This window comes from Helicobacter macacae MIT 99-5501, from assembly GCF_000507845.1.
GTDB classification, from domain to species: Bacteria; Campylobacterota; Campylobacteria; order Campylobacterales; family Helicobacteraceae; genus Helicobacter_B; species Helicobacter_B macacae.
Map to the genome: position 1 here is coordinate 1,334,088 of NZ_KI669454.1, position 57,671 is coordinate 1,391,758.

Sequence of the window (57,671 nt, forward strand, 5' to 3'; positions counted from 1 at the left end):
GACACAACAAATTAGTTTTAATGATTTGGGGCTAAAAAAATCAGTCCTAAAAGGCGTGGAAGCTGCGGGATTTGGCACGCCTAGCCCTATTCAATCCCAAGCGATACCAGCCGTGCTAAAAGGAGGCGATGTCATCGCCCAAGCCCAGACAGGCACAGGCAAAACCGCAGCCTTTGTCCTCCCCATCTTGCACAACCTAAAAAATAACGGCGAAATCGAAGCACTAATCATCACTCCCACTAGAGAGCTTGCCATACAAATCAGCGATGAGGCATTTAAGCTAGGTAGATTTTGTCGCACTCGCACGATATGCGTCTATGGAGGGCAAAATATCAAGCATCAAATTAGCTTTTTGGATAAAAAACCACAAATAATGATAGCCACGCCCGGACGCCTCCTAGACCACTTGCAAAACAACCGCTTACGCAACTTCTCCCCTAGAATCATCGTCCTTGATGAAAGCGATGAAATGCTTGATATGGGGTTTTTGGATTCTATTGAGGAGATTTTTTCATACTTGCCCGAAGAAATCCAAGTGTTGCTTTTTTCTGCGACTATGCCAAAGCCTATCCAAGAGCTAGCTGACAAACTCCTAATCAACCCCACCAAAATCAAAATCGCACCCGCAGAAGTAACCAACCACGACATTACCCAAAAATACTATGTCATCAACGAAAACGAGCGCAATGAAGCCATAATACGACTGCTTGATACACAAAACCCCACTTCATCAATCATCTTTACTCGCACCAAAAAAGAAGCGGACAATCTAAATGAGTTTTTGCACGCGCAAGGCTATGATTCTGTCGCCTTGCACGGGGATTTAGACCAGAGGGCAAGGAGAGAGGCGATAAACGCATTTAAAGGGCGAAATACCGATAAGAAGCGCGTGCCTATCCTTGTAGCCACCGATGTAGCAAGTCGTGGGCTAGATATTAGCAATGTAAGCCACGTGTTTAATTACCACATTCCACTAAATCCCGAAAGCTATATCCACCGCATAGGACGCACAGGTAGGGCAGGCAAAAAGGGTGTGGCTATCACGCTAGTAAGCCCACTAGAGTATAGAGAATTGCAGAGAATCCAAGATGATGTCGGCTCAAAGCTAGAACTATTTGAAGTGCCTATCGACCCAGCACAAGGGCTAAACAAACTCTTAGAAACAAAGATTTCAGATGAGGCTATCGAAGCGTATTCTCGCATAGGCAAAGAAATTGAGCTAAGTCAGCTATGCTTAAAGCTACTTACGCATTATCTAAGCAAAACCACGCCAGAAATGCCAAAATTCCCTCAAATGACAGAATCTAAAGATTCCAAGCAAAAAAAAGATTCTGCTAGCAAATCTCGTTACAAACCAAGCCATACCAAAAATCGCCACAAAACAAACCATAGAAATCCTAGTGAGCGCACTAGCTCAAATAGACACTCTAAACACAAATAGCTTTACACGATAAAATCAACAAACCCTGCAAAAAGGAGTAAAAATGGCACTAAAAGAATCTAGCTACATTTGGAAAAATGGCAATCTTGTGGCGTGGAAAGACGCCACCACGCATATCCTAAGCCACACTATTCATTATGGAAATGCCGTGTTTGAGGGCACAAGAGCATATATGACGCCAAAGGGACTAGCGATTTTTCGACTTGATGAGCACTGCAAAAGGTTGTTAAATTCTGCAAAAATTGTGCGCATACATTGCCCATATAGCCTAGAGGAGCTCAAGCAAGCCCATATTGACTTGCTAAAGGCAAACAAGGCTGATTACAAAGGCAATGTCTATATTCGCCCATTTATTTTCTTGGGCTATGGCGTTATGGGCGTGTATCACGCAAACGCACCTGTGGAAACAGCAATCGCTGCGTGGGAGTGGGGCGCGTATCTTGGCGAAGAGGGCATAAATAATGGAATCAAAGTCAAAATGAGCTCTTTTGCACGCAATTCTGTCAAAAGCTCGATGGGCAAGGCAAAAGCTGCGGCAAACTACCTAAACTCCCAAATGGCAAAATACGAAGCGATTGCTTGTGGGTGCGAGGAGGCATTGCTACTTGATGAAAACGGATTTGTAAGCGAGGGAAGTGGCGAGTGCTTTTTCATCGTGCGCGATGGCAAGCTCATCACCCCTCCACACGACTACACTTTGGAATCTATAACCCAAGCCACCACCATAGAAATAGCGCGTGATTTGGGCTTAGAAGTTATTGAGCGCAATATCACGCGTGATGAAGTCTATATCGCTGATGAGGCGTTTTTCACAGGCACGGCTGCAGAGATTACACCTATACGCGAGGTGGATTTCTATTCCATAGGCTCGGGCAAGGCAGGCAAGATTACAAAATCCCTCCAAGCCGAGTTTAACAAAATCATCAATGGTGAGAATCCAAAATACGCGCACTATCTCACTTTTATTGACTAAAGCAAAGTTGCGACAAAAATTACAGAAACGAAAATCTTAAGCGCAACTACAAGACAAAATCTAAAAACTTAAGGAGAATCAATGCCGATTGACTTAAACGAACACCTAAAACGCAAAAATGCCAACAACGGCTCAAGCCAAAATAGCGAAAATCCACAAAATCGTGGAAATGGCTCAAATAACGACAGAAATAACCAAGACAACGATAAAAACAAGTCGCCTTTCCCACCAAATTTTAATCCCAATTTCAACCTCCCTCCAAATCTGCTAAGCTCTCGTTTTGTAACTTACGCAATAGTGGGAGTAATCGCTGTGTTACTATTTGTAATGGCGCGTCCATTTGTGGTGGTAAATTCTGGCGAAACAGGCATCAAAGTAACGATGGGTGCATACGACTATGACCATCCTATGAAGCCGGGATTGCACTTTTTTGTCCCTATTTTTCAAGATGTCATCATCATCGACACAAAAGTTCGCACGCTAAATTTCTCTAGCACAGAAGATATGGGCAATGTCGGCAAAAATCAAAGCATTTTGCGAAATGGAGCAATCAATGTAATGGACACTAGCGGTATGACAATCTCTATTGAACTAACCGTGCAATATCGACTAGATGAAGCCAAAGTGCCTTTCACTATCGCAAACTATGGGACTGCGTGGGAACAAAAACTTATAAACCCCGTTATCCGCGACATCGTGCGAAGTGCGGTGGGAAAATACCCCACAGAAGAGCTACCCACCAAGCGTGATGAAGTAGCAAGCCTTATTTACAATGGCTTCAAAAACAGCATAGATTCTGTGCCAAATCAACCTGTGAAGCTAGAATCTATCCAGCTGCGTGAAATCGTCCTGCCCGAAGAAGTCAAATCGCGAATCGAGGGTGTAGAGCTAGCAAAAAGAGATGCCCAAAAAGCAAAAGAGGAAGCAAACGCCCTGCGTGAGAGGGCAAAAGGTAAAGCCGACTCACTAGAAATCGAAGCAAAAGGGCAATCCCAAGCAAACCGCCTTGTAAATGATAGCCTTTCCCAACGGCTTTTAGAACTGCGACAAATCGAAATGCAAGGCAAGTTTAATGAAGCATTGAAAGAAAATAAAGATGCTCAAATCTTTTTGACACCCGGTGGAGCAGTCCCAAATATTTGGGTAGATAGCAAAAGTAAGCAGCAAAACGCAGTCATTAGCAAGTAAGACTACATTTTTGTGGCTACATTTTTGCTACCTGCGCAGTGGTGAGTTTTATAAGTTTTTTTGCAAAATCAGTTTTTGCAAAAAAACTGTGCCAAGAAAAGCACATTTCTAGCAAAAAGTGTAAAAACTTGGCAAAATCAATAAAGGCGAATCAAAGGCAAGCAAAGGAAAACAATGCCACAAAACACCAAAATCCAAAAGATTCTCTCGCTTTTTTCGTGGGATAGCTCGCCACTTATCCCCGCAATCGCTCAAGATAGCGACACCAAAGAAATCCTAATGCTTGCTTTTATGGATAAAGAAGCCCTAAATCTCACTCTGCAAAGTGGGCAAATGCACTACTTCTCTCGCTCCAAAAATCGCATTTGGCGCAAAGGCGAGCAAAGCGGGCATATACAAATCGTGCAAAAAGTCCTTATTGATTGCGACAATGACGCACTTGTTTTTATTATCAAGCAAAAAGGTGCTGCTTGCCACACAGGACAAAAAAGTTGCTTTTTTAGAGAGATAGATTTCATATCCACAAATCAAGCAAAACCACCAAAATCAAACCTAAGCTATGGCATAATTGATGACTTATACCACACACTTTTGGAGCGCAAAAGTGCCGACCCAAGCACTTCTTATACTGCCTCTCTCTATGCCAAAGGTGTCGACACAATCGCAAAGAAAATCATCGAAGAAGCTAGCGAAGTAGCCCTCGCCCTAAAAGACTTCCAATCAGCAAGTCCCAAAAAAGATTGCAAAAAAAACACCAAAGAAGCAAAAAAATCCAAAAAAGACTCTACCGATAAAAGCCTACAATCCCACCTTATCTATGAATGCGCTGATTTGCTCTACCACAGCCTTGTCGCTCTAGCAAAGCACAATATCCACCCCGAGCAAGTGAAATCCGAGCTAGCAAGGCGATTTGGAATCGGTGGCTTAGTAGAAAAAGCAAGTCGAAGTGCTAAATCTAGCGCAAAATCTAAAAAATCTAGCACGCAAAAAATAACAAAATCAAAAACACCCAAAGCAAAAAGTCAAGCAAAATCTCACAAAACAACCACGAAAAACAAACAAAAAAGCAAAATAAAGGATAAGTAATGTATCCTCCACTATCTTTCACGCCGCTAAAGGCTATGCTTCTAGCCTCGCTTGATAATATCACATTTGCCGAAATCGGCGTGTTTATGCTCTTTTTCCTAGTTTTTACTTTTTGCTTTTTTTTATCGCTTATTTTTTGGGGTTTTAGACGCATTCTTTTTGTGTTTTTTCTTATTGAAACGGGAATTTTGCTTGGCATTCCTTATGGGATTTCTGCCGTATCTCAAAAAATAATCTATCCCATAGAAGTGCGATATGACAAATTTCGCCCATTTGTGTATACTACGGGGTTTAACTACGACATAGAAATCACAAGCAAAGCAAAGCTACCACTAAAGAAATGTTTTCTTACGATTATCCCAAAGCGTGAGGGGGCAAATATCCTGCCAAAGCCTAAAAATCTCGCCTTACTAGATTCTAATCAAGCAGATTCTAGCCAAATAGATTCCACTCAAGCAGATTCTCTCCAAGCCGATTCTCAAACAGATTCTAGCCAAATTGATTCTAATGACAAAAAATCTAGCCAAGATAATGAACAATCTAATCAAACCAACGAACAATCTAGCCAAGCACAAAACCAAGATTTCGCTAATAAACAAAAAGAATCTAATGATTCTAGCGAGGCAAAATCTTCGCAAGAGCCACAAGAAAAACCAACGATAGAATCGCAAGAAGAATCAAACGCGGAGCAAAAGCAAGATGCAAAATCAAGTCCTACCAAACCCACAGAGCAAAACACACAAAAGCCACCCAAACAGCCCAAGCCACCCTCACAATACGCACTCAAAGCCTACAAAATACTTGACTACATAATCCCACTTGATGCGTTTGTGGAAGTGCTAGAGCTAGAATCCCCTCTAAAATACAACAAAAAAGTGCGCTGGCAAGGAATCATAAGGGACTATAAATACGATGAGAACTTCGGTGCACAAGTCAGTTGCCATTAGCCAAAAACTTTTATCGTGCGATTTTTTACACAGCATTTTGCAAAGCCCTTAAGAATGACAAAAAAAGTAATAAACAAAAAACAGAAAAAGTTAGAAAGTCAATCAAACTTTAAGCACGATTCTAAAAAAGCACTTACCATAAAGCAAAGAAGTCATATAAAAGAAAGAGACAAGATTCACAGATAGAAGTAAATTTTTGCAGAAGTAAAAAACTAAACCCACTCCACCAAACTCCCTCACGCTAAAGATAAGGCTTCAAAGCAAAAACAAAAGCCCTAGCCCCTCCTTAAAAAATCATCAAAAACAAAGCCTTCAAATCCCCCTCCAAAAATTACCTAAAAATAAAGCCCAAGCGTAACTGCGACTTGGTGTTGCCAGCCACCGCGCACACTACCGATGACTTTTGGATTTTGAGAGGATACATCTAGTCCCACACTTAGCGGTAACACAGGAATATCAAAATTGATTCCATAGTTTATCGCTGCAGTGTCCTCATAGCCGATTTTATCAAAGCGAGAGTAGCTCCCACCGATATAAGGGATAAATCTCCACACTCTATATCCTAGCAAGCCACCCACTTGCAGATTACCAAAGCCATTTGCTTTGTTTTTATCAAATACATAGTTATACTTCACCATTGGCGCGATTGTCAAGCTACCGCCTAGCCACACGCGAGCATATCCACCTAGCAAAAACGCATTATTTAGCGCACTACCGTCGTGGACATTAGCTCCCGCAGACACGCCTATATCGGGGTTGATTTTGAAGCTGCCTATACCTAGTGCGCTAGCACTATTTGTGAGCATACCCGCCAGCAATGTAGAGCAAGCGAGATATTTTCCAAATCGTTTTGCACTTTCGCTTATGCTTTGCTTTTTGCATATTGCCATTTCGTTTTGTGTAGATTGTTGTTTCATTTTGTCTCCTTTTGGGATAAATTTAGCCCGCACTATACCAAGCAAAATTTAATACAAAAATAACGACTTCAAAATCAATACATTGCTTGATTTACAAAGCTAAATCTTATCCACCACAACAGCAGTTTGCCATTTATATTTACAAAAACTACAAGCAAAACTTATAGCCTATCCCCCACACAGATTGCAAAAACTTTGGCTCTTTTGCATTGTCATTTAGCTTTATGCGGAGGTTGCGGATATGCGTGTCTACATTGCGCAGTGAGCTATCATCGTGTATGGTAGAAATCGTATTTGCGATAGATTCTCGGCTTATGGGGTGTAGGCGGTTTTCGATAAGAAGCGCAAGTATGTCAAACTCCGTATTTGTCAAATCAAGAAGCGCACCATCTAGATGAACTTCTCGCTTTTGAGTATCTATGCGTAAAGGACCAAAGGCACTTTCTTTTGGTTTTAGTCTACGAAGTAAAGCATTTATACGAGCGATAAGCTCCACAGGCTCATAGGGCTTTGATAGGTAGTCATCAGCCCCTTTGTCAAAGCCTTGTATTTTGTTGTAAATATCGCCACGAGCCGAAGAGATAATGATAGGGATTTTACTCTCTTGTCGCAACTTTTTGCACAGCTCCAAGCCGTCCATTTGTGGCAATCCCAAATCAAGTATCACTAGTTCTATGCCATTTCGAGATTCTTTGATGATTTCTAGCCCCTCTAGTGGAGAAGCAGTAGCTATCACTTCAAAATTTGCTTGCTCTAAATAAGTCTTAATAAGTCCTTGTATTTCTAAATCATCTTCGATAAGCAGGATTTTGCTCATTTGATTGCTCCTTGATAGTCAAAAATATTTCGCACTTGAGCCCGACCTCAAGCGACCTCGTAATTATAATAAATGTTCGTTAAAAATTCTATTTTTTAGATAAAAAATAGTGAATCTATCAAGCAAAATCTACTTCCTAGCTCAAATCTTGCCCTAAGTAAAAACCCTAAAACTCATACCTTACCCATATAAAGCTATGGCTTCTATCATCAGTGCGTTTGGGAGTGGATTTTGTTGTATCCTCACTGCTAGCACCAGCTACGCCATTTATGCTACCACTACCATTTGAGCCCACGCGATAGCCTGCTTTGGTAGCATCTCTTAGCCACTCTAGCTTCACGCCCACGCTAAGCCCACCGCCAAGCGCATAAGAGAAAGAGCCCGCGATAGAAGCCTCCTCACTTCTCCTAGAATCACTATACCGAGAAATAAGATTCCAGCTAAATCTATTATCAAAGTGCTTCCCGCCCACAAACACAAATGGCGTAATCGCATCTTTGCCAATCATATCGCTGATATTTCGCCCCAAGTCATACGCCGTAGTAGTCCACAAATCCAAGCTCAAAGGATTGCCAATAGTCCCTATGTAAGCGTTTGCATTGCCAAAGTTTTTATACAGTCCAAGCCCGAAGTTGTATTGATTTATATCAAATCGCTGCTTGATATATAGTGTCTGCGCTTCCTTGCCTACCAAGTCGCCATAGCGATAGTTTCCAACCACGCGCGATTCGTGAAGTGGATTCATAAAATGCACGGTGGTTTGGGAGCGAAATCCCTTGCCATCAAAATCTCTTTTGCTATCATATCTAGCCTCAATGATTGGGGCTATATAAGTGCCTTTTGAGAAATACACCGCTGGGATAATATCAAGTCCCAAAAAGCTATATGTCGCTTTGAATGCGTGGATTCCGTTGTGGATAAATTTACCACTGTTATCAACATATCCGCGTGGGGCATAAAAATCCACTAGCCACTGCCCATACGCAAACGCCCTGCCATAGGAGCTAAACCACCACAATTTGAGATTGCCTAGATTTAGCCCCACCTCAAAGCCCTGCGTATAGCCACTCATATATTCCGCACTTGACTCATATCGCCCGCCTTTTAGATAAAATCCACTTTTTGCACCTAGCTTTAGCTCATAATCCAAGTATGCGTTATTTACCACATAATAGTGTCGCTTTACGCTACTTTTTCCTTGTAAGTCAAATCCCTCCCACATTCCTATGTATTCATTCATCACGCTTCCTGTGCCACCGGGATATGGCTCACTACTAGAGTCATACACAAGCGCACCCGCAGTTACGCTAAGCCCTGCTTTTAGCGTTTGGATTTGGGATTTTAGCTCGCTTTTTAGCCCAAAGCTACCCACCATAGCACTAAAGCTATCGGTTGGGTATTTTCCTAGATTAGCATCTATGCTTTGGTTGTTAAACCCGATTTTGCTAAAGCTCTCCACCCAGCCTGTGTAGATAAGGCTAAATTTTTCTCCCTCCACGATAGAAGTGGGCTTTTTGACTGGCTTTGTATCCGTATCCTTACTAGAATCTTTACTAAAGCTAGGTTTTTGACTAGAATCACTAGAAGACAAATCTAGGCTAGAATCCGTGCCAAAATCTTTGCTAGAATCTAGGCTAGATTCTGCATTATCGCCCGTGTAAGAATTTGCTTCACTAGATTGTGGATTTGATTGTGCGCTAAATTGCAGGCTAGATTGAGAGTTTGATTGCGCATTTGAAAGTGGCTCTCCAAACGCAAAGCAAGCCAAAAAAAGACTTCCAAAAACTACACTATTTTTCGCGTTTTTACTTGCGCTTATTGGCTTTATTTTTTCTCTTGCTTTTTTGCTTGAGATTGTCTTATGCCCTTGCATTTTCTTAGCTCCTTTGGTTTTTCTTTTAAAAGTAGTGTGATATATTATTGTATTTTTTGTTAAGATTCACAAATTTTTGCGCTTTTAAGTTGATTTTGGCTACAATCCGCTAACAAAATCCACCCAAACACTTATCAAATCCACACCAAAAAGAGAATGTAGATGAAAACTCCTGCTAGCTCCGCCTTTGATTCCACTAGCGATTGTGCCACAAAACCCGCACAAAATCTCGCAAGCTACAAACAAGCAATAGCCGATTTTGAAGCGTTTTTGCAAGCGCAAAATCCTAGCAATATTTTTGACGCAAAAGAGTGCAAAAAGCACTCTAGCCTGCAAAACTACACTCCTCAAAATTCTAGCCACAAAGATTCTAGCTCAAAAAATTCCACTTCGCCAAATTCTACCTCGCAAGATTCCACCTCCCATTACTCCACCTCACAAGATTCTAGCCCTAGCTTTTTACCACCTGATTTTCACCCGCATTTTTTGCTAGCCTTTTGGGAAATGCTACTAAATGGTGGCAAGCGATTCCGTCCAAATCTCTTGCTAGCCGTAGTCGATGGGCTAAACCCTATACTAAATAAAAACGCCTTTTTGCCCGCACTCGCACTAGAGTGCCTGCATACTTATTCGCTTATCCACGATGATTTGCCAAGTATGGATAACGCACCTTTGCGCAGGGGACACCCCACGCTTCACACCTCTTATGATGAAACTACGGCGATTTTGGTAGGAGATGGGCTAAACACCTATGCGTTTTATCTGCTTAGCAAGTGTGTGCTACCACCTAGCGTGGCTATATCACTTGTGCGCGAACTAGCTGTGAGTGGCGGGCTAGAGGGAATGATAATCGGGCAAGCACTTGACTGCCACTATGAAAACCAAAAACTAAGCCTAGAAAAACTCCAAACAATCCATATCCACAAAACCGCAAAACTCATCGCCACAAGCCTAAAAATGGGCGCGATAATCGCCAATGCACCAAGCGAACTAATCGCCAAGCTAGAATCATTCGGGCTAGAGTTAGGGCTGTTTTTTCAAGTGAGAGATGACATCATAGATGCAGTGCAGGATAGCACCCAAGCGGGCAAAACCACACAAAATGATAGTGCCAAAAATAGCTATGTAAATCTGCTAGGCTTAAGTGGCGCAAGACAAAAGCTAAATGAGCTAAAAGATAAGCTAGAATCTAGCCTAGATTCTTTTCCCAAAGGCATACAAAAAAACCTTAGATTTTTGCTAGCAGAGTTTTTTAAAGAAATCAAATAAGCTATTTGCAAAATCACTTCATAAAATTTCTTACTTTTAAGGAGGCACAATGCCAAAAAACGCTTCAAAAAATACAACAAAAAATACTTCAGGCAAAACGCACACAAAAAATATTTTGCTTACCAATGATGATGGGTTTGACTCACTAGGACTTCTTGCGCTAAAACAAGCCCTAAGCCCACTAGGACGAGTAATAGTAGTCGCCCCTGCGCGTGAAAAATCCGCCTGCGGACACGGACTAACTATCACAAAGCCACTCACGCTACACGAAGTAGAATCTTCATTTTACAAGCTAGATGACGGTGCGCCATCAGATTGTGTATATCTCGCGCTAAACACACTCTATGACAATCCGCCAGATTTAGTCGTATCAGGCATAAATATCGGGTGTAATATGGGCGAAGATGTAACCTACTCGGGAACTGTCGCAGGTGCTATGGAAGCGTGTATTTTTGGGATTCCAAGTGTAGCAATTTCACAGCTTGTAGACAAAGAGGGCGATGATAGGGATTGTGATTTCTCACTTGCCAAAGTCGCTGCCTACCAAATTGCAAAGGAGATTTTGGAGGGAAATGAAGCCTTGTGCTTACCTAAGCGCAAACTACTAAATGTCAATATCCCAAAGACAAAGCAATCCAAAGGCTACAAAATCACCGAGCTAGGATACCGCCTCTATGGCAATGACACTCGCAAGGCAAAAAATCCACGCGGAAAGGAATATTTTTGGCTAGGCACACACCCTATCAAGTGGAAAAAACGCAGTGAAAATCTATGCGACTTTGAAGCAGTAATGAATGGATATGTCTCTATCACGCCTTTGAGCGTGGATATGACAAGCTATGAGGATATAGCCCTACTTCAAAAATGGGAGCAGTCAAAATAAAGTATCACAAAAAATCTAACTAAATTTTTCAAGTAAATTTTAAGTAAAATTTTTAGGCAAAAAGGCAAGATTTTCTAATCACAAAGCCAAAATCACAAAAAACTATAATATGATTTTGACTAGATAGCTTATGTGTCTTGCCTACTCCACGCGTGTGTCGATACTATCTAAGTCTTTAAAATCTATTGCCTGACTTGGCGTAGAAAAGTATGGGTCGCCCTTAAACCCACAGCCACCAAAAGCCAAAACCACACCCAAAAGCATACCCAAAAATGCGCTCGCACGCGCAATACCAAACAATCTACAAAGGCTAATTCTATGGAATCTATAAAAAACGCTAAACATATCATCTCCTCAATACTATCAAATCCAGCTTATGCCAAGCTAGGCAAAACTTTCCACACACAAAAAAGCCTAGAGCGACTAAAAGCCGCACTACCCCTTTCTATGCAGCAAAATCTAGTGCGCATAAGCTACCACCCCCACAAGATTTTATTTGCCTTTAGCCACCCCAGCTTTGCAAATGAATTTAATCGCTACAAAATCAAAGATATTATATCGTGTTTGAAGTGCTACAAAAATGAATTTAGTGAGATTTTGCCCATAGAAACACTGCAAGTGCGAGGATATGTCCCAAAGCAATATTTAGCCAAAGATACTCAAAGTGATTTTGACATATCAAGTGTATTAGCACAAGAGATTTGCTACAAAGAGCACTCAAAAGGAGAGTTTATAAACCACGCTAGTGATAGGGATTTGCACAAGTGCTTTGAGCAAATCCGCACCCTCATCATAAAGCTAAACAATAGCGATAAAAATGCGCAATAGATTTTTGATATTGTCATAACTTGCAAGTAAATTTCCTAAAACCCCTATCTCAAAATGAATGTGCTTTTTGCCACTTCACGCGTATATAGAACAAAAGCTCCCCCTCCCTCTGCGGAGGGGGGTTGGGGGTGGGTGTCTTTTGTATTGACAAAAGCGTGGAAAACTTATCATTGCGAGACTTGATGAAGTCAAGTCATAGTAATCCATAAACCCGCCGTTGCGAGAATCCGTGCGTTGCGTGGATTTACCCACCCCTAAATCCCCTCCGCAAGGGTGGGGACTTTTATTGTCATTGCGAGAGAATCCGCAAGGATTCTCGTGGTAATCTATTGTCTGCACTAATGGTGCTTCTTTTGGATTGCCGCGCTTGCTTTTCCCCTCACAATAACGATGTTTGCTCTTTTTGCCACGACCTCATTACCATAGCTTCATTGTCCATAAGGTTTAACTAAGATTTTAACTAAAGCAAAGTTTTATCAAAGTTTAGCTACAATTCCGCCTTTTGCTCGGTATGACAATATTTTTTGTCATTGCGAGCCGATTTTAGTCGGCGTGGCAATCTATGCTTTTGCTGCCATTGCGAGTGAATGCGTAGCACAAACGCAACAATCTATATGATTTAAAAGCAAAAAATGGATTGCCACGCTTGCTTCGCTCGCTCGCAATGACGATTGATTTTTATGTTACAAACATTATAATACAATCACTTCATCAAAATAAGGCAAAATCCATAATGGTAAACAAAATCCTATGTGCCACGCGCAATGGTATCGGTGGCGAGATAGTCGAGGTGCAAGCCACTTTTGTGCGCGCCCTGCCCGCATTTGTCATCACAGGGCTTGCAAACAACGCTATCCAAGAAAGCAAGCAAAGAATCCAATCCGCCCTAAACCACATAAACTTCACTTTCCCCCCACTAAAAATAGCAGTGCATCTCTCTCCTGCTGACATAGCCAAGTCTGGTAGCCACTTTGACTTGCCTATCGCCCTACTTATCGCCCTACAAAAGCAAGGCACAAACGCTAGCGAGGAGCAAAAGTGGTTTGCCTTTGGTGAGCTAGGGCTTGATGGCGAGATACGACATAGTGAAGCTATCTATCCACTACTTTTAGAAGTATCTCTACTCTACCCAAACGCAAAAGTCATCGTCCCAAAAGAGGGGGAAAATCTCTTTTGCCATATTCCAAATCTTAGGCTTTTTTATGCTAGCAATCTAAAAGACGCGCTTGAGATTATCCAAAACGCGGATTTGCAAAATGATAGCACAGAGTCAGCACCCAAGCCAAAAAGCCTAGATTTTGCCTCTATAAACATAAACGGCGAGGAGTTTTATCACACGCGAGTTTTTAGCAGTGATTTTGCCCAAGTGAGAGGACAAGAAATTGCCAAAAGAGCAGCACTCATCGCAGCAAGCGGTATGCACAATATCATCTTTGAGGGCTCACCGGGCTGTGGCAAAAGTATGATAGCAAAGCGAATGCGCGAAATCCTGCCACCGATGAGTCTAAGCGAAATCATACAATGTGTGCGCCTACAAGCCATAAGCGGACAAAAAGCCACCTACTCGCCACTGCGACCATTCCGCAACCCGCACCAAAGCGCGTCCAAATCCTCCATACTAGGCTCTGCTACACAAAGTGAAGCAAAGCCGGGGGAAATCGCCCTAGCCCACAATGGAATCTTGTTTTTTGATGAGTTGCCACATTTCTCAAAAGAAGTGCTAGAAGCACTGCGAGAACCGTTAGAGAACAACGAGCTTGTCATCTCGCGCGTGCATAGCAAAATCGCTTACCCCACTTCGTTTCTCTTTGTCGGTGCTCAAAACCCTTGCCCTTGTGGAAATCTACTAAGCCTAAGCAAAGAGTGTCGTTGCTCCCAAAAAGAAATCGCCTCATATAGAGCGCGACTAAGCGAGCCATTTTTGGATAGAATCGATATGTTTATACAAATGCAAGAAAATGAGCAAGATGCAAAGCCAAGTATCACTTCTGCACAAATGCAAGAAGCAGTCTTTGGCGCGTATAAAGCACAAATAAAGCGCGGGCAAAAACACGCAAATGGCAAGCTAAATGAGAAAGAAATAGAGGAATTTTGCACGCTTAGTGAGGAATCTCAAAGGCTACTTTTGCAAGCGGCACAGAGATTTAGCCTATCGCATAGAAGTATCCAAAAGCTAAAGAAATTATCACGCACTATTGCGGATTTGGACGCTAAAGAAGAGATAGGAAAATCCCACTTGCTAGAAGCACTAAACTATCGCCGTGTTGGGTAAAATGTGATATGATTGCAAAATCTTGCTCAAAACAAAATAAAACAAAATCTTGCTTATATTTTTTGCATTTTTTGCCACATTTTTTTAGTGTATGCTTTAGGGCGATACACTTTTAGGCGTAGTATTTAACGCGCTTTTGGTGCTTACTTGATTTAAGGAGAATCTATGAAAAAATCCCACTTCACATATTTTACGCACTTCACACCTCTTACGCATTTTGCACTTTTTACACAACTTGCACCTTTTAGACATTCTACACTTTTTGCACACTTCACACATTTTAAGCCAAAAAACTTTTTATCTGCGTTTTTTTGTATCCTTATCTTGCTTGCTTTCACAGGCTGTGCGCTAAACTCCTCAAAAAAAAGACCCATAAGGGCAACACTCCAGCAAGCACAAACACAACAACAAGCCACAAAGTCAGCAAAGCAAGCCAAATCAGCGCAAATAGCGCAAAATCAGCAAATCCAAGAGGTTTTGAGCGATGACTATTATGAAGATGACAAAATCCTAAAAAAAAGCAAAAGAAGCGCGTTTAAAGTAGCACTACTTATCCCAAAGCAGCTTGTAGGGCGATACTCTGTAAATATTTCCAACACGATTTTGGCTTACCTCATCGCTAGAGGCATAGACTATGAGTTTGAGATGTTTGATAGTATCGATGAGAGTAGTCGCAATCTCAAAACCCACTATGATAGGATAAAACAAGGCAATTTTCACCTAGTCATAGCTATACTTAGCCAGCAAGGCGTAGAAAATCTAATTGATAGTGTGTGGATTACTTATCCTACCTATGTGCCTACGATAAACAAAGAGCGCATAGCTAAAAGCACACCTAGAAATCTATACTTTGGTGGAATCAGCTACAAAGAACAGCTTGATATGCTACTGCCACTAATGAGGGACGCTCGCGTGGTAGAATACGGCGATGATAGCCAAATCGGCTTATACCTCACAAATCTCTTTAACACTTACAACCTAAGCCCATCTAGACAGCGCACCATAAACAACCAAGACGCTTCAAACTTCACTAGAATGCTCCCCCAAGAAGCCCCCTACTTCGCAGGGCAAAATCTTTTGCTAAATACTTCTGCTTCCAAAAGCGGTCTTTTGCTATCCCAAATCCGCTACTCCGCACGCGCACCTAAGCGATTTCTATCCACGCAAGTGAATTTTAACCCCACGATTTTACAGCTTAGTATGCCATCGAGCAGACGAAACTTTTTTGTGGTAAATGCCATAGGAGAGAGTGATAAAAAGCTAAATGAATACGCCACACTACTAAATAGCGACTTGCAGTATGATTGGGTAAGCTATGCGACTTGCATAGGTGTGGAATTTGGATTATCACTGTATGAGCGCGGGTTTAAGCGATATTTTGAAGAATCTATGCAATCAAACCAAATCCAATATAAAAACAGAATCTTTACGACAAATGAGAGTGCTTTTATCCCTGCGCAATGAGGTAGCAAAATCTAAAAAGCATTTTTTAGATTTTGCACTAGTTTTTGAGATAGCACGATTTTAAAGCAAGTGTGATTATGACAAAAGGCTTTAGTAATGAGTAAGGCATTTAAATACACCAATGGCAATTTGATGAAAGATAATGCCAAAAATAAATTTGATGAATACTTTACCAAACCAGAGATTGCCAAGCAACTTTTTGATAAATTTTGCCAAATCGTGGGGCAAAAAGAGGATTTGACGAAATTTTGTTGGATTGAGCCAAGTGTCGGCAATGGTGCGTTTTTTAACCTTTTGCCAAAAGATAACACAATCGGCATTGACATAAAGCCCACAGAATTTGGCACGATACAAAGCGATTTTTTAAGCTATGCGCTACCACAAAAGCCTTTTATTGTCATTGGCAATCCACCTTTTGGGCATCGCGGTGTTTTAGCATTGGAATTTATCAAACACGCGCAAAATGCGGATTTTGTCGCCTTTATTTTGCCTATGTTTTTTCAAAGTTTGGGTAAAGGCTCGATTCGCTACCGAGTGCCACAAAATCTGCATTTGCTCTATGAGGAAGTTTTGCCTAAAAATAGCTTTTATACGCCTAGTGGCAAGGACGCCGATGTGCATTGTTGCTTTCAAATTTATAGCAAAAATCACAAAAGCGAAAAACGCGAATTTAGTTGGTATAAAGATAGTGGAAAAGAGCCATTTAGCGAGATTCTAAAAGTCGTAACTGTGAGCCTAGCAAAAAATCGAGAATGTGGCAAAGAGTGGATTTTTAACAAAAAGGCGGATTTTTACCTAAGCTCGACTTTTTTCAAGCAAAACGCTGTCGTAGATAGCTTTGAAAAGGTTAAATACAAAAGCGGAATTGCTATCATCTATAATGATTTATCGCGCAAAGATGAGCTAGATAGGCTTTTTAGAAGTGCTGATTGGCTGCACTACTCAACAAAAGCGACAAATGGCTGCTATCACATTGGCAAAAGCCATATTTTTCAGCTTTTGCAAGATAAAGGATTTAGGCGTAAAAGTAGCATTTTTTATCGCCGTTTTGCTTTAGTAGAAATATCTTTATAGAAAGTAGTTTTTAGAGGTTGTAAAATTGTATTACTTTGTCATACTAAAGTTTGACACGAACTAAAGCGCGACAAAATGTAAGTTTCCCTCTCCCCAAATTACAAAAATTGTGGATAAAGTGGCTAGGGGGTGGGCAATCATAAAAAACACCCTACTTTATACCACACTCATCTATTTTCTAGCCCTTTTAGCATTTGCAAAAATGCGTCTTTAAACGCCTGCAAGCCATTTGATAAAAGTGCATTTTGGATTTGGCTTAGAGTTTTTCCACCTAGATTTAGTTTTGCGATAGATTCTAGGGCTTTTTTTCCCTGTTCTCCCACTTGCTTACTACCTTGCCCACTCCCTTGCTCGCTCTGCCACCTAAAAATCCTCTCAACACCATTTGCGCTATTAGCCCGCTCCCAAAATGCCTCAATAGTAGCCAAAGGCGCGGTATTCACACAATGAGGTGCTACAAGGTTGGTAATATAATAATCCTTAGGCAGCCCCTCTAGCTTTGCACCTGTGGAGGCAAATAGCGTGCGGATATGTGGATTTGCCACCTGTTCTATCTCATCATAGCACGCAAAAGCATTTAGCGCGCCAAGTGCTGGACAAGGTGCGAAATCCGCACTAGACTTTGCGCTAGATTCCCCAGAATCTAGCAAATGCGCAAAAGAATCCACAAAGCAAGATTTTATGAGATGCGCTTGCGAGCTTGTATCTACCACACTATCAAATCGCGAAACAAACACGCTTATCACTCCTCTAGCTTCATCGCGTAGATTCTCATTTAGCACGGTAGCGCATTGCCTAGCTTGCTCTTGGCTAAAAATCAGCGTAGCATTTATGTGGATTCCTGCTTTTGCTAGCTCACCCATTATGGCATATCCCGCTTGTGTGGCAGGGACCTTTATCATCACATTTTCTTTGCCTATACTCTCATATAGTCGCCTCCCCTCGCTCACGCTCGCACTCACATCATCACATAGCATAGGGTCTATCTCTATGCTTATAAACCCACAATCCTTATTCGCCCGATACAAAGGCTCTAGCTTATCTGCTGCTAGGGCAATATCTGCGATAGCTAGCTTCTCGTATTTCTCTTTGGCATTTTTGCCCTTTAGCTTTTCTAAATCATCTTTATACGCCCCAGAAGTGCCAATCGCACTAGCAAAAATGCTAGGATTGCTCGTAGCTCCTACAAACTTGCCCTGCTCCAAAAGCCTGCCAAACTCACACTCCAAAAACTCCCTCTCCACAAAATCACACCATAGACTAAAATCTTTTAGCTCTTTGCTACTCATTTGGATTCTCCTTATGTTTGTCTGTTTTGATTTTGCTTGTTTTGCTCGTTTAAGTATCTTTGTAAAGATTTTGTAAGAATATTTTGCTAAAATCGCGCAAGTATTTTAGCAAAATATTGCTAAATTCTTTTATCCCACAAAAAGACTTTTTATGCAAAGGACTTTTATGCGTTTTGTTGCGTTTATTCCCTCTTTGATTTCGCGCTGTGATTATTTTTGCTTTTTGCGTGCTTACTTTTTTCACACTTCATTTTTTTGTGTGTGCGTTGCACTTTTGGCATTTGGCTTTGCCCCACTTCAAGCCCAAACCACCCCCAAAAACACACTGCAAGGCACTTCGCCAAATGCAATACCAAACCAACTACATTCTACGCAAAATCAAAATCCGCTTCAAAATCCATTTAGAGATTCTACCTATATCGATTCTAGCACGCTTGATTCCTACTCTACTTTCACTCATCGCTACAACACTCGCTTTGACTCACAGCACAATGTCAATATAAGCGCGTTTGGTGGACAAGTAAGGGTAAGCGATAGTGGCAACTCCGTAACGCAAAACTACGGTGGGGCGACATTTAGCTATGATGGCTTAGTAGAGCGATATGGCGTAGGTGGTTTTGCAAGCTATGTGTTTAATGATTTTGCACTCACTGCGAGCAACACAAAAGCACACACACTCATTCTAGGCGCATATACAGATAATTTCATCGATGCACACCATTTGCAAGCTAGATTTGCCCAGAGTTTTAATTTTTTGGAATCTAGCAGACTTGATAAAGCTATCTCTTCAAGCACGACAAATTTTAATGCCTCTTATGGCTTTGTTTTTTCGCTAGGCAAAGGTAGCTTTATCGAGCCTTATGGAAAGTTTAGCATTGCTAGTTTGTTTGCGATTGAAAAGCAGGGTGAGAGTTTGCCAAATTATTCCTTGCACTCACATATCGAGCTAGGTGCGCACTTTCGGCAGTATTTGGGCAATGATAGGGTATATTTTTTCATCACGCCTAGATTTCGGCAAACTATCGGTGCAGAAAACAACGACCCGCTTTTGCGCGTAGCAAATGTCGATGAATACGGCGAAATAGAAATAATGATGCACGATGCAAAATACCGTAGTTTTGGGCTACTTTTAGTTGGGGTAGATTTTAGGCTAAACAGAAGCGTGAAGCTATCTGTGGTGGCAAATGGCAAAATAACGCAAAATCTTTATTCCTATGGTGGCGCATTAAAGCTAAATATTGCCTTTTAGAGAATTTATTTTAGGAGCATAAATGGAGAGTTTTGATTATTATGAGATTTTAGAGATTGAGCGCACAGGAGACAAAGAAATCATCAAAAAAGCCTATCGCAAAATGGCTCTAAAATACCACCCCGATAGAAATCCAGATGATAAAGCAGCTGAAGAGAAATTTAAGCAAATAAATGAAGCCTATGAAGTGCTAAGCGATGACAACAAACGCGCAATCTATGATAAATACGGCAAGGACGGGCTAGAGCAGCAAGGCTTTGGATTTAGCGGGACGGATTTTAGCTCGATTTTTGATGATTTGGGAAGTATATTTGGACAGGCGTTTGGATTTGGCAGTGGCAGAGGACGAAATAGAAGCGATGAGAAATACAGCCCAGACTTTATAGACCGACTTGACTTGACATTTAAAGAAGCGGTTTTTGGGTGTAAGAAAAAAGTATCCACACACTATAAAAAATCCTGCAAAGCCTGCAATGGCAGTGGAAGCGAGGGAGGCAAAGTCGAGCAATGCAAAGAGTGCGGAGGCAGAGGGCAGGTGTTTAGCAGGCACGGGATTATGGCGATAGGGCAGACTTGCCCTAAATGCAGAGGCGAAGGACAAGTCATCACAAATCCCTGCAAAGAGTGCAAGGGAGAGGGATTCCGCATAGAAAAGCAAGACTTTGACATAGATGTCCCAGCGGGTGTCGATGATGAGATGAGGCTACGCGCTAGTGGCAAAGGCAATGAGCTAAAAAACGGGCGTAGAGGGGATTTGTATCTAGTGATTTATGTCAAAGAAGATGAGCATTTCTTGCGACACGGAAGCGATATTTATATAGAAGTGCCTGTGTTTTTCACACAAATCATCTTAGGAGCGAAAATCCCTATTCCCTCTTTGCGTGGCGAAAATCTAGAGCTAAACCTCCCGCCAAACACCAAAGACAAAGAGCAGTTTATGTTCGCAGGAGAGGGGATAAAAGAAGTAAACTCATCACGCAAAGGCAGGCTAATCGCCCAAGTCAAAATCACCTACCCCACCTCGCTAAATAGCGAACAAAAAGAGCTAGTAGAAAAACTACATTCTAGCTTTGGAATCGCCAGTGAACCATATAGCAATGTATTTGAAGAAGCGATAAACAAAATCAAAGGGTGGTTTAGCGACAAAAAAAGCTAAGTTTATTACAAGGCTAATTTTTGTCATAAATCTAGTTTGCCATATTTAACCGTAAGCAGAGTTTCTTTAGTAATCTGCATTCTATTCTTGCCGTCATTGCGAGCAAATCATAAGACTTGCGTGGCAATCCATAAACAAAAATCAAATAAAGATATTTCACTTTTGCTTGCACTTCACTCACAAGAAGGGCACTTCGGTTTGTGCCAAACCTCAAGTATATCTAGTTTTTGTGCTTGCTAATGTGCTTTACACCCGCTAGTTTTCATATTTGCTAGCTTTTGCGCTCGCTAATACTCTATACCTATTTCTAGCAGTCTTTCACGCAAAAGTCGCATTTGGATATTTTTGTCAAAGCACCATTTTGGCGCAAGCAGGCTATCTATATGCGCCCCAGCACTTATCCGCTCAATGATAATCTCACTAGGGATAAGCGCGATAGAGTGCACGACTAGCTCTATATATGAGTCCAAATCGATGGGTTCATACTTCCCCGCTTCATACATTTTTGCTAGCTGTGTGCCAGCTATGACATAGAGCGGGTGGATTTTTAGTGCGTCTATTCCCCATTTTAGGGTGGTTTCTAGGGAGGTTAGCATCATTTCTTTGTCCTCATTTGGTAGTCCATAGATGAGATGAGCGCAGACTTTTATGCCTTTTTTGCGAGTGCGTGTAAATAGCTCTTGCACGCCCTCTATGCTATGAGCGCGATTTATGAGCTTTAGTGTGTGCTCTGATACGGTTTGGACTCCATACTCTAGCCATATTTCTTTGCCATTTTTTACATACTCGCCCAATATCTCTAGCACACTATTTTCTACGCAATCTACGCGCGTGCCGATGTTTAGCCCCACTACACCATCAAAGCTAAGTGCCTTATCCCATAGTGCCTTTAGCGTGCGCGGGTGGGCATAAGTGTTGCTAAAAGATTGGAAATACACCATATATTTTTGCACGCCAAACTTGCGCTTGTGAAACTCCGCGTGCCACAAAAACTGCTCCTCTAGCTCCTCTAGCTGTGTCTTTAGCAGTGGGTTTGATTCTAGTGCGAAGTGCATTGTTGTGGGTGGGATTTTGGTTTGAGTAAGACTTGCAGTGGGTTTTGTGGTGGATTTGTGAGTGGGATTTTGCACTTTTATGAAGCTAGGTGAAAAGCTCGCATTATCACAATAAATGCACCCACCTTTTGACTTGCTACCATCGATATTTGGGCAAGTAAAGCCAGATAGAGATATAGGAATCTTTCTCACTCGCTCGCCAAATCTGCTCTTAAAATACCTCCCGATAGTTAGTAGCTCGCGTGTGGGTATCAAGGGCTTTATTGCATTTGACATTTTTGCGCTTCCTTAAGTTGGGTTTTTAAGCCGTGATTTTGGCATAAAGACACACAAAAATGCAAGAAAATAAATGAAAAATGAGTAAAAAGAGGAGTTTGAGTAGTGGCGTGTAGGCGTGCAAGTAAGCGGGGCGTAAGTGTAAATGTGCAAGTATAAAGCGCAAGCGCGTAGTTATTTTGTGATATTTAAGGTTTGAAACCAAAATATCTCTACTTGATTTTGCTTTGGATACTTGGCTACGCTTAAGATAACAAATACTAGATTTTGCCTACTCTTTTTCTGTTGTCATATTGAGGACAAGCGAAATATCTCAAAGAATTATATGAGATTACAAAAAGCATAGAAAAAGGCATAGATTTGTAAAATCTATTTGGAACCCTTTTTTGAGATACTTCGGGCTTAAATCCCCTAAGTATGACAATACTTTCCGTCATTGCGAGAGAGTGAACGAAGTGAATTCTCTCGCAATCTATTGTCCGCACTAATGGTGCTTCATTTTGGATTGCCACGATTTTGCTACCGCAAAACAAACGAAGTGAAGTTTCTTTAGTAAAATCTCGCAATGACGGTGTGGCGTATGAATTACTAAAGAAACTTCGGCTTTGCCTTGTTTTACTAAAAAAGCCAAAGGTTTTCTTAGTAAATCCGCAATGTTTTCTAAATAAAATCTGCTTGAGCTTATTGCTAAGCTTCTACCCTATTTTTGCATTTCAAGCATTCCAAAAACTCGCCACTTTTTAGGGATTTTTCGCCCATTATGTTGCCGCATTTTTGACACTTGGTGTTTGTAGGCTTTAGTGGGGAGGTAAATTTGCATTTTGGGTAGTTTTTGCAACCATAAAAAGCACCTCTTCTCCCCATTCGTTGCACGATAGATTCTTTGCCACATTCTGGGCAGGCTATGCCCTCTAGTGCGATTGCTTCCTTTTTTTCGCCCAATGACTTAGCGTTTTTGCACGCTGGATAGCCACTACACGCTAGAAACTCCCCTCTTTTGCTCATCTTTTTTACCATTGGTTTGCCACATTTCTCACACACACCGTTTGCTTCGCTTACCTCACCGCTAGCACTTCCCAAGTCGCTAGATTCTCTTTTTATGTATTTGCATTTTGGATAGCCACTACACCCTACAAATTCGCCATACCGTGATTTTCGCACGATGAGTTCTTTGCCACATTGTGGGCAGGATTCTCCTGTGGGTTTGGCTAGCTTTTGGCTTGCGATATTTGTTTTGCCCTGCTCAATTTTGGCGATAAAAGGCTCATAGAAATCCCACAGCACTTCTTGCCACGAAGCATTTTTTAGCGCGATAGAATCTAGCTTTTCTTCCATTCCCGCGCTAAAAGCACTATCTACGATTTCATTAAAATGCGCTTCTAGTAACTCTATCACGCTAAACGCACTATCTTGGGGGATAAGTGCGCGATTTTGTATAGATATGTATTCTCGATTTACAAGCAGGCTGACTGTGGGCGCATAAGTGCTAGGACGCCCTATACCAAGTGATTCTAGCGTTTTGATAAGGCTTGCCTCGCTATATCGTGCAGGTGGCTCAGTGGTGTGCTTGCTAGCAGCGATTTTACTTGGGGTTATATCCTCTCCTTGCTTCAAATCTGGCAAAAGTTTGTCTTTATCCTCATTGCCTAGTATTTTGTAAAATCCATCAAAAATTAGCTTCCTACCATTTGCGCGAAATTCACTAACTTCACTTGGGCTAGTCTTTGTCGCAAAGCTAACGGTTTGGGTTTCATAGAGTGCGTCTTCGCTTTGGGAGGCTAAAAAGCGATTGTAAATGAGGGTGTAGAGCTTTAGTTCATCGGGTTTTAGATAGCCTTTGGCGATTTGTGGAGTAAAATCAATATTTGTAGGTCGTATCGCTTCGTGGGCTTCTTGCGCACCTTTGGATTTGCTTGTGTATATTTTGGGTTTTTGTGGGACATATTTATCCCCATAGACTTTTGCTAAGTGCGCTCTAGCAGCTTGTGTGGCTTCTTTTGCGATATTTAGACTATCTGTCCGCATATATGTGATGACACCCATCGTGCCTTTGTCTGTTTGGACACCCTCATATAATCTTTGGGCGATACTCATCGTGCGTGTAGGAGAGTAGCTTAGCCCCGAAGAAGCAGCTTGCTGAAGTGTAGAAGTCATAAACGGTGGCGGAGTGGATACTTTCTTTTCTTTGTGCGTGATTTGGGCTATGGTGTAGCTTGAGCTTTTTAGGTGCTCTAGCATTTCATCTGCCTTGCTTTGAGAGCTAATATCTAGTTTTTGGAGTTTTTTGCCTTTGTATATGACTAGCTCGGATTCTACATTATCAAACACCGCGCTAATAGTGAAAAAATCCTGTGGGATAAATGCGCGGATTTCGCGCTCTTTATCCACGATGATTTTTAGTGCGGCGGATTGGACACGCCCTGCGGATAGTCCTTTTGAGATTTTGCTAGAAATAAGCCCGCTTAGCTTAAATCCTACGATTCTATCAAGCAATCGCCTTGCTTGCTGGGCATTTACTTTATCCATATCGATTTCTCGCGGGCTAGCTAGGGCGTTACTTATTGCTGTTTTTGTGATTTCGTGAAATACGATTCTAGGGTAGCTAGATAGTGGCTTGCTAGAATCAAGTGCTTGAGTAATATGATAGCCTATGGCTTCACCCTCTCTATCCTCATCGGTAGCGATATAGGTGGTTTTTGCATTTTTGGCAAGGGCTTTTATCTGCGCTATCGTGTCTTTGTGTCCCTCATCTATGGTGTATTGTGGCGTGAAGTGTTTGTTTTCTATTTTGATTCCAAATGAGAACTTTGGCAAATCGCGGATATGCCCCTTTGAAGCGATGACTTCATAGCCCTGCCCTAGAAAATTTTTGATAGTTTTTGCCTTTGCTGGAGATTCTACTATGATTAGATTTTGGGTGGATTTTGGAGATTTTGTCGAAGTTTTGGTGGCTGTTTTAGTGCTAGATTCTGCTATTGTTTTGGTGGTTTTTTTAGAGGAGGTTGTGGAGGTTGATTTTGTAGAAGTTTTTTTGACTAGATTTTTTTGATTTTGCATTTTTAAGTCTCCGTGTGTAGTATTTGGCAAAGCCTGCATTAAAACTGCATTTCTATCCGCAAATCTCTTAAATCTTTTTAAGCAAAAACTTCTTTGTAGATTTCCCATAGATTAAGACAGGCTTTTAGTTTGGGCTAGCATTATAGCAAGATTTTGACAAAATAGACAAAATAATATCATTTGCCTTTTTGTAGCAAAATCACGCAAACAAACAACACACAAAAAACCACCAAGAAAAATTATCAAACTTTTGATATAATGCGGATTTTGCCAAAATCTTTGGCATTTTTGCTTTGGCATTTTTTTGCAATTTTTTACACAAATTTACTTCGACAAAGGACAACTTATGGCAGAATCCACAAAAACTAGCACAAAAAGCCCTAGACTTCAAGCGGGCGATAGCGCACCTGATTTTAGCTTGCCAAACGCACAAGGCGTAAAAGTTAGCTTGCAAGATTTTGGTAGCAAAATCATTGTGCTATATTTTTATCCCAAAGACAACACTTCAGGCTGCACCATACAAGCCCAAGATTTTAGCAATCTTTTAAGCGATTTTCTTGCCAAAAACGCCGTAGTAATCGGCATAAGCCCTGATAGCACAAAATCTCATCAAAATTTCATCGACAAATATAGCCTAGCTCATATCCTCCTAAGCGATGGCGATAAAAGTGTGGCTAGCTCTTACTTTGCCTATGGCAAAAAAATGATGTATGGCAAAGAAGTGCAAGGGATTATCCGCTCAACCTTTGTCGTGCAAAATGGCAAAATCCTCCACGCACTCTATAATGTCAAAGCAAAAGGACACGCACAAGCCGTGCTAGAGCTACTCTAGTATAGTTGCAAGATTTTGCAAGATAGCATAAAAAACCACGCCTAAAAACACCAAACAAACAAGCACAAAAATCTACAAAACTTAAGGAAGCAAAATGGATTCTAGCGTGATTTCGCCAAAAGGGCTAAAACTAGCCGTGTTTGACTTTGACTCTACGCTAATGGATGGCGAAACCATAGATGAGCTAGCAAAAGATTTTGGTGTGGGAAATGAAGTGAGTGCTATAACACATCGTGCAATGTCTGGCGAGCTAGATTTTTTTGAGAGCTTGCAAAAGCGAGTGGAATTTTTGCGCGGAATGAGTGAATCTAGGGCAAAAGAGATATGTGAGAATCTACCTTTGATGAATGGCGCAAAAAAATGCGTGCAATCACTAAAAAAGCGTGGAATCATCGTAGTGTGCTTTAGTGGTGGGTTTAGCCTTGCGACTAGACATTTTGCCAAAGTTCTTGGACTAGAGGCGGATTTTAGCAATATATTGCACGCGAAAAATGGCTATTTAAGCGGGCAAGTGGGAGGGGAAATGATGTTTAGCGATTCTAAGGGCATAATGCTAAAAAAAGTCCAAAATCTACTAAGAATAGATGAATCTAGCACTATGGTGGTAGGCGATGGGGCAAATGACATAAGTATGTTTGCTTATGCTGGTGTAAGGGTGGCTTTTTGTGCCAAAGAAGTGCTAAAAAAAAGCGCGAATGTTGTGATTGAAAATCGTGATTTAGTAGAGATTTTAGAGCATATTTAGACAAAGCGCGAGAATAAGCATCATAAGATTTTAGGAAGTTTTATGGGAGATTTTAGCGAAAACTTTGGCGCAAATTTTAATCAAAATTTTAGCCAAAGTTTTAATGCGGATTCTATGCCGTTTTTAGAAGCGATGATAAAATCCCAAGAAGAGATTTTACCTTTTGATTTGCTAGGACGAAGTTTGTCATATAATCCATACCCACCGCGTTTTAGAGAGATTTTCCCCACGCTATCGCTTTCAAAATCGCCTGAAAAATCGCCCACAAAATCACTTATAGATTTAAAAAAGTCAAGCAAAAACAACCCAGAAAACAACACAAAGCAAATGCCAAAAACATTGAGGGTGCAAGCATTTAGCTTTGTGGATTTGGCGCATTTGCAATCCCAAAATGCAAAAATCATTGTCCTAGACATCGCACGCGATAGTAGAGCAAACCCACGCGCAGAGGGGCTAGAGTGCATAAGCTATCTAAGGCACTATACAGACGCACTAATCATCGTGCAGGATTGTTTTATCTGCTTATATCAGATTTTGCAAGCCCTTGTTTATGGGGCAGACGCGCTACTTTTTAGTCATCTCTCCCCCAAAGGCAAGCTAAAAGAACTTATAGATTTTGCTTCACACTTGGGACTTGTAAGCCTACTAGAATCCACAAGCCTGCGTGAGATAAAAGAGGGGATTTTCGCAAAAGCAGATGGAGTATATTTACCAAAAGACTGCGTAGAGCTAGTCAAATATATCCCAAAGCGCAAGATTATCTGCATAGACGCAAAAGCAAGCGCAGAATCCACAAACCGCGTTGATTTTGTGCTAGAAGATTTTGCGTTGTGGGACTTGCGTTATAAAAGAATCTTGAGTTTTTTTTAAGTTATTTTTTACAGAAATAGTGATTTTGGAAATATCGATTTTTGGGTTTTATGCTTTTGTGTAGCGTTGTTTTGCAATGTAAGGATTTGAGCGATATTTACATAGTATTTTTGTGTAGCAATACTTATGCGATATTTTTATGTCGCAAGATTTAATAGCTTTGGCACAAAAATGCAAGCGATAAATCTAGCGCAAAATACTTGACTTTTAAGTCCATTTTGCCTATAATTTTGGGCTTGTTGTCAGGGTAGCTCAGCTGGTTTAGAGCGCTGGTCTCATAAGCCGGAGGTCGGGAGTTCAAGTCTCCCCCTTGACACCATTTTTCTTTCTATGCCTATCCTTTCCTCTTTTTTATTTTTTTTACCTCAAATCCAGCAAAATATTTTAGCACAAACACGGTAGGTAAAATCTCTCTTACTGCTGTTTAATCATATTATATTTGCTACCAAATTGTGATTTTTCTTTGAATGAGTTTTAAATTTAATTCCACGATAGATTAGCACTTGCTTACAAAAAGTGCTAAAAATGGCTTATGTAAACCTTGTCTAAGGTATTTTAGGATATGTATTTCCTATATAAAACCACCAAGAAAAATATATCTTAGCCTATTCCTAGCGATAGATAGAAACCGACAAAACTCTCCCGCCACATTATCTTGCCACCCACAGAGTGTAGTAGAGTATAGCAATGGATTTGCCACTATCTAATCGCTACAAAACCTAGCCCTAATAAATTTTTAGTAAGAAAAAACTAATAAATCTCATATTATGCCACCTAAAAAATTTGATAAATAAAAATCTTAAAAAATCACATATATAAGCAAATTAAGTCAAATACACGAAAAGTGTAAAAAATATGCTAGCAAGTTGATAATTTCTGCAAAAAGTTACAAAATATTTAGGATTTTTTAAACATTCTTTAGGTAGAATAGCAACTTTATTTTTTATCTTTCTTATGCGGAAGTGGCGAAATTGGCAGACGCACTAGACTTAGGATCTAGCGCCGCAAGGCATGGAGGTTCAAGTCCTCTCTTCCGCACCATACTTTTTACTTCATTTTCTATCCACACAAAAAAATACCTACAAAAATTCACAAAAATTCTTAAACACATTGACAAACTTCGGTAAAAACTAAAAAAAATACAAAAAGAAGTGTTAAGTAGAAAAAATATTAAAAAGAATTAAATGGCGACCCTTGAAAGATTCGAACTTTCGTAACTACCTAGAAAGGGTAGTATCCTTGACCGCTAGATGAAAGGGTCAATAAAAGGACTAGGGGATAAAAACGCGTATAGGACTTTCGCTAAAAATCCTTTGAACATCCTCCCTAGTGGGAGCTTGCGCTTCGCTTGGATATGGACCTAGCAGATAGCGAGTAGTGGTTAGCCCATTTTTATTTGTGGTTTTTTGGATACGATAGGAGTATTTTTTGACAAGTGCGACAAACTCCGCCTTTGGCTCTTTGCTAAAAGAGCCAAGCTGCCAATAAAATCCTGTCGTTGGCGCACCACCATTTGCGCTAAGTGTGCCTTGCTGTGGTTTTAGATTTTGTGGTGGCTGTGGGCTAGCAGGCTTAGGAGGTTGAGTTGTTGCTTGCTTTTGTGGAGATTGCTGGTTTGTATGCTGTGGGGCTGGATTTTGCGCTACGGCTTGGGTAGGTTGCTTAGATGATTGCTGTGATGAGCCTGTTAGGCGATTGATTATCATATCTAGGCTAGAGGTTTCTGCCTCATCTGGTTTTGGTGCTTCTTGCGGGTTTTGCATACCTTCTATGCCTTTTAGGAGAGAATCATCAATAGAACCCGCATCAAAATCTATGCCACCAAGATTTCCAAAGTCATTTTCAAATGGTGTAGCTATGCTTTTATCTATCGTGCCATCGCCTGATTTTGAGATTTTTTCCTCATTTGCTCCTAGAAATTTCCACATAAAAAACGCTACTAGCACGATTACAGCCACCGCCATAAGCACTACTATAATGCTTTTTTTGCCACTAGAAGACTTCTGTCGTGTGTTGCCTAGCAGGATTTCGCTTAGTTCATTTCTCTCGTCCATTGCTACTACTCCTTTGCGTTCCTGCGCGTTTGGATTCTCTGCATTTTTACTCCTTATTTATAGTTTAGAGATGTTTCGCCCAAGAAGCTCCGCGCTCTTTTGCATATACTTCATAAGGTAACGATAAAATATTAAATTCTTTTGGTAAATCGTTGTTAGGAAATACACGCCATTCTAAAGGAGTTTTTTGCCCAAGTTTTAGTGAAAGCATTCTAGCAAGCGTTTGCCCCTCGCTCAAAGAAGTGTGTCCTTTGTGGATATAGAGGTGAAGATGCCCCGGCGTCTTGGTGCTATAAGCTGTGAAATTGATAAACCCCTCTTCGCGAAAAAGTAGCTGTGCCTTGTGATAAAATCTCTCTGGGTCGCGTCCATTGTAATCAAACACGATATTTTCTACCTTATCCCCCGGGAGAATCAAACTATGTGCAGCGATAATTTTTTGGGCGAAATGGTCTTTTATGAGTTGGCTTGAAAGTAGAGAATCCACGCGCTCAAACTTATCAAACAAAAGCCTGCCATTATAGTGAATCTTTTGCCCTAGCCCAGCGATTTTTTTGTAGTAAAACGCTGTGTGGATTTTGATGAGTTTTAAATCCATTTCTGTCATTGCCTATCCTTAGTAAAACCAAAATATTAACAAAACCTAAAATATCGCCTTGTCATACACCACAAAACGAGAACTTAGCTCTTTTACCTCCGACAAAGTCGCCTTTTGGAGATTCTCATCTGTGATATTGTCCAAAATATCTGCGATTTTGCCCGCTATCCACTCAAACTCCGCTTCTTTCATTCCACGCGCTGTTAGTGCGGGCGAGCCTATGCGGATACCGCTTGTTACAAAAGGGCTTCGCTTCTCTCCGGGGACGGTGTTTTTATTTACAGTGATTCCAGCTCTGCCTAGTGCGATGTCCGCATCTTTGCCGCTAAAATCCTTTGTCAAAAAGCTCATCAAAATGAGATGATTATCACTCCCTCCGCTGACTAAATCATACCCCCTATTTATTAACACTTCTGCCATTTTGGAAATATTTGCCCTAACTTGTTTAGCATAATCTTTCCATTGAGGCTTTAGATTTTCCCTAAATCCAACCGCTTTTGCCGCTATGACATTCATAAGCGGTCCACCTTGAATCCCGGGAAAAATACTTTTGTTTATCTTGGTGGCGATTTCTTCATTGTTTGTTAGAATGATTCCTCCTCGTGGTCCTCGCAAAGTCTTGTGTGTAGTTGTCGTTACGACATCGCAATGTGGAAATGGGTTTGGATTTTCCCCTGCGACTACAAGCCCTGCAATATGCGCTATATCAGCCATAAGTATCGCTCCCACCTCATCTGCAATCTCTCTAAACTTAGCAAAATCTAGCTTGCGCGTATATGCTGAAAATCCCGCGACTAAAATCTTTGGCTTCACTGCATAAGCGATATTTGCTAGCTTTTCGTAGTTGATTTTGCCATCTAGCTCTACCCCATAAGAAAAGCTATGGTAAGTCTGCCCAGAAGAGCTCACTTTCGCGCCGTGCGTGAGATGTCCTCCGTGGCTTAAATCCATTCCCAAAATCTTATCATAGGGCTTTAAAAGCGCGTTATAAACCGCACCATTTGCTTGTGAGCCCGAATGAGGCTGGACATTTGCATACTCACAGCCAAATAGCTTCTTTGCTCGCTCAATCGCAATAGACTCAATTTCATCGACAAACTCACAGCCGCCATAATATCGCTTGCTTGGATAGCCCTCTGCGTATTTGTTGGTAAGCACACTACCTAGTGCTTCCATAACGGCTGGAAAAGTATAATTCTCGCTTGCTATCATTTCTAGGTGTTGATTTTGTCGGGTGAGTTCTTTTTGTAGTAAGTCATATATGTCTTTATCATCAGATTCTAGGCGGTAGGGCATTTTTCTCTCCTTGGTTTTTTTTGTATATTTTGAGTTTTTGTGTTTGTTGTCTTGGCTATTTTATGTTGTCTTAGCTTGAGGCTATTTTTGCAAAGCTAATCTTGCAAAACCCTGCACTACAAATCGACATTTTCACACTTTTTGTTAGATTTTTGGTTAATCTTTACTTAACTTTTTGTTATTAAAACCCCCTTAGATTTTGTTTTTATCTTCTTTTTTAGGTTTTGTATTTGATTCTTGGCTAGATTCTGCGCCAAAGTCCTCTTTCATCGGCTTCATCGCAGGAAATAGTAGCACATCTTTGATTGTCCTTGCGTTTGTCAGAAGCATAACAAGCCTATCAATTCCTATGCCCTGCCCCGCTGTGGGTGGCATACCATAGCCAAGTGCCCACACAAAATCCTCGTCCATATACTGCGCTTCCTCATCGCCCTTTTCTTTTTGGGCTACTTGTGAGCGAAATCTATCTAACTGGTCTAGCGGGTCATTTAGCTCGCTAAATCCATTGGCAATCTCCTTGCCACCGATAAATAGCTCAAACCTATCTGCTTTGCTAGAATCGCTATCATTTCGCCTAGCAAGCGGACTAATGTCGATAGGATACTGCGTGATGAAAGTGGGATTTATAAGATGAGATTCTACAAACTCGCTAAACGCACTATCAAGTAGCTTGCCATAGCTCATATTTGGTTCTAGTTTTACGCCCCTTTTTACAAGGTATTGGCGTAGTTTTTCCTCATCTGTGAGAATCTCTCGTGCAATCCCACCGACTTGCTCCAAGCTATCCTCATAGCTCAAAATCTGCCATTTACCAAAGTCAATATAGCTAGACTGCCCCCTAGAATCCTCGCTATGATTTTGGCTAGAATCGCCACCACCAAAATCACTAGAATCACCCCCATTAGAATTACTCTGTGTGTCAAAATCTCCATTTGATTCTTTACTAGAATCCAAAAAAGGAACTTTTTGGCTCATTCCTAGATTTTCTAGCAAATAGGAGAAAAATTCCTTTGTCAAGGCAATTAAATCCTCATAAGTATGATAAGCCCAATAAAACTCTATCATACTAAATTCTGGGTTGTGGCTGTGGTCCATTCCCTCATTGCGAAAGTTTCTATTTAGCTCAAATACCGCTTCAAACCCCCCTACAATAAGTCGCTTGAGATATAGCTCTGGCGCGATTCGCAGATACCTATCCACACCTAGCGCATTGTGGTGTGTGATAAATGGCTTGGCATTTGCGCCCCCGGGTATAGGGTGTAGCATAGGCGTTTCTACTTCTAAAAACCCTTTTTCCTCAAAAAATCTCCGCACAAGGCTAACGATTTTGCTACGAAGTTTAAAAACCTCTCTCACTTCGCTATTTACGATTAAGTCCACATATCTTTGACGATAGCGAAGCTCCACATCTGTTAGCCCGTGAAATTTCTCTGGCAATGGCACAATGGCTTTAGTCAATATCTTAAAACCTTTTGCGTGGATACTTAGCTCGCCCATCTTGGTTACAAAGCCAAATCCCTCTACACTGACTATGTCGCCTACTTCAAGGAGCTTTTTTACCACTTCCCACGAAGTCTCATCTAAATCATTTAAGCAAAGATATGCTTGCAAAATGCCACTTTCATCTTGGATTTTGACAAAGCAAGCTTTGCCCATAAGGCGGATAAAGCGCACACGCCCAACTATTGTTTCATTTTGTATTTCATCTTGTGTTTCGCTAGATTCAGTTTCTTGGCTAGATTCTGCGTCTTGCGTTTTTAGATAGGCATATTTTTGTAGAAATTCTGCATTTGTTATTGTGCGTTTTGTGCCGTTTGCATAAGGATTTAGGTTTTTTTCTCTTAAAGTATGTGCTTTTTTTATTCGCTGTTGTATATAAGTGTTTTCAAACATCTTGCTTGTTTCTTTGCCTTTCTTAGTTTATTTTATTTGCGCCATTTGATTCTTTGGATTATAGTTTTTTATAATCTTTAGATTTTGCTTTATTGCCCAAATCTTTTATAGAAAATCTACTTTTTGCCTTTTATGCTTTTTTGCACATTTTGCAGTGGTTCAGGCACTTGCGGTAGATTTTGCTTTGCGCTATCGACTATTGGAAAATGTATAACAAATTCCGCTGCTTTTAGCATTTTTAGGTATATTTGGCTATTCTCTCGCGCTACTTTGCCGACATTTTCTTCGATAAACTTCACTTGAGATAGGCAGTATGCAATAATGCTAAAAATAAAAAATGTCTTTACGGAGCAAAAAACAAAACCAAGTGTTTTATTTAAAAAATCCAACCCCATAAAAGTAAATGTCCTAGAAAGCGCGTAAGCAACGAGCATAAAAAATATCCAGCTCACACCAAGCACCACAAAAAATCCAAGCACAGTATGAATGGTTTTACTATTAAAATCGTAGATTTGGGTTAGCACTTCGCCCACAGGTATCGCAAACATAGAGCCTAGATACACGCCAATAAGGATACCTAGCAGGCTACACACTTCTCTAATAAATCCATTTGCAAAACCGCGAAAACCAAACACGACAATAACAACAATCAAGCCCGCATCAATATAATTCATTTTTCACCACTCTTTTTGATTTTGTATTTTTAGCAATTCTGCCAAAATTTTACTTTTAGATTTTGGGGTTTTATTTTTGGATTTTATTTTGAAATTTAGCCAAAAAAGGCTATTATTCTAGCTTATTTTCACTTAAAAATCAATTTTCACTTAAAAAATTGTAAGGAAAATCCTTGAAAAAAAATCCACAAAAAAACAACTCCTCAAAAAAATCCCCCACCTCATATTTGCATTTTTACAAAATTCTTAAAAATATGATAGATTTTTTTCGCGCCAAACTAGATTTTATCGCCAATATCCCCAAACTTTCTTTGCCATCTTTGGTGCGATTTGACAAATCCCAATGGCAAAATTTTGCTTTGCTAAATTATTATGGTTTGATTTTTGGGATTCTCTTTAGTGCGTGGCTGTATGCGTTTGTAGGGATTGTGGAAGTATGTGGTGGCTTTAGTGATAACGTGTCTATGTGGCTTAATATGTTTGGAGTGATTGCATTAAGTGCGCTTGGGATTGTTAGTATAGCTTGCTATCTGCTTGCGCCTGTTAGGATACGATTTTATTTTGGATTTTTTGCAGGGATTTTACTTTTGTATTGGATTGCACTCTCATTTCGCTACACTCCATTCCCATTTCTTATACCTCTTGTGTGGCTTGGGATTGGTTTAATCATTGGGGCGATTTTTTGGGTATTGCTTTTTTTTAAACATATCATTTTTAGGATTTTCACACTTATGATTTTGGGGAGTATCCACCCTTTTGGATTTGATTGGCTTGTGCCACAAAGTTTTTTTGCATATAGTGCATTTGGTGTGAGTGAGTGGGATTTCTTCTTTGTCGTTGTAGGGGTGGCACTGCTAGTAGTAGCATTGCTTAGAAGTGATATAAACTTCCCCAAAAAGTCAAAAAAATCTCACTCCTCTAGTCTCCGTCCTAGTGTCCGCATCTATATAGGATTTTTTGGTGTGATAAGTTTGGCTTTGGCACTTGATATAGACGGACTAGGAGGGAAGCACACTCAAACTAGCACAGATTCTAGCACGCAACTTATCGCAAAATCTAGCACAGATTCTAGCGATTTGTTTTTAAGAGGAAATTTTGCCCTTGCCCAAACCTACTTTAAGCAAGATTTCAAATGGAGCAAAAGCGCGCTAGATGAGATAAAAGAAACGACATTTAGCACCATAGAGCAAGCAAAAATAAATGGCAAAAAAGCTATCATCTTGCCTGAAACGATACTGCCAATCGTGCTAGATTCTCAAATCGCCACTTTAGAGGAGCTACAAAGCATTTCAGATGATATTGCTATCATTTTGGGGGCGTTTAGTAAGCCAAATTTTAACTCCACTTATATCATTCACAAAGGCGAAGTGCAAATCCTAAACAAAGTGATTCTAGCTCCATTTGGCGAAAAAATGCCACTGCCTGACTTTCTAGCAAAGCCACTTTTGAAGCTGTTTTTTGGGATTGATGAGGGGCTAGATTCTGCTAGTGCGCCACAAGATTTTGTCCTTTTTGAGCGTGTGTTTCGCAATGCTATTTGCTATGAGGGGACAAGCAAAGAACTATATGCTGATAGCCCAAACCTCGTAGTGATGATAAGCAATAATGGCTGGTTTTATCCAAGCATTGAGCCATATTTGCAACGAACCCTTATGAAATATTACGCAAGAAAAGCAAAAAGCACGATTTTGCACTCTGCAAATCTTTCGCCCTCTTTTATCCTATCATCAAAAGTGCTTGATGATAATTTTGATACCGTGATACATATCAAGGATTAAAAAAAATCAAAAAACTAAAATACAAAGGAAAAACAATGCTACTAAGCGCGAAAAATGTCAGCCATAGTTTTGAGACACTTTTATATGAGGGGGTGGATTTGGAATTACAAGAGGGAGAGAGTATCGCTATTTTGGGTGTATCTGGCAGTGGCAAATCCACACTTCTAGCAAATCTATCCACTATGCTAGCACCAAAAAGTGGCACTATCTCACTGCTAGATTCTAGTGATGTTTACACACTAAGGCCGAATGAGCGACTAAAGCTGCTGCGCGAAAATCTAGGCATAATCTTTCAAGCACATTATCTTTTTCGCGGTTTTAGCGCACTAGAAAATCTCCAAGTAAGCGCGACACTCACGCAAAAGCCTATCGATATGGAGCTACTAGAAAATCTAGGTATAGCCCACACTCTCCACCAAAACTCCGCTGATTTATCAGGCGGGCAACAGCAACGACTATCTATCGCTCGCGTGCTACTAAAAAAACCTCGCATAATCTATGCCGATGAGCCAACGGGCAATCTTGACAAAAACACCGCGATAAGCGTGATGAACGCCTTGCAAGAATACATCTCTCATCATAAAGCAGGGCTTATCATCGCTACTCACGATGAAAGCATAGCAAAATCTTGCACATACACCTACACTATCCACCAAAAAGGCTTACGACAAATCTAATAACCACCCCCCTTTTTTTTTTGGATTCTAAAACTTTAAAAACACCCGCTTATCGTTATTTATTACTATCTAGTAATTATCTAGGATTTTTTACATTTTTGAGATTCAAACTCTTGTGCTAGAAATCTTGCTGTGTAGCTACGACTTTTTTTGGCGTTTTTTATGAAATCTACCACCTTGCCACTATCGACCACCTTTCCACCTTTTGCCCCACCCTCTGGTCCCATATCGATTATATAATCAGCGTTTTTGATTAAATCTAAATTATGCTCGACAACAATCACACTATTGCCTAGCTCGACTAGATGATGAAGCACACGCGTTAGCTTATCGACATCGCCGAAGTGTAGTCCCGTAGTTGGCTCATCTAGCACATATAGCGTGCGCCCCGTGTCTTTGCGACTTAGCTCCTTTGCGAGTTTGATTCTTTGGGCTTCGCCACCGCTTAGCGTTAGGGCATTTTGTCCTAGCTGGATATAGCCAAGCCCGACATCTTGCAAAGTTTTTAGCTTTTGATAGATTCTAGGGATTTTGGCGAAAAATTCGCACGCGCTATCCACACTCATCGCTAGCACTTCGGCTATGGATTTTCCCTTGTATTTGATTGACAAAGTTTGTGGGTTGTATTTCGCACCATTACACAAATCACACTTCACCATTACATCTGGTAAAAAGTGCATTTCTATGCGGATTTCGCCCTCGCCCTGACATTTCTCGCACCTCCCGCCTTTGACATTGAAGCTAAAGCGACTTACCCCAAAACCTAGCATTTTTGCTTCTTTGACTTGGGCAAATAACGCACGGATTTCGTCCATTGTGCCTGTGTATGTGGCAGGGTTGCTTCTTGGAGTGCGCCCGATAGGTGTCTGGTCTAGGTAGATTACTTTGTCTAAATGCTCTAGCCCTAGTATTTCTACGCCATCGCATTTTTTGATTTTTCTAGCATTGTTTAGAATCTCTTGGGCTACGGGAAGTAGCGTCTGAAGTATGAGAGAGCTTTTGCCACTTCCACTCACGCCCGTTACACACACAAAATTACCAAGCGGAATCTTTACACTTAGATTTTTTATATTGTTTATCGTTACGCTTGAGATAGTTAGCCACTCTTTTTGAGCGCGATTTTGCGGATAAAAAATATCTTTTTTGCGGTTTATGTATTCAGCCGTAAGCGTGTTTGCGCTTAGCATTCCACGCAAATCCCCACTATAAATCACCTCCCCACCACGATTGCCTGCCCCTGGTCCTATATCTACGATAAAATCCGCATTTATTATCGTCTCTCTATCGTGCTCGACTACGATTACGGTGTTGCCTTTTTCTTGCAGACTTCTAAGTGTTTTTATGAGCTTTAGGGTATCGCGCTCGTGCAAGCCGATACTTGGCTCATCTAGCACATACATTACACCTGTTAGCCCACTACCGATTTGGCTTGCTATGCGGATTCTTTGGGACTCTCCACCGCTTATAGTGCGTGCGTCTCTACCAAGAGTGAGATAGCCTAGCCCCACATCTACCAAAAAAAACAGCCTCTCTCTTAGCTCCTTTAGAATCGGCTCGGCTATCATTGTTTCTTGTGCATTTAGATGAGTGAAGTTTGCTTCTTTGGCAAAAAAAGCATAGCTCTCCTCTATGGGCATATCAATAACTTCGCCGATGCCTTTGCTAGAGACTTTTACGCTTAGAGATTCTGGCTTTAGTCTATGTGCTTTGCACGCACTGCAAGGCTTCTCACTCATATAGTCTGCCAAATCCCTCTCATCTCTAAACATATCGTGAGCTATGGCTAAAATCCCTTTCCACTCGCGCTTTAGCTTGCTCCCTCGCCACTCCAGCACAACCTCTTTGCCTCCGTTATAAAGCAAAGAATCTTGCTGTTGTTTGCTTAGCTCATCAAAGCTAGATTTTGTATCTATCCCCTCTGCTTTACAAAAAGCGCGAAACAGCTCGGCATAATAGCTACGATTGTAGCCAAAAATGACTTTTATGCCACCCTCTAGCAAGGGTAGCGAGGTGTTTAAAATCTTTTTTATATCAAGCGTATATGTGCTACCTAGCCCACCGCACATATCACACGCGCCTTTGGGGGAATTAAAACTAAAGCTAAGTGGCTCTAGTGGCTCAAAGCTTACCTTACAATCAAAGCAAGCAAAATGTTCAGAATAATGCACTATCTTGGATTCTGCGCTAGAATCTGCAATGCTAGATTGCTCTTTAGAGTCTTTAGATTCTAGCGTGTATTCGATTTCTACTTCGCCATAAGATTCATTTAGGGCTTTTTCTACGGCTTGGGCAAGTCGGGTTTTGTTTTCATCAGTATTTGTTAGCCTATCAATGACAACTTTTATCGTATGTTTTTTGCTTTTTGATAGCTCTATTTCCTCATCAAGTCGGGTAATGACACCATTTATCTGCGCTCGGACAAAGCCTTTTTGTCGCAAGTCTTGGAGTTTATCAGCAAATGTCCCCTTTTTTTCGCGCACTATGGGGGAGAGAATCATCATTTTTGCATTGCTTGGCAATGATAAAACTTGAGAGATAATATCACTTGAACTCATCTGTGAGATAGGCTTGCCACACAGATGACAATGCTGCTTGCCCACCCTTGCATAAAGCAAGCGCAAATAGTCATAAATTTCAGTTATCGTCCCAACCGTAGAGCGCGGATTTTTAGAAGTAGTCTTTTGGTCGATAGCAATCGCAGGGGTTAGCCCCTCAATTTTATCAACCTCTGGCTTGCCTACCCTATCCAAAAACTGCCTAGCATAGCTTGATAGAGACTCGATATATCGCCTCTGCCCCTCTGCATAGAGCGTATCAAATGCAAGGGTTGATTTGCCACTACCTGAAAGCCCTGTGAAAACCACTAGTTTATTTTTTGGGATTGTTAGGCTTAGATTTTTGAGATTGTTTTCTCTCGCGCCTATGATATGGATAAAATCTTGCATCACACTACTTGAAGTCTATTTTAGATTGTATTTTGGTTTGTTGCAAATTGCGTTGTTTATTCAATGATTTTAGGCACGATAAAAAAGCCATCTTGTGTGCTTGGTGCGTTTGCTAGCACTTCTTTTGCTATTGTTGATTGCTTTGGCTCATCAGCTCTTAGTGGTGTTTTTTCATTGTTTGTGAGCGTAATAGAATCCGTATCAATGCTATTTAGATTTTCTACAAAGTTCAAAATCTCACTAAGATTTTCGCGCACTTTTTCTTTGTGCTCATCATCGATTTCTATCATCGCCAATCGTTGCAACTTACCTAGCAATTCATCATCAATTTGCATTTTCACTCCTTATTGTCTCTGCTACAATGCTTTTTCAAAATCTACGCTTTTTTATCGCTCTTTATCGTATTGCGCGTTTTTTATACCATTTTGGTGGCTTAGATTCTAGCCCAGAGCCCTCAAACATATCATCGACATCGACACCTTTATCTAGCTTCCCTCCCCACGCTTCCAAATCCTGCTGAAACGATTCTGCATCTGAAAACATACTTCCCATACTCTCTATACCGCTCATATCCCATTTATTAAGTGGTTGATTAAAGTTTTTTGCACCAGCAAACATAGAAGTCATATCCTCGACATTTTCGACATTCCAAGAATTTAGTGGCTGATTAAACGCTTTTGCCCCAGCAAACATAAAAGTCATCACTTCGACATTGCTTACATCCCACTTATCAAGTGGTTTGTTAAACGCACTTGCATTATGAAACATTGCGTGCATTCGCTCTACATTGCTGACATTCCAGTCGCTTATATCTTGGTTGAAAGTTTTTGCACCTTGAAACATAAAACTCATATTTTCCACATTGCTTGTATCCCACAGCTCTATCCCGCTATAATCCCTTGAAGCAAGCACATCATCGCCTTTAAGCCCTTGAATAGCAAATAGAGAACTCATATCAGTAATTTTGCTTGTGTTTATCTCGCCTAGATTCACGCTTGGCTTACGCACTAGAATCATTAGCTCTTTTTTGGTTTTAGGGAAATACTTGTATTTTCTTGCGACTTTTGATGTGCTTTTGCTTGATTTTGCGCTTGGGTTTACGGGGTATTTTGCCATTTCACTTGAAATGAGGGCTTTTACCTCCTCCATATAGCACTTGCACGCACAGCCAAATAGTGCCATTCCCACACTTACACTTGCTAGAAGCACAAGAATTTTTTTAAATTTTTTTGAAGTGTTGTGATTTTGCATTTTCTCTCCTTAGTTGTTGTGGATTTTTATGGTTTTTAGTTGCTTAAGATTTAGCTTCTGCCTTGACTTATTACATTTTGGACTTACTGCATTTTGGGCTTATTTCATTTTGTTTTTATCACACCTTATTACCTCACATAACCTGATATTATAATCAAAAATTATAATACTTTGGCTTAAGTGGCAAAATTTAGTGCAAAATCTAGCGTGAATTTTGACTAGATTTGCCACCAAAAATCACAGCTCCAAAAATCGCCCAAAATCCTAAAAACACCGCGCAATATCCGTTTTATTTTTGGCGAGATTTTAGCATATCAGCGATTAAAAACGCTAGCTCAATAGCCTGCGTAGCATTTAGTCTTGGGTCGCATTGGGTATTGTAGCAAGAAGCGAGGTTTGCCTCTGTGATAGCTTGAGAGCCACCCACACATTCAGTTACATCATCGCCCGTCATCTCTAGATGCACGCCACCAGCGATACCACCCTCTGCCTTAGCGATAGCAAAAAACGCCTTGATTTCGCTAGCGATTTTATCAAACGCTCGGGTTTTGTAGCCATTGTTTGCTTTTATGGTATTTCCGTGCATCGCATCACTACTCCATAGTATCGCCCTACCCTCTCTTAATACCTCACGCAGTAGCTTTGGAAATCTCTCTTGTAGCACCCCATCGCCCATTCGCACGATTAGATTTAGCCTGCCCTCCTCATTTGTAGGATTTAGAATATCACATATTCCTAGCACCTCATCTTTTGTCGCATTTGGTCCTATCTTTACACCAAGTGGATTTTCAACCCCGCGCAAAAACTCCAAATGCGCTCCGTCCAAATCCCTCGTGCGCTCGCCTATCCAAAGCATATGCGCAGAGCAGTCATACCATTTGCCACTTAGGCTATCTTTGCGCACGAGCTGTTCCTCATAGTTTAGTAGCAGTGCTTCGTGGCTTGTGTAAAATTCCGTAGTTTTTAGCGCAGGAGTATTGGCAGAATCTATCCCACAAGCTTTCATAAACTCCAACGCCTTTGTAATATCTTTTGCTAGTTCCTCGTATTTTTGCCCTAGTGCGTTGTTTTTGACAAAGTCTAGATTCCACCTATGCACCTCGCTCAAATCAGCTAGCCCACCGCTTGCAAACGCGCGCAAAAGATTTAGTGTAGCAGCACTTTGATGATATGCCTTTAGCATTCGCGCAGGCTGTGGCTCGCGCGAAGTCGCACTAAAGTCTAGTCCATTTATAATATCGCCTCGATAGCTTGGCAAACTCTCCCCCTGCACTTCCTCAAAATCTGCGCTTCTAGGCTTGGCAAACTGCCCAGCAAGTCGCCCCACCTTGATGATAGGACACCCACCTGCAAATGTCAAAATCGCACTCATTTGGATAATGACTTTGAACAAATCGCGGATTCCACTTCCGCTAAATTGGCTAAAACTCTCCGCGCAATCCCCCCCTTGCAACAAAAACGCCTCGCCTCTTTGGGCTTGCTTAAATCGCTCTTTTAGGCTTCTAGCTTCGCCAGCAAACACAAGCGGAGGATATGAGGCTAGCTCACGCTCGATGGATTCTAGCTCGGCTTTATCGGTGTAGGTTGGGTGCTGCTTTATAGGGAATCTCCTCCAGCTTGTTTTTTGCCAGCTTGTCTTTTGAGAGGTCTTTTTATTTGGACTTGCATTTAGATTTTTGAGAGAATCTTGTTTTGACATTTTTTATCTCCTTGATAAGTTTTTTGCCCTGTGCGAGTTTTGTTTTAAGTTTTTTGTGATTTTAGTCTTGATTTTGCTTATAGCAAATGCCCTAGTTTTGCCTTTTTGGTGGCGAGATATTTTTGATTATGTTTATTTGCCTCTATGATGATTTCACTTCTCTTTACCCTCACAAAACGCGAAATCGCTTCAATCTTTTTGGGATTATTTGTAAGCAATTCCACTTCCCCTATCCCATAATACTCCAAAATCCCGCCCACGATTGAGTAATCCCTATCATCGCTACTAAAGCCTAGTGCGATATTTGCCTCCACCGTATCATAGCCCTTATCTTGCAGGGCATAGGCATTTACTTTGTTAAAAAGCCCGATACCCCTGCCCTCTTGACGCAAGTAGATGAGTAGCCCTCCCCTGCCCTCCCTGTCGCTTTGGGCGATTTTTTGCATAGCTAGGGCTAGCTCCCCTCCACAATCACATTTTTGCGAGCCAAACACATCTCCTGTAAGGCATTCTGAATGCACGCGCAAAAGCGGAGTAAAATCACTAAATGTTTTTTGACAAACATTTGTGGAATCTATATTGCCAAAATCTTTTTGACTAGAATCCACTTTTTTAAAATTTTGCTTGCCAAAATCCTGCTTGTGATTTTGCTCAAAACTTTGTAGATTTTGGGCTAATATTTTTGCTAGATTTTCGCTTAGCACGACTAAATGCTCTTTTGGTTGATTTGCAAAATGCGCCTGTGGCACACTCTCTTTTTGTGGAGATTTTTGCAAAAATGACTGAATCACAAAATCCCCAAATCGCGTTGGTAGCTTTGCTTGGGTAGAAATCTCTAAATCCATAAAAATCCTTATCTATAAAATTTGACACAAAAATAAAAGTTTTAAACAAAGCGCGATTTTAGCACAAATAACGCACAAAATGCAAAATCTATTTATTTGAAAAATTTATTGCTTTTTAGGGATTTGTCTTTTTCAAGCCAAAAAAGTAGTGCGCAAATAAGCACCAAAGAGGGAAGCAAAAAAATATCTTTGCCAAAAATCCACAAGCAAATAAGACTTACAAAAATCCCAATAAGTGCAGGGGATTTGTCCCTCACTACGCGCCATTGCTCGATAAATAGCACGATAAAAATCGCATTCATCACAAATGCCATTCCTTGAGCGTTAAAACTCGTTAGATGCTGACTTAGCAAAGCCCCACTCACGCAGCCTATCACCCAATAAGTTTGGTTTAGCAGTGCGATGAAAAACATAAAATACCCACTATCTATTTTTGGGCTTGCTTTGGTATTTGCTTGAGATTTTGGAGAAGTCTTTAGCGTATTTGGATTGGCACTTTGGCTACTTGGACGCGGTTTTTTTAGATTCAGCAGTGCAAAAGTCTCATCAGTAAGCGAAAAAATCAAATACCATTTTTTCTTTTTCTCAACACCTCTAAACAAGCTAAGAGCTGAAAGAGCGTAAAAAATCTGCCTAGAATTTATCATTAAAGCGAGCAAAAACGATTCTAGCAAGCTTGCTCCATTGGCAAGCAAAGCCACACAAGCAAACTGCATAGCCCCCGCATAGATAATCACCCCCATCCCCAAAGCCCAAACCCAGTTAAACCCAGCCTTTTGAAGCAAAATCCCAAAAGTCGCACCCATCAAAATATAGCCCACAAAAATCGGCAAAGTATGCGGAAAAGCCTCCTTAAATGCCAAAAAAGCAGGGTGGCTATGAAGCGAGTTAGTCAAATCAGCAAAAAAGCGAGTATCAAAACGCGAAAAAACAGAGTAAAAAATATTTTGCGTAGGATTGTCTTTGGTGGGAGTGGTGTTTTTGGTGTTTTTAGCGTGTTGGAGGTTTTGCCTGCCACACATATCACGCACATTTTCAAAAGCACGGTTTAATATGTTAGAAATGTTTTTAAGAGGTTGCACACTAGATTGCGTGCTAGATTTTGGAAATTTTGGCAAAGATTTTTTAAAAGATTTTTTATGCCTATCTTTTGTGTTTTTGACTTCGTTGTCCATCTCTAAATATTACCTTATTATACGAATTTATCTTTTAGAAAGATTTTAGCTTATAAATCACACCCAAAATCGCCTATAAGCGCAAATATGCGTGCCTAGTAGTAGATTTAGGCTTTCTAAAGCGTGAGATTATAGCAAATATGAGTTATGCAAAAGACACACTTTTTTAGCTATTTCTTAACAAATATGATTTTTAAATCCTGCAAAATTTTTATCTTAAAGTTTTTTAGAATGCTTTAGCAAATACTTTTAGGCTTAAAAATAGGTTCTACATTGCCTATGATTTTGTCCTATGATTTTGCCAAGTGATTTAAAGTCCTGCACAAAATCGCCTACACAAATAGCCTAAAAGTAAAAACTACCGCGCCAAGCAAATCTAGCGCGTATAGCAATTTACAAAACCTTATATAGCTTAGCATTTTTACTTCGCTTGTCTTAGCGACTTTTAGTCGCTTTAGTCGCGCTATCTCGCCTGCAAATACAAACACCATAAATCCACACATAGCCCATACACGCGCACTCATAGCCCAATGCACACTAGCTAGTATAAACACCCCTGTGAAGCTCCCAATACTCACAAGCAAAAAGATAAGCGGCATCACAAACCAAATCTTTGTAATCACTTTTTGGTAGGTTTTGTAAGTAAAAAGAGTGTATAGATTGATAAGAAAAGGTATAGGGAAAAATCCCATAAAAAATGCGTGAAAAAACACCATATCATTAAAGGCTTTTACCACCATATCAGCTTCATTTGGCATATTTGCTCCTTGTTTTGAAAATTATCTTGCAAGTTGTTTTGCAAGTTGTTTTGTGGATTGTTTTGTGATTTTTAGAGATTATTTTTTATGAACGCATTTTAGCAAGTTTATGCCCACAAAAACCTATCAAAATACCAAACAAAGCAGATTATAAAGCCCCAAACCAAAATCTAAAATCTATATTTTACCCCCACATTCCCACTTACAAAAGTTTCGTTTTTATCTTGGATTTTGCCTGCGATGATTTGCTTGACACCTGCACTTAGGGTGATTGCAAGCCCTTGATAGATGCCAATATCCACCCCCACAATCACTTGGAAATAAGTTTTTAGAAGTGGAGTGCTAGAAATGCTAAAAGTCGTAGGCGAGCCTACAAACGAACTCACAAAATCGCTACCTTTTGCTAATACATATTGCTCAAACTTTGGTGTTATATAAAAGAAACTATCCACATTCCAATAACCACGCAAATCCGCACCAAAATCTAAGCTCATATTGACACTATTTATCGCATTTATCTCTAGTGCCAAGTCGCCATTTTCGCTATATTTTGGTGTGTGGTTGTAATAAAGATTTAGCCCAATGAGTGGCTTTGCTACAAACATTTTATGTGGTGTGAAAATATATCCGTAAGCCCCACTCACACCCACAAATCCACGCGCAAAATCTGCTTCATTTTGAGTGGATACAACATAGCGATTTTGCTTAGTTATCGCTACTTGCCCAAATGCTTTTATATCCACTTCATTTTTTCCAAAAACAAGACGCGCATATCCACCAAACTGCAAATTGTTGCTATTTTGCGTGATATTTGTATCTTTGATTGTAGAATAAGCATAGCTCATATATCCGCCTACAAAATGCACCCCCAAAGCCCTATCATAGCCCGCATTTACACCATATAGCGCACCTGAATTTTGCCCGATGATATTTGCCCCGCCAAATACATTTGCCCAAAAATTATTTTGTAGATTCTCCCTATGTGCGTTTGCAGTGAGTGCTTGGCTTAAAGCATCATTTTTACCTGCACTATCTGCGCTTACTTTTGCAGTATTTAACGCGTAGCGAATATTTTGAAATGGATTTGAAAATCGCGCCACTCGCTCAAGTATAGCCATTTGCGTTTGCATATTTTGAGCAGTTATAGCAGTGTCATAATAGCTATTTTGTAAAGTCTGTTTAGCTGTATTTACATTCTCTTGTATCGCTCCTTTTGCATAGCCAAAAAACAAATCGCTGCCGATAATCGCACCAGCACTATCTTTAATATCTTGTTTTTTTTGATTGCAAGGCAGAGAGTAGCATATCGCCTGCTTGATTGCCATACTTTTTATTATATTCTTTTGCGATTTGGGTGTCTGTTTGTTTTTCCACTTGAGTTTTTAGGAATTCTAGTCTTGCTCTTAACTCTTGCAGTTTTGTCTTTTCACTTTGTGAATAACCACTATCTTTACCTGCCCATTCTGTGGCATCAATTTGCATTTGCTCGCCATCTATTGCGTCTATATCCACACCAATCAAAGCAGATTTTAGCTCTTTTAGCGTTTTTGTCCCTACCGCTCTCATAGCATAGAGATTATTTCTTTCTAGTTTTAGTTTAGCACCAAATATATCGCCACTATATCCTCCTATGATAGTGCCTCTTTTCTTGCTATTTTTGTCCAAAACCTCAAAATCATAAGTTTTTTCTAGCATAGTAATATCTCTATGTATGACTGAAAAACTAGCAGTGTTCCCGCCTCCCAAAGTAATTCCACCATTTGAGCTAAGCACTAGCACTTTTGTTTGAGTGTTGCCTAAAAAATCATTAGAGATGATTGAAAAGTTCGTATTTGTTGTATTGCTTTTTCCACTAACGATTATACGACCTCTATTTGCCCCTCCACCTACATTGCTGATTTGCGCACCTTGCGTGCTTAGATTACCATTTAGATTTAGGATTCCATTAAAAGTCATAGTTTGTTCTAAGCCATTGTCATATATTTTCATTATCCCCGTGTGAATCTCTAGACTACCACCCTGCACGGTGAGATTTGCATTGATAGTTGATGGTTGTGATATAGTCATATTCGCACCAGCAAGATGAGGGATAAGCAATAGCTCTTTTGCACTGATAGCAAAGCCAAGATCATTTTCACCATTGGCAACTATATCATCATAAGAAGTGATAGTCGCTTGTGGAGCGGAAATGACAAAATAAGAAGCACCTTTTTTTCGTAGCTGTGAGCCAAGTTCGTTTATACCCCAAAGGGATATGCTAGTTTTGATGGGATTCTCATAAGCATATACGCCATTCCCTTTGTCTATAAAATCTTTTGCTTCTAAAGCATTTGCAAAATTTGAAAGCAAACAAAAGATTAAAGAAGTAGTTAATAAAACTAGTCTTTTACGAGAGAGAGAGAGAGAGTTTGCGCAAAATATTTTGTGTTAGATTTTGTTTTTTTGTGATTTATTGTAGCTGTCATTTTGACTCCTTTTTGATTTTTTAAGTTTAAGCAAATCTTATGCCTTTAGCAAAATTTTTTAACAAAGCAAGGTGCTACAAATGCAATTTGTTTGCAATATCTTGCTTGGATTTTGCTAAGATTTTGATTTATTTTTTAAAAGAGGTTATAAATGATACAAAAATCTACCGATTCCACTCCCAAAACCGCCGTCTTGCTTCTAAATATGGGAGGACCCACCGATATTTCAGGCGTAGAGCCGTTTTTAAAAAACATTTTTGCCGACCCATTGCTTTTACCTATCAAAAACAGCTTGATTCGCAAAATGGTAGGCAACATAATCGTATCCAAGCGACTAGAATCCGTCAAAGAAAACTACCGCAAAATAGGTGGCTACTCCCCTCTTATCAAGCATACTTTTGCCCTCACTTCCACGCTAAATGCACTAGATTCTAGCAAGACTTATAGCTATGCGATGAGATATTCCCCACCATTTTGCAAAGATGTCCTAGCTGATTTAAAAGCACAGGGAGTGCAAGATTTGGTGCTTTTTAGCCTATATCCGCAGTTTTCTACTGCGACTACATACTCCTCCTTGCTTGATGCCAAATCCTGCCTAAAGTCCCTAGAGTATGCACCTCGCGTGAGTGTGGTAGAGCATTTTAGCGAGTATGTGCCTTTTTATGAGCTAATCGCAGATGAGATTATCTCCACACTAAATGGCGCAGATAGCAAGGAGTTTGTGCTACTACTCTCTGCGCACGGACTACCAAAAAGCCTTATAGAAAAGGGCGATTGCTATGTAGAGCATTGCGAGAGGGGCAAACAAATAATACACAAAATCTTGCAATCTAGGGGGGTTGATTTTGCCAAAATAGTGCTTTGCTTTCAAAGCAAAGTAGGACCTATGCGCTGGATAGAACCAAGCACAAAAGACACCATATCCGCACACAAAGATAGCAAAATCATCATCTACCCACTTGCCTTTACCATAGACAACTCCGAAACCGACTACGAGCTAAAAATCCAATACAAAGAGCTAGCAGATTCTTTTGGAGTGCGCGATTATCGCGTGTGTGAGTGTCTAAATGACAAAGAGGGCTTTGCCAAAGTCATCATAGACCTAGCAAATCAAGCCCTACAAAAGCACACCACACAGCAAATCGCCCCCGCAAAATCAACAAAAAAGCCAAACACAAAACCTAAACCAAAATCTAGTAAATCCCAAAAATCACACAAATCTATCAATGCAAAACCTAGTAACAAGTCCAAACCAAAACAAAAACACAGCAAAAATCCCCAAACAAACCACAAAAAAGGAAAATCAAATGCCTAATCCCACACAAAATCATTTCACAAAAATCAAACAAAATCACTTAGATAAAAATAGCTTAAGCCATTTGCTAACAAAGCTAAAAAAGCGCAAAAATCACTTCGCACATATCGCATTTTTGCCGTTTTTTTGCGCCCTATTAGCCCTAAATGCCACGCTACTAAGTGGCTGCAAAGATGAAGCTAGCCAAAGCATAGATTCTAGTGATTTGGACAAAAACTCCTACTCTGGACTAGAGCATATTTTCAAAGATACCAAAGAGATTAGCCCTGATGGAAAGTATATGCTACTAATATTTGGGGCAAATGGTTGCAAATATTGCGAAAATCTAAAAAACGATATTAAGCAAGATAAAGCCCTGCAAAAAACCATAGGAGAAGACTTTAGCGCGTATTATATAAACCTAAGCTATGCCAAAATCCACAATTTCAAAATCGCCCAAGCAAGCACACCAAATGCCACGCAAAACAACGCACAAAAAGGCATAAAAGAAGTCAAACTCCCCACAAAAAAACTAGCCCAAATCTATGCTGTGTCGCCCACGCCCACTATCGTGCTAGCTAGCAAGGAGGGGCAGACGATTTTGCAATACCCTAGCTACTTGCCACCCGCGCAGTTTAGGGCATTGCTAGGCTTTATCACAAGCGAGAAATGGCGCGAAGCAAAAGATGATGAAAAAAAGCTAAACACACTTGTGCAAAAAGAGCTACAAAAAGCGTGGGAGCAAAATAATTTCTAGCAAATCACAGCACAACAAATCACAACAAAAGGACAGCAATGGCATTTTTATCAAAATTAAGCACAAAGCTAAACAAAAATCCACAAAGCGCAAACTCACAGCCACAAAAACAATCCCAAAAAGAATCGTTGCTTAGCATTTTTTACTCATTTTGGGTGATTTTGCCAATTATGTTTTTCTACGCACTTTCTTGCGCGGTAGCGACTTTTATCGAAAACGACTATGGCACGATTGCTGCAAGGGCGATTGTGTATAATTCGTGGTGGTTTGCACTTTTGCATATTTACCTTATTGTCGCGCTTATTGCGAGCTTTATCCATTATCGCTCGCTGCCACGCAAAAAATACGCTTCCGCACTTTTACACCTATCTTTTATCATCATCATCATCGGTGCAGGTATCACGCGCTACTTTGGTAAGGAGGGAATGTTTATCATAAGCGAAAATCAAAAAGCAGATTTTTATTATTCAAGCGAAAACTATATAAATATCTCTGCGATTGATGAAAATTGGCAAAAAGCACAGCCACAATTTGTAAGCGCGGATATTAGCGTATATGGGACATTTTTTGCCAAACCAAAAATCAATGAGGTTGTAGAGATTTTTGGCAAACCTTTGCACATAGTATCTAAAGACATAGCCCTAACCCCACCAAATCCACAAGAAGAAAATCTAAAAAATAGAGAAATGCTCCTAACCCTAGAGGTAAGCTACAATGGCGATACTCAAGAAATAACCCTGCTAGGCGGACTAGGTGGCTCTAATGAGCATAGAATCTTGCGCGTAGAAATAGGAGGAATGAAGTTTGGATTTCATTGGGGGGCAAAAAAAGTGGCTTTGCCTTTCCAAATCCGCTTACTAGAATTTGAGAAAAAAACCTACGCAGGCACAGAAAATCCCTCCTCTTATGCTTCACAAATCGAAGTGCTAGATGAAAATGACAAGATTTTGTTTCCATTTAGAATCTATATGAATCACACGCTAGATTTTGGCGGGTATCGATTTTATCAGAGCAATTACTACTTTGATGATGAGACAAACTCCTACACTAGCGTGCTATCAGTCAATAACGACCCCGGCAAAATCCCAACCTACATAGGCTACGCGCTTTTGATTTTGGCTGGGCTTTTGGTGCTATTTGACAAAAATGGGCGATTTAGGACGCTTGCAAAATATCTCCACAATGCAGAATCTAGCACGCAATATAATGAAGCAGAATCTAGTGCAAAATCTAGCAATTTCTTAAACCCAAAAGAATCTAACACAAAAGATAGGGCAAATTCTGTTGTGGATTCTAATGTGGATTTAAAAATAGATTCAAAAGCAAATTCTAAAGCAAAGTCTAAAATAGATTCCAAAACAGATTCTACAAGCACCAAAAGAGGGCGACCTAAAAAAATGCAAGAAACCACTCAACCCAAGAAAAACACAAATAAAACCACAAAAAAGTCCACACTAAAATCTCTAGGCATTGCGCTTGCTTCACTCGCACTTATTGCTACTACGCAAAACACTATCGCAGATTCAAGCAAAGCCCAAAATATACAAACGCACTCATCATCTAAACAAGCCACGCAGTCAAGCACACAAAACACTAGCCAAGCACCACAAAACCCACACCCAAATATGCAAGATATGTCCCTACCAAGTGCAGATTCTCTAAATCTCTCTCCCACACTAGAAAAAGCCCTAAATGACGCTCGTATCAGCCCTTATCTCCTAAAAGATGAGGACATACAAGAGAGGCAAAATCTATTAAAGGCAAATGCTAGCGAGTTTCAAGCACGGTTTGGCAAAATCCAAGTGCAAGACTTTGCAGGGCGAATCAAGCCTTTTGATACCATTGCTATGGAATTTGTGCACAAAATCCACAAAAAAGACGGATTTAGCGGGCTTAGCAATGTCGAAGTCTTGCTAGGAATCATCGCTTTTCCAAATGATTGGATGAGGGTGAAATTTATCGCCACAGACACGCCAAGACTGCGTGAGATTTTGGGCACACCAAAAGACAAAAAATATGTAAGCTGGCTTGATATTTATGATAGCAATCTAGGGGAATCAAAGCTGCACAACTACCTAGCCGAAACAAGCAGAATCCCCGCTAGCGAACATAGCAAATTTGACAAAGATGTCATCGCTGTTAGCGAGCGATTTGAGATTTTTACCAATACCCAAAACCTCCTTACTCTGCGAATTTTCCCCGATAGAGAAAGCAAAAGGTGGTTTTCTCCTAGCGAACTTATGGTGCTATATATGCAAAAAATGCTAAATGAGGAGCAATCCAAACTCTTTGAAGTGCAAGCCTCAATGATAAATATGCTCCAATTTAGCGTGCTAGAAGGGACAATCACTAATTCTTGGAAAAACGCAAATATCGCGCTAAAAGCGATAGAATCCTACCAAGAAAGCAATGGCGGAAGCGACTACCTAAGCCAATCGCAAGTCGAGTGGGAAGTCGCCCTAAATCATTACAATATCTTTGAAAAACTGATTTTTCCATATATGATTTTGGGATTTGCAGGATTTATCGTGGTGCTTGTTTTTATCGTGCGAGATAGGACATTGCCAAAGGGGCTGTATTATGGTATTTTTGGAGCTTTGGGGGTGTTTGTGCTAGCACATAGCTTTGGGCTTATCTTACGCTGGTATGTCGCTGGACACGCCCCGTGGAGTGATGCCTATGAGTCTATGCTATATATTGCGTGGGCTAGTGGCATAGCTGGAGTGGTGTTTTTTAGGCGATATATTTTGGCATTGTGCGCTTCTAGCTTTTTATCTGGCATTAGCCTTTTTGTCGCGCACGCTGGATTTATGAATCCACAAATCACAAACCTCGTCCCCGTGCTAAAATCTTATTGGCTAAATATCCACGTAAGCGTGATTACAGCTGGATATGGATTTTTGGGATTGTGCTTTATGCTTGGCGTGTTTAGCCTTGTGCTATTTTTGCTACGAAGCAAGCGCAGAGCAAACATTGACAAAGCGATTTTTTCAGTTGGTGCTATCAATGAAATGAGTATGATTTTGGGGATTTTGTTTTTGACTATTGGTAATTTTTTGGGCGCGGTGTGGGCTAATGAATCTTGGGGGAGGTATTGGGGCTGGGACCCAAAAGAAACTTGGGCACTAATTAGCATAGGAATCTATGCCATTGTCTTGCACTTGCGGTTTATGGGATTTGCAAATATGCCATTTGTGTTTGCAAGCGCGTCTGTGCTGGCGTTTTATAGTATTTTGATGACTTATTTTGGGGTAAATTATTTCCTATCAGGCAAGCATTCTTATGCTTCTGGCGACCCTATCGTTATACAATGGTATGTCTATGCCTTTGTGCTTGGCACGATTGCTTTGATAGTCTTTGCGTTTTTTAAGCGCAAGCTAAAAGGCGTGTATTAGGGCACAAAGCCACACATAAGGCAAAGCATTGCGCAAGATTCTTTTAAGCATTGGGGTATTTCTAGCCACACTCATAGTGAGCGCAAATCTTTTGCTTTTTACCTCATTTGGCAACAAGATTTTAGCCCCCATACTCCAAGCAGGGCTAAACTATAAGCTACCCATTCGCACCAAAATCCAATCATTACGCATATCTTTTGGCAAGATAGAGGCATCGCTCATCATCGCAGACACGCTAAAATCTAATCTCAAAGGCAGATACACGCTAAAAGGCTTTGATATTTTGGCAGATTTTGCCCCTACTGATGAGCTACGCGATATACTTAGCGCAAGCCAAAAGCACTCAAACCAAAAATCATCACCAAACTCCACAAAAAATGCTCCACAAAATAATCTGCAAAACACTTTACAAAATCTGCAAAATCCACCCTCAAACACTTCACAAAATCCCACACAAAGTCAAGCGCAAAACCCTGCGCAAAATACCTCTCCATATCTTTTCACTCTGCGCTTTGTAGGCAGATATAAAGACTACATTATCACAAGCATAAAAGAATCTAGTCAAATATCCGCACTTGAATATTTGCCCACTCCCTCTCACGCAACGCCTAATCCTCTCACTACTTACTCTCTTTCTACTCACACCTTTGCCACTCACGCAAATGTGCAATCCACACAAAAAAGATTAGCCCAAATAGAGCAACAAACCCTACCCCAAACCTCAAAAACACAATATTCACAAGTGCAAAACTTACAAGATGAGGACGATTTTGGCTCGTTTGAAAACACTATGGAACATTTTCGCCATCAAAACTCACAAACACCCTTGCCCTCTCTAAATACACTTCCCTCGCTACCTGATTTGTCCCATCCAAACACGCAGCTAGACAATACAGATTCTACCTCGCTTGATTTTGCGCTAGATTCGCCTGATTTGACACTGCAAAATCCACTCCTTGATTCTAGTCCTGATTCTATTTTGCTTGATTCCGCACTTGACTTTGCACTAGATATGATGCAAAATCCAGCCAATCAAACCCCACAAGTAAATATTTTGGCTAGGGCGAGATTTTTTGAGATAAAGCAATACGCCTTAGAGCTAAAGGCTTTTCCCTCTATCATCGTAAGTAAGATTTTAGATTTTCCTTATGATTTTTATGGGATTTTTGACCTAAAGGCAAAAGCCACGCTTCACGCCAAAAGAGAAAAAAGCAATATAAACGCGATTTTAAACGCCAAAAATCTAATCATACAAAAAAACCAAAAAAATCAAAAGATTCAGCGCAATCCAAATGCAAATCTGCTTAGCTTGCAAGCAAGATTTGGCACGCAAGAGGGCAATCTTTTGAGCACACTATCTATAAGCCTAAAATCCTCCCTAACCTCACAGCTAAAATCCCTAAAATCAACACCACGCAAAAGTATCATAGATAAGCCAAGCACGCCAAAAGACATACTGCCAAATATTACTTTACTAGCCCAAGCTAGCACCAATCTAAAAACCCTAAAAACCCAAGCCAAAATCACAGATACCTATGAAATCCCACTTGGCAGGCTTGACTTTAGCCAAAATGGCGAATATGACTTAGAGATTTTCAACCTCGCAAATTTGGGCGCGATGCTAAGCTTAAGACTTCAAGGAGATATGCACTTGCAAGGAAACTATGACATACAAAATAGCGTAATCGATGGCAAAAGCAACACACTAGGAGGGGTAAGCTACTTTGAGCTAAATGGAGACAATCTAAAAATAAATGCCGAAAATATCGCTTTAGAAAAACTTTTAGCCCTATTTGGTGTGCCTAGCGTGCTTGAGGGGAGAGCACAGATGAGTGCAAACTATAATTTTCTCTTTGCCAAAGGGACTATGAGCCTGCAAGCAAGCAATCTTGGAACAAATATCAATAGCGCGGATTTAAGTTTTTATGGGATTGAGGGGCTTAGCAAAAACCCCTCTCCTTTGGGAGCGGATTTGGAAAATATCTTAGAATCAAATAGGCTAGATTTTGGGGATTTGCAAACCACACCAAAAAATGTGATAAACACACCACAAAACACCACAACCCTAAGTATGCAATCCAAGCTAAACGCAGGCGTAAATGATTGCTCCCTAAACATAGACACACCAAGTGAAAAAATAGAATCCACTCGCTGCACCATAAACCTAATCGCTCAAAATCTACAAATCACCCTAACCCTAAAGCCCAAAAAATACACACAACAAGAATCGCAAAATCAAGCACAAAACCCGCCCGAATGGACAGAATCAAAAGAACTAGAATCAAATATGATTTCGCCACAAAATCAGCAAAATCTAAACTCACAAAATCTAATCCCGCAAAACTACTCAAATACGCAAAATCCAAACATACAAAGCGCAAATATACAGAATGCGAACATACAAAACGCAAATATAGTAGAGGGCTTGCAAATAAATATTAGCGGGAGTTTTTCTTCTCCACAAGTGCAAAAAAACCTCCCAGAATTACCCCCAGATGATGATGAATTCCTAGAATTTTAGCTATGCTTTTTAGTGCATTTGCAAAAGTAGCTTAACCGCATTTATAAAAGCAATTTATAGATTTTATCTTTGGATTGCAACTCTTGCTATGTTCTTAAAATTTTGTGCTATTTTTTGCAATTTTCGCAATAGCAGTCTTTGCAATATTTTTTTACGATTCGCTCCACTTCGTTGTGGTAGTTTGGCGAATCATACATAGCAAAACAAGATAGAAGCGAACGGATTTTGTGGTGTTTGTCAATATAGTTTTGTAGCTCTTTTAGTGGCCGTTTGCCTCCCCATTTTAGTCGCTCTTTTAGGGAATCTATGTCTTTTTTGCCCTCCGATTCTGCATTCAAATCACGCGAATAATTCGCACAATAATCAAGCCCCCAAATTTTGTAATCCTGCCTTGCAAAAAGCTTAAACATTTCTTTGCCCTCCATATTTACAGACATACTTGCGATATTATTTAGCGGTTTGGCATAAATAAAAAAACTACCTAAAAAACCCAGAAGCAAAAAAGTGCGACAGAAGCAAGAAGTGTAAGAAAGGATTTTAGGCTGTGGCAACATATTTAGATTCCTTTTTAGATTTTATCGCTTAAAACAGCAACAATGCAAAAAAAGGCGATTATAGCAAGTTTGAGAATATTTTTGTTTAATGATTTTTTCATAGCGCAAAGTTTAGTAAGTTTAATCAAAAATTGCCACCAAAATCGCCACAAAAATCTCTCCCCAAAAATCCATAGAAAAATCAAAAACACAAGCCAAAATCTAGCGCAATATAGCAAAACTTAAGCCGCCGAACAATTTGCCTAAAACAATTTGCTTTTAAGCAAACTTTAGCTAAAATCGCCTTTTAACTTTTGGCAGGAGCGCGACAAATGGAGAATCTACTTGATGATAAAAATATCATAGACATAAATATTGATGATAGCATTAAGGAGAGTTATTTAGATTATTCGATGAGCGTCATCGTAGGGAGGGCATTGCCCGATGCCAAAGACGGGCTAAAGCCCGTGCATAGGAGAATCCTATATGCGATGAATGAGCTAGGTGTAAGCTCTCGTGCAAGCTATAAAAAATCCGCTAGAATCGTAGGTGATGTCATCGGTAAATACCACCCACACGGCGATACAGCCGTATATGACGCTCTCGTGCGGCTTGCCCAAGATTTTTCTATGAGACTAGAGCTAGTCGATGGGCAGGGCAACTTTGGCTCAATTGACGGCGATAGTGCAGCTGCTATGCGATATACCGAAGCGCGTATGACACAAGCAAGCGAGGAAATGCTACGCGACATAGACAAAGACACAGTTGACTTTGTCCCAAACTATGATGACACCCAAAAAGAACCAGATGTCCTCCCCACACGCATACCAAACCTCCTTGTCAATGGCTCAAGCGGAATCGCCGTAGGTATGGCGACAAGCATACCACCACACAGAATCGATGAAATAATAGACGCTCTTTTTTGCGTGATAGACAATCCAAAAACACCACTTGATGAATTATTGGAGCATATCAAAGGACCAGATTTCCCAACAGGTGGAATCATCTACGGCAAGCAAGGCATAATCGATGCCTACGGCACGGGTAGAGGACGCATACGAGTGAGAGCCAAAACCCACATAGAAAAAACCAAGACAAAAGACATTATCATCATTGATGAGATTCCCTACCAAGTAAACAAAGCAAAACTTGTCGAGCAAATAAGCGAACTAGCAAAAGAAAAAATCATCGATGGCATAAGCGAAGTGCGTGATGAGAGCGATAGAGAGGGTATGCGAGTAGTCATCGAGCTAAAAAAGGACGCGATGAGTGAAATCGTGCTAAACAATCTCTACAAATCAACGACAATGGAAAGCACATTTGGGATAATATTGCTCGCTGTAAACAACAAAGAACCAAAGATTTTCACTCTCTTAGAATTGCTAAATATTTTTATCTCACACCGAAAAACCATCATCATTCGCCGCACGATTTTTGAGCTAGAAAAGGCAAAAGCTAGAGCGCACATACTAGAGGGGCTAAAAATCGCGCTAGATAATATC

Annotated in this window: 46 protein-coding genes, 3 tRNA genes and 3 pseudogenes (2 of these 52 cut by a window edge); 27 read left to right on the top strand and 25 right to left on the bottom strand. The window is 40.5% G+C overall.

Translation table 11 applies throughout. The features are described 5' to 3' along the window. The 6 genes from HMPREF2086_RS05840 to HMPREF2086_RS12370 form a co-directional block, all read left to right on the top strand. Window positions 1-1,441, top strand: the 3' portion of a protein-coding gene (locus HMPREF2086_RS05840; protein ID WP_023927844.1) for a DEAD/DEAH box helicase. The gene continues 5 nt to the left of window position 1, outside the view; only the last 1,441 of its 1,446 coding nucleotides appear in the window; its start codon lies off the left edge, out of view; it ends in the stop codon at window positions 1,439-1,441. Between the two features lie 43 nt (window positions 1,442-1,484). Beyond that, on the top strand, window positions 1,485-2,414 hold the full coding sequence (locus tag HMPREF2086_RS05845) for a branched-chain amino acid transaminase (RefSeq protein ID WP_023927845.1): 930 nt from the start codon (window positions 1,485-1,487) through the stop codon (window positions 2,412-2,414). A gap of 81 nt (window positions 2,415-2,495) precedes the next feature. After that, entirely contained in the window at window positions 2,496-3,602 is a 1,107-nt protein-coding gene (locus HMPREF2086_RS05850; RefSeq protein WP_023927846.1) for a prohibitin family protein, read from the top strand. 174 nt (window positions 3,603-3,776) lie between these two features. Next, the gene (gene hisIE / locus HMPREF2086_RS05855) at window positions 3,777-4,688 is read left to right on the top strand and encodes a bifunctional phosphoribosyl-AMP cyclohydrolase/phosphoribosyl-ATP diphosphatase HisIE (protein WP_023927847.1); all 912 of its coding nucleotides are present in this window, start codon (window positions 3,777-3,779) and stop codon (window positions 4,686-4,688) included. Beyond that, window positions 4,688-5,635, top strand: a complete 948-nt coding sequence (locus HMPREF2086_RS05860) for a DUF2393 family protein (protein ID WP_023927848.1) — start codon at window positions 4,688-4,690, stop codon at window positions 5,633-5,635. The genes hisIE and HMPREF2086_RS05860 overlap by 1 nt, the downstream gene beginning before the upstream one ends. Window positions 5,636-5,689: 54 nt before the next feature. Beyond that, window positions 5,690-5,821: a hypothetical protein gene (locus HMPREF2086_RS12370; RefSeq protein WP_267902079.1), complete on the top strand. Its 132-nt coding sequence runs from the start codon at window positions 5,690-5,692 to the stop codon at window positions 5,819-5,821. 149 nt (window positions 5,822-5,970) lie between these two features. Here HMPREF2086_RS12370 and HMPREF2086_RS10810 read toward each other — a convergent pair whose 3' ends face one another. From HMPREF2086_RS10810 to HMPREF2086_RS05875, 3 genes are all read right to left on the bottom strand, one after another. Then, a complete protein-coding gene (locus HMPREF2086_RS10810) occupies window positions 5,971-6,552 on the bottom strand; it encodes a hypothetical protein (RefSeq protein WP_023927849.1) in 582 nt (193 codons plus the stop codon). 148 nt (window positions 6,553-6,700) lie between these two features. Next, window positions 6,701-7,369 carry a response regulator transcription factor gene (locus HMPREF2086_RS05870; RefSeq protein ID WP_023927850.1) on the bottom strand — a complete coding sequence of 223 codons (669 nt, stop codon included), beginning with the start codon at window positions 7,367-7,369 and terminating at the stop codon, window positions 6,701-6,703. Between the two features lie 166 nt (window positions 7,370-7,535). Continuing rightward, on the bottom strand, window positions 7,536-9,242 hold the full coding sequence (locus HMPREF2086_RS05875) for an outer membrane family protein (RefSeq protein WP_023927851.1): 1,707 nt from the start codon (window positions 9,240-9,242) through the stop codon (window positions 7,536-7,538). 162 nt (window positions 9,243-9,404) lie between these two features. On the opposite strand from HMPREF2086_RS05875, the gene HMPREF2086_RS05880 reads away from it, so the two are divergent. Together HMPREF2086_RS05880 and surE are read left to right on the top strand one after the other, a co-directional pair. Then, window positions 9,405-10,511, top strand: a complete 1,107-nt coding sequence (locus HMPREF2086_RS05880) for a polyprenyl synthetase family protein (RefSeq protein ID WP_023927852.1) — start codon at window positions 9,405-9,407, stop codon at window positions 10,509-10,511. A 49-nt stretch (window positions 10,512-10,560) separates the two neighbouring features. Further along, complete coding sequence (surE, locus tag HMPREF2086_RS05885; protein WP_023927853.1) at window positions 10,561-11,394, top strand: 5'/3'-nucleotidase SurE; 834 nt, start codon at window positions 10,561-10,563, stop codon at window positions 11,392-11,394. Between the two features lie 141 nt (window positions 11,395-11,535). Here surE and HMPREF2086_RS05890 read toward each other — a convergent pair whose 3' ends face one another. Then, on the bottom strand, window positions 11,536-11,739 hold the full coding sequence (locus HMPREF2086_RS05890; RefSeq protein ID WP_034560412.1) for a lipoprotein: 204 nt from the start codon (window positions 11,737-11,739) through the stop codon (window positions 11,536-11,538). Here HMPREF2086_RS05890 and HMPREF2086_RS05895 point away from each other — a divergent pair. Next, entirely contained in the window at window positions 11,713-12,222 is a 510-nt protein-coding gene (locus HMPREF2086_RS05895; RefSeq protein WP_023927854.1) for a hypothetical protein, read from the top strand. The two genes, HMPREF2086_RS05890 and HMPREF2086_RS05895, sit on opposite strands and share 27 nt — an antisense overlap. 75 nt (window positions 12,223-12,297) lie before the next feature. Here HMPREF2086_RS05895 and HMPREF2086_RS11545 read toward each other — a convergent pair whose 3' ends face one another. Next, window positions 12,298-12,561 carry a hypothetical protein gene (locus HMPREF2086_RS11545; RefSeq protein ID WP_148374478.1) on the bottom strand — a complete coding sequence of 88 codons (264 nt, stop codon included), beginning with the start codon at window positions 12,559-12,561 and terminating at the stop codon, window positions 12,298-12,300. A 394-nt stretch (window positions 12,562-12,955) separates the two neighbouring features. Between HMPREF2086_RS11545 and HMPREF2086_RS05900 the strand changes: the two genes are divergently transcribed. The 3 genes from HMPREF2086_RS05900 to HMPREF2086_RS05910 all read left to right on the top strand — a co-directional run bounded on the left by HMPREF2086_RS05900 (window position 12,956) and on the right by HMPREF2086_RS05910 (window position 17,032). Beyond that, window positions 12,956-14,494: a YifB family Mg chelatase-like AAA ATPase gene (locus tag HMPREF2086_RS05900; protein WP_023927855.1), complete on the top strand. Its 1,539-nt coding sequence runs from the start codon at window positions 12,956-12,958 to the stop codon at window positions 14,492-14,494. Between the two features lie 165 nt (window positions 14,495-14,659). Continuing rightward, window positions 14,660-15,958, top strand: coding sequence for a hypothetical protein (locus HMPREF2086_RS05905; RefSeq protein WP_023927856.1), 1,299 nt, complete (start codon window positions 14,660-14,662; stop codon window positions 15,956-15,958). 96 nt (window positions 15,959-16,054) lie between these two features. Next, entirely contained in the window at window positions 16,055-17,032 is a 978-nt protein-coding gene (locus tag HMPREF2086_RS05910; protein ID WP_023927857.1) for an SAM-dependent methyltransferase, read from the top strand. 167 nt (window positions 17,033-17,199) lie between these two features. Here HMPREF2086_RS05910 and HMPREF2086_RS05915 read toward each other — a convergent pair whose 3' ends face one another. After that, entirely contained in the window at window positions 17,200-18,321 is a 1,122-nt protein-coding gene (locus tag HMPREF2086_RS05915) for a transaldolase family protein (protein ID WP_023927858.1), read from the bottom strand. A gap of 166 nt (window positions 18,322-18,487) precedes the next feature. Between HMPREF2086_RS05915 and HMPREF2086_RS05920 the strand changes: the two genes are divergently transcribed. Continuing rightward, on the top strand, window positions 18,488-19,570 hold the full coding sequence (locus HMPREF2086_RS05920) for a hypothetical protein (RefSeq protein WP_023927859.1): 1,083 nt from the start codon (window positions 18,488-18,490) through the stop codon (window positions 19,568-19,570). Window positions 19,571-19,592: 22 nt separating this feature from the next. Beyond that, a complete protein-coding gene (gene dnaJ / locus HMPREF2086_RS05925) occupies window positions 19,593-20,726 on the top strand; it encodes a molecular chaperone DnaJ (RefSeq protein ID WP_023927860.1) in 1,134 nt (377 codons plus the stop codon). Between the two features lie 287 nt (window positions 20,727-21,013). Here dnaJ and HMPREF2086_RS05930 read toward each other — a convergent pair whose 3' ends face one another. The 3 genes from HMPREF2086_RS05930 to topA form a co-directional block, all read right to left on the bottom strand. After that, window positions 21,014-22,057, bottom strand: a complete 1,044-nt coding sequence (locus tag HMPREF2086_RS05930; protein ID WP_023927861.1) for a tRNA modification radical SAM protein MnmL/YtqA — start codon at window positions 22,055-22,057, stop codon at window positions 21,014-21,016. Between the two features lie 260 nt (window positions 22,058-22,317). Next, window positions 22,318-22,623 (bottom strand): hypothetical protein, encoded by a 306-nt coding sequence (locus tag HMPREF2086_RS11550; protein ID WP_148374479.1) that lies wholly within the window; start codon window positions 22,621-22,623, stop codon window positions 22,318-22,320. Between the two features lie 121 nt (window positions 22,624-22,744). After that, window positions 22,745-25,114: a type I DNA topoisomerase gene (topA, locus tag HMPREF2086_RS05935; protein WP_023927862.1), complete on the bottom strand. Its 2,370-nt coding sequence runs from the start codon at window positions 25,112-25,114 to the stop codon at window positions 22,745-22,747. 346 nt (window positions 25,115-25,460) lie between these two features. On the opposite strand from topA, the gene HMPREF2086_RS05945 reads away from it, so the two are divergent. From HMPREF2086_RS05945 to HMPREF2086_RS05965, 5 genes are all read left to right on the top strand, one after another. After that, on the top strand, window positions 25,461-25,946 hold the full coding sequence (locus HMPREF2086_RS05945; RefSeq protein ID WP_023927863.1) for a peroxiredoxin: 486 nt from the start codon (window positions 25,461-25,463) through the stop codon (window positions 25,944-25,946). A gap of 94 nt (window positions 25,947-26,040) precedes the next feature. After that, a complete protein-coding gene (serB, locus tag HMPREF2086_RS05950) occupies window positions 26,041-26,691 on the top strand; it encodes a phosphoserine phosphatase SerB (protein WP_023927864.1) in 651 nt (216 codons plus the stop codon). Between the two features lie 42 nt (window positions 26,692-26,733). After that, entirely contained in the window at window positions 26,734-27,561 is an 828-nt protein-coding gene (locus HMPREF2086_RS10815; RefSeq protein ID WP_023927865.1) for a beta/alpha barrel domain-containing protein, read from the top strand. 241 nt (window positions 27,562-27,802) lie between these two features. Beyond that, window positions 27,803-27,880: transfer RNA gene (locus tag HMPREF2086_RS05960), tRNA-Met, on the top strand. A 637-nt stretch (window positions 27,881-28,517) separates the two neighbouring features. Then, a tRNA-Leu gene (locus tag HMPREF2086_RS05965) sits at window positions 28,518-28,602 on the top strand. Window positions 28,603-28,746: 144 nt separating this feature from the next. On the opposite strand, the gene HMPREF2086_RS05970 is transcribed toward HMPREF2086_RS05965, so the two are convergent. The 6 genes from HMPREF2086_RS05970 to HMPREF2086_RS05995 form a co-directional block, all read right to left on the bottom strand. Next, window positions 28,747-28,822 (bottom strand) — tRNA-Glu (locus HMPREF2086_RS05970). 10 nt (window positions 28,823-28,832) lie between these two features. Beyond that, window positions 28,833-29,615 carry an SPOR domain-containing protein gene (locus tag HMPREF2086_RS05975; RefSeq protein ID WP_023927866.1) on the bottom strand — a complete coding sequence of 261 codons (783 nt, stop codon included), beginning with the start codon at window positions 29,613-29,615 and terminating at the stop codon, window positions 28,833-28,835. A 64-nt stretch (window positions 29,616-29,679) separates the two neighbouring features. Further along, window positions 29,680-30,222, bottom strand: a complete 543-nt coding sequence (locus tag HMPREF2086_RS05980; protein WP_023927867.1) for a DUF1882 domain-containing protein — start codon at window positions 30,220-30,222, stop codon at window positions 29,680-29,682. 36 nt (window positions 30,223-30,258) lie between these two features. Further along, complete coding sequence (locus HMPREF2086_RS05985; protein WP_023927868.1) at window positions 30,259-31,509, bottom strand: serine hydroxymethyltransferase; 1,251 nt, start codon at window positions 31,507-31,509, stop codon at window positions 30,259-30,261. Between the two features lie 192 nt (window positions 31,510-31,701). Further along, window positions 31,702-33,402 (bottom strand): lysine--tRNA ligase, encoded by a 1,701-nt coding sequence (gene lysS, locus HMPREF2086_RS05990; RefSeq protein WP_023927869.1) that lies wholly within the window; start codon window positions 33,400-33,402, stop codon window positions 31,702-31,704. A 116-nt stretch (window positions 33,403-33,518) separates the two neighbouring features. Continuing rightward, window positions 33,519-34,076 carry a CvpA family protein gene (locus tag HMPREF2086_RS05995; RefSeq protein ID WP_023927870.1) on the bottom strand — a complete coding sequence of 186 codons (558 nt, stop codon included), beginning with the start codon at window positions 34,074-34,076 and terminating at the stop codon, window positions 33,519-33,521. Window positions 34,077-34,249: 173 nt separating this feature from the next. On the opposite strand from HMPREF2086_RS05995, the gene HMPREF2086_RS06000 reads away from it, so the two are divergent. Continuing rightward, window positions 34,250-35,854, top strand: coding sequence for an apolipoprotein N-acyltransferase (locus HMPREF2086_RS06000; protein WP_023927871.1), 1,605 nt, complete (start codon window positions 34,250-34,252; stop codon window positions 35,852-35,854). A 35-nt stretch (window positions 35,855-35,889) separates the two neighbouring features. Next, window positions 35,890-36,531: an ABC transporter ATP-binding protein gene (locus HMPREF2086_RS06005; RefSeq protein WP_023927872.1), complete on the top strand. Its 642-nt coding sequence runs from the start codon at window positions 35,890-35,892 to the stop codon at window positions 36,529-36,531. An 80-nt stretch (window positions 36,532-36,611) separates the two neighbouring features. Here HMPREF2086_RS06005 and uvrA read toward each other — a convergent pair whose 3' ends face one another. The 9 genes from uvrA to HMPREF2086_RS06050 all read right to left on the bottom strand — a co-directional run bounded on the left by uvrA (window position 36,612) and on the right by HMPREF2086_RS06050 (window position 47,553). Next, window positions 36,612-39,476 carry an excinuclease ABC subunit UvrA gene (uvrA, locus tag HMPREF2086_RS06010; protein WP_023927873.1) on the bottom strand — a complete coding sequence of 955 codons (2,865 nt, stop codon included), beginning with the start codon at window positions 39,474-39,476 and terminating at the stop codon, window positions 36,612-36,614. Between the two features lie 56 nt (window positions 39,477-39,532). Continuing rightward, the gene (gene gatC / locus HMPREF2086_RS06015; RefSeq protein WP_023927874.1) at window positions 39,533-39,811 is read right to left on the bottom strand and encodes an Asp-tRNA(Asn)/Glu-tRNA(Gln) amidotransferase subunit GatC; all 279 of its coding nucleotides are present in this window, start codon (window positions 39,809-39,811) and stop codon (window positions 39,533-39,535) included. A 61-nt stretch (window positions 39,812-39,872) separates the two neighbouring features. After that, complete coding sequence (locus HMPREF2086_RS06020; RefSeq protein WP_023927875.1) at window positions 39,873-40,727, bottom strand: BspA family leucine-rich repeat surface protein; 855 nt, start codon at window positions 40,725-40,727, stop codon at window positions 39,873-39,875. 289 nt (window positions 40,728-41,016) lie between these two features. After that, the gene (locus HMPREF2086_RS06025; RefSeq protein WP_023927876.1) at window positions 41,017-42,426 is read right to left on the bottom strand and encodes a class II 3-deoxy-7-phosphoheptulonate synthase; all 1,410 of its coding nucleotides are present in this window, start codon (window positions 42,424-42,426) and stop codon (window positions 41,017-41,019) included. A 77-nt stretch (window positions 42,427-42,503) separates the two neighbouring features. Continuing rightward, window positions 42,504-43,271: a GTP cyclohydrolase II gene (ribA, locus tag HMPREF2086_RS06030; protein WP_023927877.1), complete on the bottom strand. Its 768-nt coding sequence runs from the start codon at window positions 43,269-43,271 to the stop codon at window positions 42,504-42,506. A gap of 92 nt (window positions 43,272-43,363) precedes the next feature. Continuing rightward, the gene (locus HMPREF2086_RS06035) at window positions 43,364-44,446 is read right to left on the bottom strand and encodes an AzlC family ABC transporter permease (RefSeq protein ID WP_023927878.1); all 1,083 of its coding nucleotides are present in this window, start codon (window positions 44,444-44,446) and stop codon (window positions 43,364-43,366) included. Between the two features lie 332 nt (window positions 44,447-44,778). Then, entirely contained in the window at window positions 44,779-45,204 is a 426-nt protein-coding gene (locus HMPREF2086_RS06040; protein ID WP_023927879.1) for a hypothetical protein, read from the bottom strand. A 170-nt stretch (window positions 45,205-45,374) separates the two neighbouring features. Continuing rightward, a complete protein-coding gene (locus tag HMPREF2086_RS06045) occupies window positions 45,375-46,529 on the bottom strand; it encodes an autotransporter outer membrane beta-barrel domain-containing protein (RefSeq protein ID WP_023927880.1) in 1,155 nt (384 codons plus the stop codon). Beyond that, window positions 46,468-47,553: a hypothetical protein gene (locus HMPREF2086_RS06050; protein ID WP_023927881.1), complete on the bottom strand. Its 1,086-nt coding sequence runs from the start codon at window positions 47,551-47,553 to the stop codon at window positions 46,468-46,470. Before HMPREF2086_RS06050 ends, HMPREF2086_RS06045 begins: the two co-directional genes overlap by 62 nt. Before the next feature lie 267 nt (window positions 47,554-47,820). On the opposite strand from HMPREF2086_RS06050, the pseudogene hemH reads away from it, so the two are divergent. The 5 genes and pseudogenes from hemH to HMPREF2086_RS06075 form a co-directional block, all read left to right on the top strand. Further along, window positions 47,821-48,780: pseudogene (hemH, locus tag HMPREF2086_RS06055) on the top strand (ferrochelatase); the annotation flags it as partial. 196 nt (window positions 48,781-48,976) lie between these two features. Continuing rightward, window positions 48,977-49,720, top strand: a complete 744-nt coding sequence (locus HMPREF2086_RS06060; RefSeq protein ID WP_023927883.1) for a thioredoxin fold domain-containing protein — start codon at window positions 48,977-48,979, stop codon at window positions 49,718-49,720. 797 nt (window positions 49,721-50,517) lie between these two features. Continuing rightward, a pseudogene (locus HMPREF2086_RS12600) lies at window positions 50,518-51,297 on the top strand (cytochrome c biogenesis protein ResB); the annotation flags it as partial. Between the two features lie 771 nt (window positions 51,298-52,068). Beyond that, window positions 52,069-53,115: pseudogene (locus HMPREF2086_RS12605) on the top strand (cytochrome c biogenesis protein); the annotation flags it as partial. A gap of 28 nt (window positions 53,116-53,143) precedes the next feature. After that, on the top strand, window positions 53,144-55,636 hold the full coding sequence (locus HMPREF2086_RS06075; RefSeq protein WP_023927885.1) for a hypothetical protein: 2,493 nt from the start codon (window positions 53,144-53,146) through the stop codon (window positions 55,634-55,636). Between the two features lie 107 nt (window positions 55,637-55,743). Here the strand turns inward: HMPREF2086_RS06075 and HMPREF2086_RS06080 are convergent, their stop codons facing one another. Further along, complete coding sequence (locus tag HMPREF2086_RS06080; RefSeq protein WP_023927886.1) at window positions 55,744-56,190, bottom strand: hypothetical protein; 447 nt, start codon at window positions 56,188-56,190, stop codon at window positions 55,744-55,746. 311 nt (window positions 56,191-56,501) lie between these two features. Between HMPREF2086_RS06080 and gyrA the strand changes: the two genes are divergently transcribed. Further along, a protein-coding gene (gyrA, locus tag HMPREF2086_RS06090) for a DNA gyrase subunit A (RefSeq protein ID WP_023927887.1) crosses the window boundary here: on the top strand, window positions 56,502-57,671 show its start. It continues 1,329 nt past the right edge of the window; only the first 1,170 of its 2,499 coding nucleotides appear in the window; its start codon is at window positions 56,502-56,504; the stop codon falls past the right edge of the window.

What these genes read in the sequence shown, in the direction of transcription:
- HMPREF2086_RS05845 (WP_023927845.1), top strand. Translation starts at nt 1,485, where the DNA reads ATGGCACTAAAAGAATCTAGCTACATTTGGAAAAATGGCAATCTTGTG.
- HMPREF2086_RS05850 (WP_023927846.1), top strand. Translation starts at nt 2,496, where the DNA reads ATGCCGATTGACTTAAACGAACACCTAAAACGCAAAAATGCCAACAAC.
- hisIE (WP_023927847.1), top strand. Translation starts at nt 3,777, where the DNA reads ATGCCACAAAACACCAAAATCCAAAAGATTCTCTCGCTTTTTTCGTGG.
- HMPREF2086_RS05860 (WP_023927848.1), top strand. Translation starts at nt 4,688, where the DNA reads ATGTATCCTCCACTATCTTTCACGCCGCTAAAGGCTATGCTTCTAGCC.
- HMPREF2086_RS12370 (WP_267902079.1), top strand. Translation starts at nt 5,690, where the DNA reads ATGACAAAAAAAGTAATAAACAAAAAACAGAAAAAGTTAGAAAGTCAA.
- HMPREF2086_RS10810 (WP_023927849.1), bottom strand. Translation starts at nt 6,552, where the DNA reads ATGAAACAACAATCTACACAAAACGAAATGGCAATATGCAAAAAGCAA.
- HMPREF2086_RS05870 (WP_023927850.1), bottom strand. Translation starts at nt 7,369, where the DNA reads ATGAGCAAAATCCTGCTTATCGAAGATGATTTAGAAATACAAGGACTT.
- HMPREF2086_RS05875 (WP_023927851.1), bottom strand. Translation starts at nt 9,242, where the DNA reads ATGCAAGGGCATAAGACAATCTCAAGCAAAAAAGCAAGAGAAAAAATA.
- HMPREF2086_RS05880 (WP_023927852.1), top strand. Translation starts at nt 9,405, where the DNA reads ATGAAAACTCCTGCTAGCTCCGCCTTTGATTCCACTAGCGATTGTGCC.
- surE (WP_023927853.1), top strand. Translation starts at nt 10,561, where the DNA reads ATGCCAAAAAACGCTTCAAAAAATACAACAAAAAATACTTCAGGCAAA.
- HMPREF2086_RS05895 (WP_023927854.1), top strand. Translation starts at nt 11,713, where the DNA reads ATGGAATCTATAAAAAACGCTAAACATATCATCTCCTCAATACTATCA.
- HMPREF2086_RS05890 (WP_034560412.1), bottom strand. Translation starts at nt 11,739, where the DNA reads ATGTTTAGCGTTTTTTATAGATTCCATAGAATTAGCCTTTGTAGATTG.
- HMPREF2086_RS05900 (WP_023927855.1), top strand. Translation starts at nt 12,956, where the DNA reads ATGGTAAACAAAATCCTATGTGCCACGCGCAATGGTATCGGTGGCGAG.
- HMPREF2086_RS05905 (WP_023927856.1), top strand. Translation starts at nt 14,660, where the DNA reads ATGAAAAAATCCCACTTCACATATTTTACGCACTTCACACCTCTTACG.
- HMPREF2086_RS05910 (WP_023927857.1), top strand. Translation starts at nt 16,055, where the DNA reads ATGAGTAAGGCATTTAAATACACCAATGGCAATTTGATGAAAGATAAT.
- HMPREF2086_RS05915 (WP_023927858.1), bottom strand. Translation starts at nt 18,321, where the DNA reads ATGAGTAGCAAAGAGCTAAAAGATTTTAGTCTATGGTGTGATTTTGTG.
- HMPREF2086_RS05920 (WP_023927859.1), top strand. Translation starts at nt 18,488, where the DNA reads ATGCGTTTTGTTGCGTTTATTCCCTCTTTGATTTCGCGCTGTGATTAT.
- dnaJ (WP_023927860.1), top strand. Translation starts at nt 19,593, where the DNA reads ATGGAGAGTTTTGATTATTATGAGATTTTAGAGATTGAGCGCACAGGA.
- HMPREF2086_RS05930 (WP_023927861.1), bottom strand. Translation starts at nt 22,057, where the DNA reads ATGTCAAATGCAATAAAGCCCTTGATACCCACACGCGAGCTACTAACT.
- topA (WP_023927862.1), bottom strand. Translation starts at nt 25,114, where the DNA reads ATGCAAAATCAAAAAAATCTAGTCAAAAAAACTTCTACAAAATCAACC.
- HMPREF2086_RS05945 (WP_023927863.1), top strand. Translation starts at nt 25,461, where the DNA reads ATGGCAGAATCCACAAAAACTAGCACAAAAAGCCCTAGACTTCAAGCG.
- serB (WP_023927864.1), top strand. Translation starts at nt 26,041, where the DNA reads ATGGATTCTAGCGTGATTTCGCCAAAAGGGCTAAAACTAGCCGTGTTT.
- HMPREF2086_RS10815 (WP_023927865.1), top strand. Translation starts at nt 26,734, where the DNA reads ATGGGAGATTTTAGCGAAAACTTTGGCGCAAATTTTAATCAAAATTTT.
- HMPREF2086_RS05975 (WP_023927866.1), bottom strand. Translation starts at nt 29,615, where the DNA reads ATGGACGAGAGAAATGAACTAAGCGAAATCCTGCTAGGCAACACACGA.
- HMPREF2086_RS05980 (WP_023927867.1), bottom strand. Translation starts at nt 30,222, where the DNA reads ATGACAGAAATGGATTTAAAACTCATCAAAATCCACACAGCGTTTTAC.
- HMPREF2086_RS05985 (WP_023927868.1), bottom strand. Translation starts at nt 31,509, where the DNA reads ATGCCCTACCGCCTAGAATCTGATGATAAAGACATATATGACTTACTA.
- lysS (WP_023927869.1), bottom strand. Translation starts at nt 33,402, where the DNA reads ATGTTTGAAAACACTTATATACAACAGCGAATAAAAAAAGCACATACT.
- HMPREF2086_RS05995 (WP_023927870.1), bottom strand. Translation starts at nt 34,076, where the DNA reads ATGAATTATATTGATGCGGGCTTGATTGTTGTTATTGTCGTGTTTGGT.
- HMPREF2086_RS06005 (WP_023927872.1), top strand. Translation starts at nt 35,890, where the DNA reads ATGCTACTAAGCGCGAAAAATGTCAGCCATAGTTTTGAGACACTTTTA.
- uvrA (WP_023927873.1), bottom strand. Translation starts at nt 39,476, where the DNA reads ATGCAAGATTTTATCCATATCATAGGCGCGAGAGAAAACAATCTCAAA.
- gatC (WP_023927874.1), bottom strand. Translation starts at nt 39,811, where the DNA reads ATGCAAATTGATGATGAATTGCTAGGTAAGTTGCAACGATTGGCGATG.
- HMPREF2086_RS06020 (WP_023927875.1), bottom strand. Translation starts at nt 40,727, where the DNA reads ATGCAAAATCACAACACTTCAAAAAAATTTAAAAAAATTCTTGTGCTT.
- HMPREF2086_RS06025 (WP_023927876.1), bottom strand. Translation starts at nt 42,426, where the DNA reads ATGTCAAAACAAGATTCTCTCAAAAATCTAAATGCAAGTCCAAATAAA.
- ribA (WP_023927877.1), bottom strand. Translation starts at nt 43,271, where the DNA reads ATGGATTTAGAGATTTCTACCCAAGCAAAGCTACCAACGCGATTTGGG.
- HMPREF2086_RS06035 (WP_023927878.1), bottom strand. Translation starts at nt 44,446, where the DNA reads ATGGACAACGAAGTCAAAAACACAAAAGATAGGCATAAAAAATCTTTT.
- HMPREF2086_RS06040 (WP_023927879.1), bottom strand. Translation starts at nt 45,204, where the DNA reads ATGCCAAATGAAGCTGATATGGTGGTAAAAGCCTTTAATGATATGGTG.
- HMPREF2086_RS06045 (WP_023927880.1), bottom strand. Translation starts at nt 46,529, where the DNA reads ATGGCAATCAAGCAGGCGATATGCTACTCTCTGCCTTGCAATCAAAAA.
- HMPREF2086_RS06060 (WP_023927883.1), top strand. Translation starts at nt 48,977, where the DNA reads ATGCCTAATCCCACACAAAATCATTTCACAAAAATCAAACAAAATCAC.
- HMPREF2086_RS06080 (WP_023927886.1), bottom strand. Translation starts at nt 56,190, where the DNA reads ATGTTGCCACAGCCTAAAATCCTTTCTTACACTTCTTGCTTCTGTCGC.